The sequence below is a fragment of the Methanoregula sp. genome (assembly GCF_049518935.1).
Classification (GTDB): domain Archaea; phylum Halobacteriota; class Methanomicrobia; order Methanomicrobiales; family Methanospirillaceae; genus Methanoregula.
In genome coordinates, this window is record NZ_JBEKRH010000007.1 from 57,672 (window position 1) to 110,150 (window position 52,479).

47 protein-coding genes and 1 riboswitch are annotated in these 52,479 nt (G+C 53.3%); of the genes, 20 read left to right on the top strand and 27 right to left on the bottom strand.

The annotated features are described in order from the left end of the window. Positions 1–283: 283 nt before the first annotated feature. From ABSE13_RS06610 to ABSE13_RS06620, 3 genes are read right to left on the bottom strand one after another with little or no spacing between them, the layout of a single operon-like run. A complete protein-coding gene (locus ABSE13_RS06610; RefSeq protein WP_424027720.1) occupies positions 284–1,411 on the bottom strand; it encodes a glycosyltransferase in 1,128 nt (375 codons plus the stop codon). A 33-nt stretch (positions 1,412–1,444) separates the two neighbouring features. Next, positions 1,445–2,281 (bottom strand): ABC transporter permease, encoded by an 837-nt coding sequence (locus ABSE13_RS06615; RefSeq protein ID WP_424027721.1) that lies wholly within the window; start codon positions 2,279–2,281, stop codon positions 1,445–1,447. Between the two features lies 1 nt (position 2,282). Next, entirely contained in the window at positions 2,283–3,290 is a 1,008-nt protein-coding gene (locus ABSE13_RS06620) for an ATP-binding cassette domain-containing protein (protein WP_424027722.1), read from the bottom strand. Positions 3,291–4,036: 746 nt separating this feature from the next. Here ABSE13_RS06620 and ABSE13_RS06625 point away from each other — a divergent pair. Next, on the top strand, positions 4,037–4,234 hold the full coding sequence (locus ABSE13_RS06625) for a hypothetical protein (RefSeq protein ID WP_424027723.1): 198 nt from the start codon (positions 4,037–4,039) through the stop codon (positions 4,232–4,234). 353 nt (positions 4,235–4,587) lie between these two features. On the opposite strand, the gene ABSE13_RS06630 is transcribed toward ABSE13_RS06625, so the two are convergent. Both ABSE13_RS06630 and ABSE13_RS06635 read right to left on the bottom strand, forming a co-directional pair. Further along, positions 4,588–5,229: a class I SAM-dependent methyltransferase gene (locus ABSE13_RS06630; RefSeq protein ID WP_424027724.1), complete on the bottom strand. Its 642-nt coding sequence runs from the start codon at positions 5,227–5,229 to the stop codon at positions 4,588–4,590. A 91-nt stretch (positions 5,230–5,320) separates the two neighbouring features. After that, a complete protein-coding gene (locus ABSE13_RS06635; RefSeq protein ID WP_424027725.1) occupies positions 5,321–6,085 on the bottom strand; it encodes a class I SAM-dependent methyltransferase in 765 nt (254 codons plus the stop codon). Between the two features lie 62 nt (positions 6,086–6,147). Here ABSE13_RS06635 and pth2 point away from each other — a divergent pair, with 62 nt between their 5' ends. Next, positions 6,148–6,510, top strand: a complete 363-nt coding sequence (pth2, locus tag ABSE13_RS06640) for a peptidyl-tRNA hydrolase Pth2 (protein WP_424027726.1) — start codon at positions 6,148–6,150, stop codon at positions 6,508–6,510. After that, entirely contained in the window at positions 6,507–7,781 is a 1,275-nt protein-coding gene (gene truD, locus ABSE13_RS06645; protein ID WP_424027727.1) for a tRNA pseudouridine(13) synthase TruD, read from the top strand. Before pth2 ends, truD begins: the two co-directional genes overlap by 4 nt. Here truD and sppA read toward each other — a convergent pair. After that, a complete protein-coding gene (gene sppA / locus ABSE13_RS06650) occupies positions 7,768–8,577 on the bottom strand; it encodes a signal peptide peptidase SppA (protein WP_424027728.1) in 810 nt (269 codons plus the stop codon). The genes truD and sppA overlap by 14 nt on opposite strands. Continuing rightward, the gene (locus tag ABSE13_RS06655; RefSeq protein WP_424027729.1) at positions 8,577–9,266 is read right to left on the bottom strand and encodes a dihydrofolate reductase family protein; all 690 of its coding nucleotides are present in this window, start codon (positions 9,264–9,266) and stop codon (positions 8,577–8,579) included. Before ABSE13_RS06655 ends, sppA begins: the two co-directional genes overlap by 1 nt. Positions 9,267–9,455: 189 nt before the next feature. Between ABSE13_RS06655 and ABSE13_RS06660 the strand changes: the two genes are divergently transcribed. Beyond that, positions 9,456–10,088 (top strand): CDP-alcohol phosphatidyltransferase family protein, encoded by a 633-nt coding sequence (locus ABSE13_RS06660; protein WP_424027730.1) that lies wholly within the window; start codon positions 9,456–9,458, stop codon positions 10,086–10,088. On the opposite strand, the gene artA is transcribed toward ABSE13_RS06660, so the two are convergent. Next, entirely contained in the window at positions 10,060–10,938 is an 879-nt protein-coding gene (gene artA, locus ABSE13_RS06665) for an archaeosortase A (RefSeq protein WP_424027731.1), read from the bottom strand. The genes ABSE13_RS06660 and artA overlap by 29 nt on opposite strands. 199 nt (positions 10,939–11,137) lie before the next feature. Here artA and ABSE13_RS06670 point away from each other — a divergent pair, with 199 nt between their 5' ends. Next, positions 11,138–11,452, top strand: coding sequence for a transcription factor S (locus ABSE13_RS06670; protein WP_424027732.1), 315 nt, complete (start codon positions 11,138–11,140; stop codon positions 11,450–11,452). A 454-nt stretch (positions 11,453–11,906) separates the two neighbouring features. Continuing rightward, positions 11,907–13,358, top strand: coding sequence for a PH domain-containing protein (locus ABSE13_RS06675; RefSeq protein ID WP_424027733.1), 1,452 nt, complete (start codon positions 11,907–11,909; stop codon positions 13,356–13,358). A gap of 350 nt (positions 13,359–13,708) precedes the next feature. On the opposite strand, the gene ABSE13_RS06680 is transcribed toward ABSE13_RS06675, so the two are convergent. Next, complete coding sequence (locus tag ABSE13_RS06680) at positions 13,709–15,772, bottom strand: acetate--CoA ligase family protein (protein WP_424027734.1); 2,064 nt, start codon at positions 15,770–15,772, stop codon at positions 13,709–13,711. Between the two features lie 271 nt (positions 15,773–16,043). Here ABSE13_RS06680 and acs point away from each other — a divergent pair, with 271 nt between their 5' ends. The 3 genes from acs to mreA all read left to right on the top strand — a co-directional run bounded on the left by acs (position 16,044) and on the right by mreA (position 19,142). After that, on the top strand, positions 16,044–17,939 hold the full coding sequence (gene acs / locus ABSE13_RS06685; RefSeq protein ID WP_424027735.1) for an acetate--CoA ligase: 1,896 nt from the start codon (positions 16,044–16,046) through the stop codon (positions 17,937–17,939). Positions 17,940–17,991: 52 nt separating this feature from the next. Continuing rightward, entirely contained in the window at positions 17,992–18,552 is a 561-nt protein-coding gene (locus ABSE13_RS06690; RefSeq protein ID WP_424027736.1) for a TATA-box-binding protein, read from the top strand. Between the two features lie 215 nt (positions 18,553–18,767). Further along, a complete protein-coding gene (mreA, locus tag ABSE13_RS06695; protein ID WP_424025095.1) occupies positions 18,768–19,142 on the top strand; it encodes an MreA family transcriptional regulator in 375 nt (124 codons plus the stop codon). On the opposite strand, the gene rpiA is transcribed toward mreA, so the two are convergent. Then, complete coding sequence (rpiA, locus tag ABSE13_RS06700; RefSeq protein WP_424027737.1) at positions 19,122–19,838, bottom strand: ribose-5-phosphate isomerase RpiA; 717 nt, start codon at positions 19,836–19,838, stop codon at positions 19,122–19,124. The two genes, mreA and rpiA, sit on opposite strands and share 21 nt — an antisense overlap. A 71-nt stretch (positions 19,839–19,909) precedes the next feature. Then, positions 19,910–20,692, bottom strand: coding sequence for a 5'/3'-nucleotidase SurE (gene surE / locus ABSE13_RS06705; RefSeq protein WP_424027738.1), 783 nt, complete (start codon positions 20,690–20,692; stop codon positions 19,910–19,912). Positions 20,693–20,773: 81 nt separating this feature from the next. Between surE and ABSE13_RS06710 the strand changes: the two genes are divergently transcribed. Next, positions 20,774–21,661, top strand: coding sequence for an ATP-grasp domain-containing protein (locus tag ABSE13_RS06710; protein WP_424027765.1), 888 nt, complete (start codon positions 20,774–20,776; stop codon positions 21,659–21,661). Next, positions 21,658–22,596 carry a hydantoinase/oxoprolinase family protein gene (locus tag ABSE13_RS06715; protein WP_424027739.1) on the top strand — a complete coding sequence of 313 codons (939 nt, stop codon included), beginning with the start codon at positions 21,658–21,660 and terminating at the stop codon, positions 22,594–22,596. Before ABSE13_RS06710 ends, ABSE13_RS06715 begins: the two co-directional genes overlap by 4 nt. A 391-nt stretch (positions 22,597–22,987) precedes the next feature. Here ABSE13_RS06715 and ABSE13_RS06720 read toward each other — a convergent pair whose 3' ends face one another. Then, complete coding sequence (locus ABSE13_RS06720; protein WP_424027740.1) at positions 22,988–23,596, bottom strand: hypothetical protein; 609 nt, start codon at positions 23,594–23,596, stop codon at positions 22,988–22,990. 185 nt (positions 23,597–23,781) lie between these two features. On the opposite strand from ABSE13_RS06720, the gene ABSE13_RS06725 reads away from it, so the two are divergent. The 3 genes from ABSE13_RS06725 to ABSE13_RS06735 all read left to right on the top strand — a co-directional run bounded on the left by ABSE13_RS06725 (position 23,782) and on the right by ABSE13_RS06735 (position 28,299). Next, positions 23,782–25,641 (top strand): molybdopterin oxidoreductase family protein, encoded by a 1,860-nt coding sequence (locus ABSE13_RS06725; RefSeq protein WP_424027741.1) that lies wholly within the window; start codon positions 23,782–23,784, stop codon positions 25,639–25,641. A gap of 1 nt (position 25,642) precedes the next feature. Next, positions 25,643–26,896: a Coenzyme F420 hydrogenase/dehydrogenase, beta subunit C-terminal domain gene (locus ABSE13_RS06730; protein ID WP_424027742.1), complete on the top strand. Its 1,254-nt coding sequence runs from the start codon at positions 25,643–25,645 to the stop codon at positions 26,894–26,896. A 137-nt stretch (positions 26,897–27,033) separates the two neighbouring features. Next, a riboswitch (Fluoride riboswitch) is annotated at positions 27,034–27,098 on the top strand. 16 nt (positions 27,099–27,114) lie between these two features. Further along, positions 27,115–28,299, top strand: a complete 1,185-nt coding sequence (locus ABSE13_RS06735) for a cation:proton antiporter (RefSeq protein WP_424027743.1) — start codon at positions 27,115–27,117, stop codon at positions 28,297–28,299. Positions 28,300–28,362: 63 nt separating this feature from the next. On the opposite strand, the gene ABSE13_RS06740 is transcribed toward ABSE13_RS06735, so the two are convergent. The 9 genes from ABSE13_RS06740 to ABSE13_RS06780 form a co-directional block, all read right to left on the bottom strand. Continuing rightward, a complete protein-coding gene (locus ABSE13_RS06740) occupies positions 28,363–28,740 on the bottom strand; it encodes a hypothetical protein (protein WP_424027744.1) in 378 nt (125 codons plus the stop codon). Between the two features lie 211 nt (positions 28,741–28,951). Next, a complete protein-coding gene (locus ABSE13_RS06745) occupies positions 28,952–29,140 on the bottom strand; it encodes a hypothetical protein (protein WP_424027745.1) in 189 nt (62 codons plus the stop codon). A 399-nt stretch (positions 29,141–29,539) separates the two neighbouring features. Further along, a complete protein-coding gene (locus ABSE13_RS06750; protein ID WP_424027746.1) occupies positions 29,540–31,159 on the bottom strand; it encodes an ATP-binding protein in 1,620 nt (539 codons plus the stop codon). Next, positions 31,137–32,165, bottom strand: coding sequence for a DNA double-strand break repair nuclease NurA (locus tag ABSE13_RS06755; RefSeq protein WP_424027747.1), 1,029 nt, complete (start codon positions 32,163–32,165; stop codon positions 31,137–31,139). Before ABSE13_RS06755 ends, ABSE13_RS06750 begins: the two co-directional genes overlap by 23 nt. Next, entirely contained in the window at positions 32,165–34,603 is a 2,439-nt protein-coding gene (locus tag ABSE13_RS06760) for an AAA family ATPase (protein WP_424027748.1), read from the bottom strand. Before ABSE13_RS06760 ends, ABSE13_RS06755 begins: the two co-directional genes overlap by 1 nt. Before the next feature lie 327 nt (positions 34,604–34,930). Then, entirely contained in the window at positions 34,931–36,073 is a 1,143-nt protein-coding gene (locus tag ABSE13_RS06765; RefSeq protein WP_424027749.1) for a metallophosphoesterase family protein, read from the bottom strand. A gap of 113 nt (positions 36,074–36,186) precedes the next feature. After that, the gene (locus ABSE13_RS06770) at positions 36,187–36,642 is read right to left on the bottom strand and encodes a HEPN domain-containing protein (RefSeq protein WP_424027750.1); all 456 of its coding nucleotides are present in this window, start codon (positions 36,640–36,642) and stop codon (positions 36,187–36,189) included. Continuing rightward, entirely contained in the window at positions 36,635–37,198 is a 564-nt protein-coding gene (locus tag ABSE13_RS06775) for a nucleotidyltransferase domain-containing protein (RefSeq protein ID WP_424027751.1), read from the bottom strand. Before ABSE13_RS06775 ends, ABSE13_RS06770 begins: the two co-directional genes overlap by 8 nt. 108 nt (positions 37,199–37,306) lie before the next feature. Further along, positions 37,307–38,449: an aldo/keto reductase gene (locus ABSE13_RS06780; protein WP_424027752.1), complete on the bottom strand. Its 1,143-nt coding sequence runs from the start codon at positions 38,447–38,449 to the stop codon at positions 37,307–37,309. A 612-nt stretch (positions 38,450–39,061) separates the two neighbouring features. Here ABSE13_RS06780 and ABSE13_RS06785 point away from each other — a divergent pair. The 6 genes from ABSE13_RS06785 to ABSE13_RS13150 all read left to right on the top strand — a co-directional run bounded on the left by ABSE13_RS06785 (position 39,062) and on the right by ABSE13_RS13150 (position 45,716). Next, entirely contained in the window at positions 39,062–42,127 is a 3,066-nt protein-coding gene (locus ABSE13_RS06785; protein WP_424027753.1) for a DEAD/DEAH box helicase family protein, read from the top strand. A 43-nt stretch (positions 42,128–42,170) separates the two neighbouring features. Beyond that, positions 42,171–42,872, top strand: a complete 702-nt coding sequence (locus tag ABSE13_RS06790) for a hypothetical protein (protein WP_424027754.1) — start codon at positions 42,171–42,173, stop codon at positions 42,870–42,872. Between the two features lie 303 nt (positions 42,873–43,175). Continuing rightward, positions 43,176–43,526, top strand: a complete 351-nt coding sequence (locus ABSE13_RS06795) for a hypothetical protein (RefSeq protein WP_424027755.1) — start codon at positions 43,176–43,178, stop codon at positions 43,524–43,526. Continuing rightward, a complete protein-coding gene (locus ABSE13_RS06800; protein ID WP_424027756.1) occupies positions 43,526–43,918 on the top strand; it encodes an E2/UBC family protein in 393 nt (130 codons plus the stop codon). The genes ABSE13_RS06795 and ABSE13_RS06800 overlap by 1 nt, the downstream gene beginning before the upstream one ends. A 203-nt stretch (positions 43,919–44,121) precedes the next feature. Beyond that, positions 44,122–45,330, top strand: coding sequence for a HesA/MoeB/ThiF family protein (locus ABSE13_RS06805; protein ID WP_424027757.1), 1,209 nt, complete (start codon positions 44,122–44,124; stop codon positions 45,328–45,330). After that, entirely contained in the window at positions 45,327–45,716 is a 390-nt protein-coding gene (locus tag ABSE13_RS13150; protein ID WP_490356173.1) for a ubiquitination-like system serine protease family protein, read from the top strand. The genes ABSE13_RS06805 and ABSE13_RS13150 overlap by 4 nt, the downstream gene beginning before the upstream one ends. A gap of 109 nt (positions 45,717–45,825) precedes the next feature. Here the strand turns inward: ABSE13_RS13150 and ABSE13_RS06815 are convergent, their stop codons facing one another. From ABSE13_RS06815 to ABSE13_RS06840, 6 genes are all read right to left on the bottom strand, one after another. Next, a complete protein-coding gene (locus tag ABSE13_RS06815; protein ID WP_424027758.1) occupies positions 45,826–46,083 on the bottom strand; it encodes a helix-turn-helix domain-containing protein in 258 nt (85 codons plus the stop codon). Positions 46,084–46,476: 393 nt separating this feature from the next. After that, positions 46,477–46,998 (bottom strand): GNAT family N-acetyltransferase, encoded by a 522-nt coding sequence (locus ABSE13_RS06820; protein WP_424027759.1) that lies wholly within the window; start codon positions 46,996–46,998, stop codon positions 46,477–46,479. Position 46,999: 1 nt separating this feature from the next. Then, a complete protein-coding gene (locus ABSE13_RS06825; RefSeq protein ID WP_424027760.1) occupies positions 47,000–47,155 on the bottom strand; it encodes a hypothetical protein in 156 nt (51 codons plus the stop codon). 1,839 nt (positions 47,156–48,994) lie between these two features. Further along, a complete protein-coding gene (locus tag ABSE13_RS06830; RefSeq protein WP_424027761.1) occupies positions 48,995–49,495 on the bottom strand; it encodes a flavodoxin domain-containing protein in 501 nt (166 codons plus the stop codon). Between the two features lie 445 nt (positions 49,496–49,940). Next, the gene (locus tag ABSE13_RS06835; protein ID WP_424027762.1) at positions 49,941–51,743 is read right to left on the bottom strand and encodes a lamin tail domain-containing protein; all 1,803 of its coding nucleotides are present in this window, start codon (positions 51,741–51,743) and stop codon (positions 49,941–49,943) included. Positions 51,744–51,768: 25 nt separating this feature from the next. Continuing rightward, positions 51,769–52,323: a hypothetical protein gene (locus ABSE13_RS06840; RefSeq protein WP_424027763.1), complete on the bottom strand. Its 555-nt coding sequence runs from the start codon at positions 52,321–52,323 to the stop codon at positions 51,769–51,771. Between the last annotated feature and the right edge of the window lie 156 nt (positions 52,324–52,479).

Consider the following 52,479-nt stretch of genomic DNA (forward strand, 5'->3'; position numbering starts at 1 on the left):
TCTCCGCTCCGCCGATGCCTGAGAAGATTATATTTCTTTGGGGTTATCGCATGTGGGGGAAGACTGCAATTGCCGCAGGTAAATGCGGGCCCGGGAAGATGCGCATGCATCTTCGCTGTGCCACATCGGCGGGGACTGCCGAAGGCAGTGGAGAAGATTTCCGGTGAGAAAATCCCGGACCGGGAAACCCGCGAAAGCGTTACAGCGTTACTATTTGTAATGTATTTTCCAGAAGAGGTCCGTCCGATCCTGACGGGCCGGAGACCAGCCCAGATTTGATCTTTTATTCAAGGTACTCTGCCAGCACGTTGTTATAGAGGCGCTCCACGTTCTCCTCCGTCCCGGGCATATCCGGAAATCCATGGAACTGCTCTGTAAGACGGAGATCCGCGTCAAGGTCGAGCCGGTGCTGGGCCCGTGCATGGAACCAGCCGTTCTTCTCGTAATACCCGGCAAGATATTCCTGCTCCGTCTGGCCCGGTGTAGGGATGAGCAGGGCACGCCGCTTTCCCAGTTCCGCGAGTTCCATCATCGTCGTATACCCGGACCGGCAGATTATGCACTTCGCCCGGTTCATCAGGAGCTCTTTCTCCTCCGTTGATGCGTAGGGGATCACGGTACATCTGCCGGAAATGACGGTGTCGTCCCCGCTCCTCTCCGGGCTCCCAAGGAGCACGGCAACGGAACCGGGAAGATCTCCCGCTGCCGGCAGCAGGATCTTCTCCAGCCCGGTCCGCTGGGGTTCCGGCCCGGAGATGAGGATCAGGTAATCGAGGTCCGCTGCCACATCCCTCCTGCGGGTGCTGGTCAGGATGCCGGCATAATATGCACGGTTGCGGGACGTGCCGGTCTCCGCCCGGGAGAGTTTCCCGGCAAGCGATGACGGGCCCGGCGGATTGTCGGGCACGATGATCCGGTCATAGTTCGCATGCAGGAAACTGTTGAGATGGACACCGGCAAGCTCAAGGGGCCGGGCTACGGGTGGGAGATGGTAGCGGAGCTGGTGGGTGATGAAGAGCGAAGGGACCTTCTCGGCATAGATCCCGAACCGGTTGTCGCTGATGATGAGATCGAACTCATCCTCCGCAAGCAGGGCGGCAAGGTTCCGGTGCTCGTCGGTAATCCCCCTGAAGAGGGTCGGAAAGGATGCAACGAAATGCGCAAGGAAGAACCGGTTCGCACTGAACGGCACGGAGTAATCCGGGAATTCCCGGCAGGTGCAGGCAGGGAACTCCTGCTGCAGCGTGGCGAGGGCATTTCCGCAGGCAGCGATGGTCACGTCGTGGCCGTGGGCAAGGAGCGAGCGGATGACCGGGATATCCCGGGTTGCGTGCCCGAGTCCCCAGTTCAGCGGTGAAACCAGAATATGCCCCATCCGTACTTGTCCCTCATGGATCTGTTCTGTTGCCATCCTCAAAAAGGAACGTGGTCGATCACGCCATGATCAGGTGACGACCGCGTTTTTGAACCGCCAGTACGCGAGCAGGAACATGATCACCGTAAACACCGTGAGGCCGAGGAAGGAGATGAGGACATCTGCCTGCGTGAAGACATAGTGCTTCCCGATGGCCACAAAATCCGGGCCGATCGCAAAATACCGGATACCGGTGATCAGCAGGGTCATCGGGTTGTAGATCGAGAGGATCTTCAGGAATTCGGGGAAGGAATCGATAGGGTACAGCGCATTGCTGGCAAAGAAGATGGGCATCGTCATGAGGGTGATCACGCCCTGCAGGCCCTCGGGGCTCTCCATTGAGATAGCGATCGCAGCGGAGAGGAAGAGGAACCCGAGTGCAAACATGCCGACAAACGCGAGGATGCCAAGAACGCTGATAATGACCTGCACCGGGGTATCCCCGGCAAAGAAGGCAGCACCGATCAGGACGCCGAATACCATAATGATGATCGCCTGGATGAAGGATTTTGCCACTCCCGAGAGACCGATGCCGAAGATGATATGATTCCGGTTCATCGGGCTTGCCAGGATCTCCCGCATGAGCCCCCAGTTCTTGTCGAACAGGATTGTGATCCCGCCAAAGAGGCTCGTAAACAGGGTGGTCATCGCGATGATACCGGCCCCCATGAAGGTGAGATACCCGACCACATGGACTCCCGCAGGCACAGGGATGCCTGCCGTGAGCCGGTCGAAGTTGCTCGACATTGCAATGCCAAAGAAGGCGAGCCAGAGCGCGGGCTGCAGGAGCGAGGCAACAAGCAGGGTCCTGAACCGGACAAACCGGATCATGTCCCGCCAGAAGATCGTGGTGAACCCGAGATCCATCTTAGCGCCTCCCGGACAGCATGAACCGTGCCCGTGCAGGTGTCTGATCCTCGTCCCGGATCTCTTTTCCGGTGTAGAATACAAAGACGTCGTCCATGGACGGTTTCTTCAGGTTGATGGTAGTGATCTCGATCTGCGCGGCCCGGAGATGATCGATAATACCGGGGAGGACTTTTGTCCCGTCCTCGGTTACAATAAGGTTGAACCCTTTTGTCTTGGGCTTGATCGCCCGGATTGCCGGGAAATTTTCAAGGAGAGTCTGGGCCCGTACGTTGTTGTCCGTCTCCAGGTAGATCACGTCATGGCCGAGCGTGTTCTTGAGTTCCCATGATGTCCCGGTGACGACAATCTTCCCGTGGTCGATGATGCTGATCCGGTCCGAGAGCTGGTCCGCTTCGTCCATGTAGTGCGTGGTCAGGAAGATCGTGGTTCCCTCCCGGTTGACGCCCTTGATGTACTCCCACATCCGCATCCGGGTCTGCGGGTCGAGGCCGATCGTGGGCTCGTCCAGGAAGAGGACTAAAGGCCTGGTCATCAGGCCCCGGGCGATCTCAAGCCTGCGCTTCATGCCCCCGCTCAGCTTTTTGGCGAACTCGTCACGTTTCGATTCCAGCTGCACAAGTTTTAAGAGTTCCCCGATCCGTTCCCGGCGTTCTTTCACGGGCATATTGTAGAGCCGGCCATGGAACTCGAGCATCTCCCACACCGTCATCTCCCGGTCGAGCGTGATGTCCTGGAAAACGATGCCGATCGATTCGCGGACCTGCTGCGGATTGCGGGTCACATCGTACCCGGCGATCATGGCCTTTCCTTTCTGCAGGGGAAGGAGCGTGATCAGGACATTGATCGCGGTGCTCTTGCCGGCGCCGTTCGGGCCGAGGAAGGAGAAGATCTCGCCTTTTTTTACCGAGAAACTGATGCCGTCCACCGCCTTGAAATCCCCGTAGGCATGTTCGAGGTTCTCCACGAGGATCATATCTTCGGTGGCCCACCGGGCGGTCGGTTCCATAAGGATGTGTTCCGGTTACGGATACATGAATCCGATGATCGTGACCCTGCCGGATGTTGTTCAGACATGGGAGATTTTTGTTTGACTGATTTTTTTTAAAATTCTGTCTGAAAAAAATCCAAAAAATATTTTGGAATAATTTTCCGGAACCTCCGCAGAGAATTTTTTCCTATGTCCGTTAATCCGGATTTTTTGGTTCCGCAAAATCCTTGCCGGTCCATCGTAACGCCCCTGGCATCCGGCTGGATGGATCTCCCGCGTGTATCCGGGGTGACCCGTCCGGTTCGGGAGTACTGACCCCGAAAACCCCCTATATATTAGTGCAGAAATGAACTCCTTCAAAAAACCTGTCACGGGTCACTGACCCGGCCGGGACACCAGACCTGTCACAGGTTATGAACCCGTCACGGGTCAGATACCCGGTGGCGTCCCTGTAAGTATCCCCACCCCCGTGTTCTCCGAAGGTGAACGACGATGTCACACCCCCTCAGGGAGATGTACCACGGGGATCTTACCGGTGATCCAGATCGGGATTATTTTGCCAAATAGGATTCAAAATGGGCGAATCAGAAATATCCCTGATCATCCCCCGGGTCCGAAAAGTGCGTAATTCGCGGAAAATGGATGTAAATTCATTTTGAATCGACCTATACGGGCCCGGTTTGCCGGAATTCACGACACAGACCAAAAAGTGCGCAAATAGGCTCAATTGGCTGGAGGATCGGTCCTCCGATCAATGGATATCAGTGGCAACCGCAAAAAACGGGGGTTTTGGCTTTTGCGGGTACGGGATTCTCCGACGGAGGAATGGTTTTCTCCCACCAGTTTACGACGGTGGCAGGGAGCCCGGACAACTCTTTCAACGGATCAAAAAAATAAAGATCCTTCAGACTCTCTTTGAAAATTTTCAAAAACCCCCCATACCCCTCTTCAAAATAATTTAAAGATCCCCCTACCCCCTCTTGAAAATTTTTCAAAGATCCCTATCAGCCTGGACTTGTTCTCATCTGAACCGTGCGCCGGAAAAATGCCAGCCCCTCTTCAAAAAATTTCCAGGGCCTTGTGAAACGAGCCGGAATATTTTTAGAAAACAATATTTGGTGGTAGCGATGCCTTACGCGCAAAACGCCTGTCGGGTTTTGCGCTACTCATTACCTGTATCTAGGAATGAACAGTTATTGATCCGCCGCGGGGGCGCCCCGTCGGGGGCGGCGGCGTGTATCGTAATTATTGGGAAAAGAAAACACTGTATCAATTTTTTTTGAAAAACCGGTAATTGAAAAATATTTTAATTTTTTTATCCATCCGCCCGCTTCCTCCCGGTCATCAGAAACACCGTGAACGTCCGGGTGCCCCCTTCCGGCACCGGCTTCGCAACAATCGCCGCAGTCCGGTTCCGGACCTTTTCAAACCCGGCTTTCTCGAAATGCTTCATCATGGCGCACCGGTCGAACCCGAAATGGAAGATGCCCTCGTTCGACTCGTGGAACTTTCCCTCATCGCAATCGAGATCGGCGATGGCGAGCACGCCAGTCGGCTTAAGGATTCTCGCGAACCGATCGATCAGCGGCTGGATCTCCGGGACATGATGGAGCGTCATGCTGCTGACCACGAGATCGTACTGTCCGTCCAGCACACCGCCCTTATCGAGATCCACGTGCCGGGCAGTCACGTTCTTTATGCCCTGATCCCGGACCTTAGCTGATAGGATATCGATCATCCCCTGTGAACTGTCAGCGCCCGTGACCGAGCGCACGAACGGGTGGATCTGGAGCGTGAGCAGGCCGGTGCCGCACCCGAAGTCCAGCACATCCATGTCCTTCGTGAGGCGGAGCGTGTCGCGGATCGCCGTTGCCACATCGTGCGCCATCTTCACCCGGCCCGGGTTCCCGTCCCAGGTCTTTGCCACTGCATCGAAGTCCCGCTTAACGCCTGTCATGCTGATCTCCGGAATGTTGGCGGTGTTCAGGGAAAAATAAGTCGCCTCCGGGGCATATACTTCCCGGGTGTGATCTCCGGTCCGGCAGCGGTCATTCAGGATTTTTCCCGGCAATAAGGGTAATGATCCCGCTTCCCGTACTGCAGTAAAGAATACGGAATCCTGCATCTGCCAGAATCTTTCGGACAGCATATGACCCGATCCGGATCTTCGGGTACTGGCCGGAGGTACGGGACCAGCAGCCGGCGGATCGCGTGTACAGGATATCGGTAACCTCCACGGCATCCTTACCATACCCGATCCTGCACAGGAAGATCCGGTCCGGATCTCTCCGTACCGGGATGACCGTGACCTCACCATCCTGTGCAGCCATGTAATCCCGGAACGAGAAAACGCACAGTCCGCCGGGCCTGAGTTCCGCATGGCACCGGAGGATCAGGTCTGATACCGCGTGCATGTCCGGCAGGTGGGTGAGCGTGTCTCCCATGCAGACGATCAGTTCCGGCCCGTGTCCGCTCCAGAGTGACCAGTCAAGGATAGTGCCGGTGTGCAGGGTGATGGGAAGGCCCTGCGACCGGGCCGTAATTTCATCGAGCAGCGGCCGGCAGAGATCCACGGCGTGGACACGGAACCCGGCCTCCGCGAGGGGGATCGACTGGAACCCGCAGCCGGCGCCGAGATCGATCGCCACCCGGGTGTCCCGGGGAACGATCCCGTGGGTGGAGAAGAACCTGCGGTTTGTCTCCGCGTTTGCGTCAAATCCCCCGGTCATCCACAGGTAGTGTTCAGCAAGAAACCGGTCGTAGTGCTCCTGCACTGACCGGACCCGTTCCTCGCCATCACCATGCCATTCCATGTCCATCAACCCTTGTCCCTCCAGCTATACCTATTTGACGTGCCGCGACCAAGTACAGGCAAATGGTTCCCGAGCCCGTATTCCGGTACAAGCAGTGTCTGATCATCCGCAACGATGTGAAGATGAGCTGCGGCAAGCGCTGTGCGCAGGCAGGCCATGCTGCGATCGGTGCATACAACGGCGCCGACAAGTCCCTGCAGAAAGCCTGGCTCACCGAAGGACAGAAGAAAGTCGTGCTGAAGGCCAACGACGAGCGGACGCTCTTTGAACTCAAGGTACTGGCGGAACGCAACGGCATATCCACCTCCCTTATCCAGGACGCCGGTATGACCGAGATCCCGCCCGGCACGATCACGGCGCTCGGTCTCGGCCCGGCAAAGAGTGAAGATCTTGACAAGATCACCGGGAACCTCTCCCTCTTATGAAACAGAGCAGTTACCCGCTCGAGTGCGAACTGGGCATGAAGTATTACGCGAGCGATGCTGAAGGGATCGGTGGAAAACTCCGTACTACCCCGCAGGACTTTGTGGTCGGGGAGATCCCGCTCGAAGGGAAAGGTGGCACCGAGGGCCCGTACCTGATCTGCACACTCACAAAAACGAACTGGGAACTCCAGCATGCGGTAAAAGAGATCGCCAACCGTCTCGGCATCAGCCACCGGCGGATCGGCTGGGCCGGCACCAAGGACCGGAACGCGATCACCACCCAGTGGATCTCGATCTACAAAGTAACCGCGGAGCAGGTTGCATCCATCCGGTTAAAGGACATCGTCCTTACGCCGATAAGGAATTCAAACGAATCGTTCTCGCTCGGTGACCTGGAGGGAAACCGGTTTGACCTGGTCATACGGGATGTGGATACAACCGATCTTGCGGAACGGGTGCGGGTGATCACGGAGACGGCCCGTGAGGGCGTCCCCAACTACTTCGGCATCCAGCGGTTCGGTGCGATCCGCCCGGTTACGCACAAGGTTGGGGAATGGATCCTGCGGGGCGACTATGAGCAGGCCGTCCTCACGTATATCGGCCTGGCATTCCCGCACGAGGCAGACGAGATCAAGGCGATCCGTTCAGCGTTCTCTGCCGACCGCGACGCGGGAGCCGCACTCCACGCATTCCCGGTGCGGATGAACTACGAGCGGGCGATGCTCCACCACCTGTATACAAACCCCGGTGACTATGTGGGGGCACTGCACGAGCTGCCCCCCAAACTGCTCTCTATGTTCGTCTCCGCGTACCAGTCCTGGCTCTTCAATTCCGCCCTGAGCCGGCGGTTCGATGACGGGCACACCCTGACCGCACCCGAACCGGGCGACCAGCTGATCTTTGCAAACGGCAGGACCGATATCGTGACCCCGGCAAATGCCCCTGCTGCTGCCATCCACATCCGGCGCGGCAGGTGCAGCATTGCGATCTTCATGCCCGGCAAGGATAAGCAGGGGTGCGGGGCTGCCTCTGACAGGATCATTGCAGAACTTATGGCAGAGTCTTCCATCACGCCTGCGGATTTTGACCGGGCGTCACGGTTCGCAGAGACAAAATTCGATGGTGCCTACCGCCCCATTTCCCTGAAAACAGCTATTGAATCTTCGATTGACGGGGAAAGCGTCCACCTGAAATTCATCCTTCCGCCGGGGCATTATGCGACAACGGTCTGTCGGGAATTTATGAAAGCGGATCCGGTCAGGATGATTTAGACCGGGACTCCGCCATCTTTTTTGCGCCTGCAATGGCGTCGTTTAAGTTCCCGAGTTCGTCCACGATATTGAGTTTGACCGCATCGGCCCCGCGGATCACCCTGCCGTCATCAATATCGGAGCGGGCAATCACCCGCTGGGTTGTTACGTCCCCGATGAAATTCTGGAAACTTTCCTGCACGATCTTCTGGGCATAGGCCTGCTCTTCCGCAGTCATCGGGCGGGAGTCGGATCCCATGTCTTTCATGGTGCCGGACTTCACTACGCTGAGGTTGTACCCCTCGTTATGCATCCAGCTGCTGATGTCTGAGAACTTCCAGATCACACCGACTCCTGCGGTTAACGTATCGGGATCTGCATAGATCCGGTCGGCGTGCGCACTGACATAATATGCCGCGGACGTGGCCATGTCCCCCATGGAAACGACAACAGGCTTTTTGGTCTTCGCATAATCGAGGTCGCCGATGATCTCCTGCGCCCCGGCAGGTGAACCCCCGGGACTGTTGACACGCAGCACGATCGCTTCCACCATCGGGTCATCCGCTGCTTCGCGGAGCTGGTTGCCGACCACTTCGCTGCCGATACTGTCGCCATCGTTTACATCGCCGGATACGATGGTTCCTTCCATCCGGACCACCGTAACCCCGTGGGTATCGGAATGGGTGAGATAATACCCCCCGATCATGGCGCCGGCGAATACGATGAACGCAAACAGGACGACGAGGAGCCACTTCACCCGTGACCCGGGCTTTGGAGGGACGGTTACGGAGGGTCCGGTGATTGTGTACTCATCCATCACGGTGCACCCGGGTAAAGGACATCGAATTCAGAGACAAGGTTGCTTCCGCACATATAGTATTTCTTCAGGTTCAGCCGGATCATCTCGTTCTCGCTGTTGATATGCATGCCCCCGACAAGGGACGGGGTATCGGAGCCCCCGACAATAAACGGCAGGTGGATCAGCCGGATCTCGTCCACGAGCCGGTCGTGCAACATGTGCCAGTTCAGGGTCGGTCCTCCCTCGATCATGAGCTTGTTTACGCCGAATTTCTCCTTGAGGATCTTCAGGAGCAGAGGAAGCTCGACATGGGTTTTGCCGGCCACGATCACGGTTACCCCTTTCTTCCTGATTGCCCCGACCCGGTCTTCTGGCGCAGCTTCGCAGACTGCGATGGCCGTGGGAGCATCGGAGCCCATCACGTTCGCATCAATGGGGATATCTGCCATACTGCAGGGTATCACGCGGAGCGGGCTTTTTCCCGGTACCAGCCTGACCGTGAGGAACGAGTTGTCGATGCGTATCGTGTTGGCCCCGACCATGATCGCGTCGTACTCCGCCCGGGTGGTGTGGAGCAGGAGCTCGGTCTCGTGGGCCATATATTTCATGAGGATCTTTGAGGAGGCGCCCTTCTTGAGCGTGAGTTTGCCGTCAGCAGTAATCTCCGACATCATCAGTACGTGCGGACGGTCTGGTAAAGCGGTCATTTGTGGTTTCTCACCGGTTCTATTGGATGGCGGGTATAAATAAAGTGGTGATGGGGGCCATGAAGAGGGGTCTCCCCTTCTACGTGAGCACCCTGGTTGTGCTGAAAGAGAATGCAGGAATGAACAGGAGTGTTTTCCCGGACGCCTGATGGGCAACTATTAATGGTTCGTATACCCATGAATTGAGTTATGAATATTACTGCACTCCGGCCAAGGTTCATCGGGTATCTTGAACCGGTAGCAGAGGTTTTTGTCCGCCTCGGGATCACCCCCAACCAGATCTCCCTTATGGCGCTGCTTGCCGGTATAGCGTGTGCGGTTCTCTTCTTCATGCACCAGTTCCTCATCGGTGCTCTCCTCCTCCTGCTCTCGGCAATTTTCGATCTCGTGGATGGCAGCGTGGCCCGGAAGACCGGTGCCCACACGAACTTCGGCGCAGTTTTCGACTGGATCGTGGATAAATACGTGGACGGGCTTGCCCTTCTTGGCATCGGGCTTGCCGGGATCCCGATCATCAGCCAGTTCCTGCCGGTCCCGGCTGTAGCAGATTTCGGGGTTGTCGCATTTGCCATCATCGGGTCCCTTATGAACACGTTCATCAAGCCCGTTGTCTACGCAGAGATTGGGTACCGGGAAAAAGTTGAAGGGAAGATTGACGATCCCCTTGAGGGGGTCGGGTTTTTTGGCAGGCCGGAAACCTTTGTTGTCCTGATCCTCGGCGGTCTCTGCAATGTGATCTGGGTCTCGGTCATCATCATCGCAGTCTGCACCAACCTGTCGGCAATGCAGCGGATCATTTACCTTTATAAAACGCTTTCCTGACCTCGCCGTAATAGAGCTGGTACAGGTCATCCGCGAACTGCCCGAGTTCCGGAATGAGGGTAAAGAGGTTGTACGCGATGATGATCAGGAATATGAGTGCCGTCACTTCGGCAATGAAGTTGTGTGCCCAGAAGAAACTCTCGTATCCCGGCTCGCCGTTGCCTGCAATATCCTTGAAATACGGGAACCACTGGTCGGTATAAGCCATAATGACAAAAACATTGCGCAGGAGATTGAGAAAATAGATCGTTGGCGCGATGATCAGGAATGCCGCGATCTTCTGGCGCAGTGTTGTCGGGACCGCTGCGGCCACGCCAAGAAGGATCGCGATGCTCTGGATGCCGGTGCACCCCAGAATGATCTGGACGCTGTAGCCGTTCCGGGTAATGGTATCAAGCATCAGGTTTCCGCAGGCTGACGGGTCTATGACCAGCTGGGTTGCAGGATCCATGCAGGTAAGGGTGACGGCAAAATTCAGCAGGGCAAGGAGCCAGAGGATCTGGTTTACGACAAGGGCGATCAGCTGGTTGCCGAGCCAGGCGAAAAGGGGGATCTGGTCGAACCCGAAGGGTGCATAGATGAGGAACGCGACCGCTGCTGCCCGGGAAAGATGGAGCACACGCTCATCGCCGGCAAGGAGGTATTTTGCCGTTACTAAAAGGAAGGGAACGGACAGTGCCGCAATAAGCGGATACATGAAGTTATTCTCTTTGAAAAATTCCGGCAGCATGGCAAAGAGCGTCAGGACGATAAAAGTCCATCCTGCTATGGCGGCATACTTGCGGTGAGGACCCGGGATAAGGAACGCCAGGAATCCGGCGCAGGAAAGCAGGACCAGGTACTCAATCATTATAGGATTATCCACGCAATACCAAAAAAAGGATTCTGCCGTGCACATTGATATCCTCACCGGGAAGTACAAAATAACATAAAAAAATAAAAAAAACGCGTGCCTTTTGCCTGTTTTGGAAATACTGCTGCAATATCCGCAAATCCGGCCCCAGTCCTGATAAAAGGGTTAATCTTCTAGCATCACGCATACTATACCGATGTTCTGCCCTGAATGTAAGACGATGATGATCTCTTCCGGGGGTCAGCTCAAGTGCCGGAAATGCGGATATATCCGCAAGATAGAAGCAGCTGACCAGATGAAGACGCAGAAGATGCGCACGGAGAATGAGATCACGATTGTGGATGATGAGGATGATAAAATAAAAACCATGCCCACGATCCAGATCAAGTGCCCGAAGTGCGAGAACAACCTCGCGATCTGGTGGCTGCGCCAGCTGCGTGCTGCCGATGAGAGCGAGGTCAGGTTCTTCCGCTGCACCGAATGCAACCATACCTGGCGGCAGTACGACTAAGTTAGCAACTATTCCGATATCTCCATTTTTAAATCTCTTCCACCCATTATTAAATTCTTTTTTGACATCACGGGATCGTATCCGGTTCTCTGGCACAGGATTGGCTCTTCGAACCGCACCACAGCCGGGAGGTTTTGCAACTTCACGTCTTCGGGTCTGGAGGGGCTGGCAGAACCCCGGCGGGAGGAGGGAGGCGCAGCCGACCTTCGGGTTCTGATAACATTTCGGAAATCGAAGAATCCTTATGAATTCCTCTTCTCTTCAGGTTCTGACATGCTGGTTTTCTGTCGAAGAATCCTTATGAATTCCTCTTCTCTTCAGGTTCTGACACGCTGGTTTTCGGTCGAAGAATCCTTATGAATTCTTCTCCTCCTCCTGGTTCTGATGAACCAGTCGGAAAACAAACCGGAATATATTTCACTCTAGCATTTTCATTTTTACACAGTGGCAGACCATGGATGAAGTAAAAATATGCCCTCAATGCGAACGGTGTACTGATCCTGATCGGGAAACCTGTCCCTATTGCGGGAGTGTCTTTACGAAATCCACACCCGAAAAGAATACCCGGCAGGATCCTGTTCAGGACAAAGACAGCGACTCCTGGCAGAAGCAGGATACGGGTAACGGAGCCATCCTCCTCTCAACAAATCCGGAGAGGACCAGTTTTTTGTTCAAATACCTGATGGCCTTTTCTCCGATAGTGCTGGTGATTGTCTGTGTTTTTGTACGAATGATCCTTGAGCGGATGTTCCAGATCGGGTCGTCGTCATTTATTTCTGTAGTACCGGATATGATGTCCGGCTATACGACCGGCGCTCTCAACCAGTATGCGTCGCCAATAACCTATGCCACCAGTCTCACCATCCTGATGATCGCCCCGGTGGGCATCTTCATCTTTTTCGCATCGGTCGGGTGGTCGATGCGGCTGACTGAATTATGGACAAGCACCTCGCTGACACTTGGACTGAGCGGTGTGGCGGGGATGATAATGACAGCCTTGGCCGGGGTTTCACCGGCATCGGGCAATTACCTGCTCCTCCTGCTGCAGTGGATAGAATTCCTGGTCCAGCCGTTCTGTTTTGTGGCAGCGGTTATCGTTATTCTTGCAACCGAAAAGTTCCGGCGGTCCATACGGTACACCATCACCCGGGAGGGGTTGTGGATACGGGGGGGTTTCCTCTCTGTGCAGGAGCATATGGTCCCGCATGGCCAGATCGGAAGGATCGTATTTGAGCAGGATTTCCTCGGGTCCATGTTCAACTATGGGACGCTCATCCCGCAGAGCATGACCCGGTGGGGCCAGGAAATGTCACTCCGGGGCATCGGGGCCGCGGGACAGAAGGACAGTTTTGGCGCGGGGATCGGGTTTGCAAAAGGCCGCGAGGAGGGATCCCGGTATCCCCTTGACTGCCTGTACGGGATAGCGGACCCGAAAAGGGCACAGGCCATTCTCACGGAACTGATCTGCAGGCATGATAAACGGGAAGATGAGCAGGTCTCCTACCTGAAAAAGATTTACGAGACGAATGTGGCAAAGACGCCCCCCCGCGGGTCCGGTATACGGGATCAGGGACCGGCCATAGTCCCCGGGCGCAGCACGCATAACGATTTCAGTACCGCACCTTCCGGGAGTGTGTCAACGGAGGGGGAGATGCCGGAATATACAGAGCCTGCGGTGATCAGGATACATGATGACGCAGTCCCGGTGACGAGAATGAGTCCTGCCGGTGGCAATGCCAGGGAGATCCCGCCCCTGGCAAAGACCGAAATCCACGCCCCTCAGGGAACCTATCCCGCCGAGTCTGTTCTCGATCAGATCAAAAAGCTGGGAGAACTCAAAAATTCGGGGATTATTACGGAACAGGAATTTACTACGAAAAAAACAGAACTGCTCAAACGGTTGTAATCGTAAAAAAGAATTTTACTGTCCCGTGCACCGGGAGAAAAAAAGAAGGGTAAAGTACTATTTTAGCCCCTGATATTTCAAATAAAATTTTCCGATAATACTTCTTGGATCAATCATTCAGACGCTCCCAGGGGCTTCGGCAATGCCTCCGCCCCCGCCGCTGTGGCGACCCCCACATAGCGATATATCCGCATACAGTTTTCATAACACGAAAAATGTATGCCGGCAAAACCTCGGTAACTTTTTCCATTTCAGTTCTGGTTACGAGAAATTTACGAAAATATCGTCGTAGAAATAAAGAAATTTAGGGGCTGTATTGGCACATTACCCAAAAAGAATACCGGAAAAATTTACAGCAGTCCCGGTGCCTTGACCCGGAACTTCTGCCAGAGCACACGTCCCATGACCCGGTAGGTGTAGTCCAGTTCTTCGAAACTGGGGATGCTGTGCTCCTTGAGCAGGTCCCTGCCGATGTTCATGGAGTCCCCGCCGAGCAGCGTGGCAACGAGCCGGTTCTGCGTCATTGCGGAGAACCTGAGGATCTGTTTGGCGATCTGCTCTGAGGTAAGGACGAGGTTCGGGAACGTGATGATGAAGGCGATGTCCCAGAGATCCTCGTGCTTTGCCAGCACTTCGAACGTCTTCTCGAACCGTTTCTCGGTTGCGTCGCCGAGCAGGTCGATCGGGTTGCCCTTGTTCCAGAATTCGGGGAGAAACTCGTTCATCTCGTCGATGACGCTCGCGGGCAGATCGACGATCTCGACACCGTACCGCTCTGCATAGTCAGATGAGAGCACGGCAAACCCGCCGGCGTTCGTTATTACAACGGCACGCTTGCCTTTCGGGTACCGCTTCGGATGGGCGAGCATCTGGGCTGCGAGGAATGCTCCGGTGAGGGTATGGACAGCAATCACGCCGGATTTCCTGAAGGCTTCCATGTATACCTCGTAGGAACCGGAAAGCGAACCCGTGTGCGAAGAGGCAGCGGCCTGTCCCCTGCGGGACGACCCGGCCTTGATCGCAATGACCGGTTTTACCTTGGCCACTTCGGAGACGACTTCCATGAAGCCCTTGCCATCGGTGATCTGTTCGATGTAGAGGATGATTGCCTTGGTCTTCTCATCCTTACCCACGTACCGGAGGTAATCGAGGAAATCGAGATCGGACTGGTTGCCCACGGAAATGACGTTCGAGAACCCGATGTTCTTGGCGAGGCTCCAGTCGACAACGGTGTTGATAATGGCGCCGCTCTGGGAGATGAACGCAATGTTGCCGGGCTTTGGCGACTGGTGGACATAGGTCGTGTCAATGCCCTTAGGGGGAATGATGACCCCAAGACAGTTCGGCCCGATGATGCGGGTCCCGTGCCCTTTTGCAATGGCGAGGACGCGGTCTTCCAGTGCCTTGCCGCCCTCTCCCATCTCCTTGAAACCGGCCGTGATGATCACGGCCATCGGGACACCCTTTGCCCCGCACTCTTCGATAACCCCCGGGACGTGTATTGCCGGTACCGTGATGACGGCAAGGTCAACCGGCGCCGGGATTGCGGTGATGGTCGGGTATGCCTTGAGCCCCTGGATCTCGCTCCTCTTGTTGTTGACCGGGTAGAGCTGGCCGGGGAAATGGAGGAGGTTGTGCATGACGGCATATCCCATCTTCGACGAGTCCTGGGATGCACCGATAACCGCAATCGAGCGGGGGTTGAAATATTCCATCGGGACCGGTGTCCGCACGAGCTTCTCAATGACCTTTATATCATCATCGACGATGATGCGTGCATCGACAGCACAGGCACCTTTCTCGTACAGCCGGATCGGGTTGATGTCAAATTCTACAACCTGCCCGTTGTCCTCAAAGAAGCGGGCCACGTTGATAATGATCCGGACAAGTACCTCCTCGTCACGGGGTTTTGCGCCACGGTACCCGGCAATGAGCGGGTATGCGTTGATCTCCTTAATCATCTGGCGGATCTCTTCTTCCGAGATCGGCAGGATGCGCAGGGTCACATCTTTCATGAGCTCGACCATGGTCCCGCCCATACCAAACGTGATCACCTTGCCAAACGCCGGATCCGTCCTGCCACCGATGATCAGCTCGAGGCCGGGTTCGGCCTGCTGCTCAACGATCACACCTTCGATGTGGGCTTCGGGATCGTAGGCCTTTGCCCCGTCAATGATCTTCGTGAATGCGCCAAGTGCCGCTTTCCTGCTGCCGATACCGACAATCACACCGCCGGCATCGCTCTTATGGACGATCTGGGGCGAGATGATCTTCATGACGACCGGACAGCCCATGCGTTCACAGGCATGCGCTGCATCTTCTCCGCTTTTCACGATCTGGTATTCGGGGACAGGAAGATCGTACTTCCTGAGCATATCATATCCTTCTGCTTCACTCAACATTTTCTGGGTCACTGATTTCACCTCGATACTGTTGTGGTCTGTTCTCCTTCTGGAAAACGGGTTGCTGTGTTGGGAGAATGCGTGCAGAAGGGTTCATGTGAACAAGACTCTTGCCCGCACTTTGGCTTTTTTAAAAATTTGGTATGGCTGGATTTAAATTTGCTGTAATCCCGGAATCTTACACCGGCGTGAATTGGTGGCAGAAATGGGCAGATTTCCGCAATCAAAACCACAAAATTAATTAGAATTCATCATTATTGATAATGTAGATTAGAGGTACTCCATGGCAGAGAGCGCGGATCCAAAACCGGAAGTGAAGTACTATACCCCGGATCCTTCCTATCGCCAGAACAGCTGGATGGGGGATTACACCTGGGCCTATAATGAATTCTTAAAAGATCCCGAGGCGTTCTGGGCGAAGATCGCATCCAAACTGTACTGGTATGCTCCCTGGGAGAAGGTCCGGGAATGGAACTACCCGTACGCAAAATGGTTTGTCGGCGGCAAGACCAACATCACCTACAACTGTCTCGACCGCCATGTGCTCGGGAAGAACCGGAACAAGGTGGCGCTCATCTGGAAAGGCGAGACTGACGAGGAGGAACGGGTCTTCACGTACCGCCAGCTCCTCCGGGAAGTGAACCGGTTTGCCAACGGCCTCAGGGAGCTTGGTGTCGGCAAGGGCGACCGGGTCTGCATCTATATGCCGATGATCCCGGAACAGGTGATCGCCATGCTCGCCTGCGCCCGCATCGGGGCGGTGCACAGCGTCGTATTCGGTGGCTACGGTGCCGCGGCCCTTAACCAGCGGATCGTTGGTGCCGGTGCAAAAGTGGTGATCACGGCCGACATGGCCGTGCGCAGGGGCAAGTCGATCCCGCTCAAGCACGTGATCGAAGAGGCAATTATCAACGCCCCTACCGTTGAACGCCTGATCGTCCTGCGCAGGGAGACCGGGAGGCCGGTCGAGATCCACAGCGAGATGGAGATGGACTTCTATGAAGTGACGAAGGATATGTCCCCCGAATGCCATCCCGAAGTGATGGACTCCGAGGATCCGATGTTCATCCTTTACACGAGCGGGACCACGGGGGCTCCCAAGGGGATCGTGCATACCTGCGGGGGATACATGGTCGGTGTGTATTACACGACCAAGTACATCTTCGACCTCAAGGAGAGTGACGTGTACTGGTGTACTGCCGATCCCGGCTGGATCACCGGGCACTCCTATGTGGTCTACGGCCCGCTCGCGGTCGGGGGGACCATCCTGATCTCGGAGAATACCCCCGACTATCCCGATCCCGGGATCTGGTGGAAGATGGTCGAGGAGTACGGCGTGAGCATCCTCTATACCGCCCCGACTGCGATCCGCATGTTCATGAAGCTGGGAGAGGAGTGGCCGGACAAGTACAACCTCAACTCCCTGCGTATTCTCGGTTCCGTGGGCGAGCCCCTGAACCCGGAGGCGTTCGAATGGTTCTACCATGTGATCGGCAAGGACCGGTGCCCGATTGTGGACACCTGGTGGCAGACCGAGACCGGTATGCACATGATCACGACTGTACTTGGCGAACCCATGCGGCCCGGGTATGCCGGCAAGTCGATCCCCGGTGTAGTCGTCGACGTGGTGGACAAGGACGGGAAGCCGGTGAAACCGGGAGAGAGCGGCCTGCTTGTCATAAAAGAACCCTGGCCTGCCATGATGCGGACCGTGTACAATAACGATGAACGGTACCGCAAGTACTGGGAAGCCGTCCCGGGTTGTTACCTTGTCGGCGACCTCGCCATCAAAGGAACGGACGGCAACATCATGGTGATCGGGCGGTCGGACGACCTGATCGTGGTGGCCGGGCACAACATCGGGACTGCCGAAGTTGAGAGCGCGCTGGTCTCCCACAAGGCCGTGGCGGAGGCAGCGGTCATCGGGAAGCCGGACCCTCTCAAGGGTAACACCATCAAGGCATTCGTGACGTTGAGAGTGGGTCATACACCCAGCGACAAACTCAAGAATGAGCTCATCTACCATGTGCGGATCACGCTGGGTCCCATCGCCATGCCCTCGGAAATTGAGTTCATGGACTCCCTCCCCAAGACCCGCAGCGGCAAGATCGTCCGGCGTGTGCTCAAGGCAAAGGAGATGGGGGCAGACCCCGGGGACGTCTCGACACTCGAAGAATAAGTGACGGATCCAAACCCAATTTTTTAAATACTGTTTTGTGGCATTTATAAATATGAAGGTCAGGCCAGAAGACTCCCTCAAGATCGAAAATATCGTTGCCTCTGCCAAGGTGACGGATTATCTTGATCTGCCCGCTCTTGCATCCAAGATTAAGGATGCTGAATATAACAAGAAGCGGTTCCCCGGTGTTGTCTTACGTATGCAGGACCCGAAGATCGCAGCGCTTGTCTTTGGATCCGGCAAAGTCGTTCTCACCGGTGCCAAGAGTATCGACAGCCTGAGCAAGGGCCTCAACATTCTTGGCGGGCTCCTGCGCAAGCAGGGAATTGATATTCCCAAGAAGCTCGAATACAAGATCCAGAACATCGTCACTTCGGCCGATCTCGCCACGCCCATCAACCTCAACAAGATCGCGGTGGGGTTCAACCTCGACAAGATCGAATACGAACCTGAGCAGTTCCCGGGGCTCGTATACCGTCTCGACGTCCCCAAGGTCGTGGTCCTGCTTTTCGGTTCGGGCAAGCTGATCATCACGGGCGGCAAAGAACCGGAAGATGCAAAGAAGGCAGTCATCAAGATCCTTTCGGACCTGCGCAGCCTGGGACTTCTCTGAAAAAACCCTGATGTGTTGCGCGTGATCGCGCCGCCGGGATCGATGAATACTGGGGAAAAAATCCCTTTTTCTTTATATGATGAACATTATCCGTTCGTCTTTGAAGTTTCTTCACCTATATAGTTCCCATGGTCATCGACTGGCAATAACAGAGGCTATATATCCTATTTTAGATAATTGTTGTACAGAGTCTCAAAAAAAGTGGATGTGATGTAATGAGAACTGAGAACGTAATGTATTTTACTGAAAAGGAAGAGGAGTTTGCAAACCTCCTCATCGAGATCGGAACGAAGAGGAACGTGGCAAAGGTACTCGTCTTTTTGGCCAACACCCCTGAGGCGACCTCCCGTGCCATCGAGCGCGGCACCGACCTCCGGCAGCCCGAAGTCAGCATTGCCATGCGCTACCTGATCGAGCAGAACTGGATCTCCAGCAGGGAGAGCAAGGCCGAGAGCAAGGGCCGCCCGGTCAAGATCTACGAGCTGGCAAAGCCCATCCATGAGATCATGGACAGCATAGAGAAGGAAAAGAAGAAAGAAGCCAACAACCAGCTGGCCCTGGTCCAGAAATTACGGGATTATATCCGCTGAAGATATAATCCTGCACTCTTTTTCATTTCCGATAATCACCGTTGTCTTATCGGCAAACCCGGTGAAGAGCCCGCTCCCGAGAACACCGGCGATCCTCGCGATCTCCGCTTCGAGCAGGGCAGGATCTGCAATACTATCGAAGGTACAGTCAGCAATGAAATTCCCGTTATCCGTGATGACCGGGCCGTCTTTTCTCACTCCTTCCCGGATCACCGGTTTACAGCCCAGCCCCCGCAACTGGGCAAGGACGGGCGTGACCGCAAACGGGAGGATCTCGACCGGCACCGGGGCACGCAGCCGGGGGACGACTTTCTGCCCGTCTGCCACAACGATGAACCTGAATGCCGCAGCAGCAACGCATTTCTCCCGCAGGAGGGCGGCTCCCCGTCCCTTGATCAGGAACAGGTGCGGGTCCACTTCGTCCGCGCCATCGATTGCCAGATCTATTGACGGGTAATCGTCCAGCGTTACCACCGGGATGCCGTACTCCCGCGCCCGGATCGCGGTCTGGTACGAGGTCGGGACTCCCGACACCTTCAGGCCCTCTTCCCGGATGCGGGCGGAGAGCCGTTCGATCATATAGAAGACCGTCGAACCGGTACCAAGGCCGATGACGTTGCCGTCTTCCACCATATCCGCGGCCCGGAACCCGGCCGCAGTCTTTGCCGCCGTGAGGGCGCGTGCCTTCTCATCCATGTAAGAGGTACGTATCAGTGCGGGGATAATTAAAACTGGTGCTGGCAGGAGAAGAGGCAGATGCCAGAAGATCAGGGAGTGAAGATCTTTTTTATCTCATCGTGGGCATCATGGGCCGTGCAGTCGAGGGTGATGGGTGTAACGGATACGTTCCCTTTCCTGACGGAATGGACATCGGTCCCTTCTTCGGCATCCTCGTAGAGCGGGCCATTGATCCAGTAATATGGCCTGCCCCGGGGATCGAGCCTCTTCTCGACACCGGTGTGGAAGAGCTTGTGGGCGAGCCGTGTCACTTCGTACCCGCCTTTCACCTGCGAGGGGATGTTCACGTTGATCACGTCCGCATGGGGACAGAACCCGTGTTCGAGTACCCGCGAGACCACGTCCCGGACGATCTTCTTTGCCTCGTCGAAGCTCTGGCCATAGGAGCTCGGGTCGTCGAACTTGTCCCCCTGGTCCTCGACCTGGAGGGAGAAGGCGATCCCCTTCGTCCCCTGGTTGGAGGCTTCCAGTGCGGCACCTACCGTGCCGGAGGTCATGATCGATTCGAACGAGAGGTTCTCCCCGATGTTGATCCCGCTCACTACCATGGTGGGGTTGAGCTTCAGGGCATACAGCCCGATGATCACCGCGTCGGTGGGCTTGCCTGCCACCGACCAGGCGGGATGTCCGTTCATAACGATCCGGCTCGCCCGCAGGGGTTCGAAGATCGAGATCGAACGGCCGACCGCGCTCTGCTGGGTGGCCGGGGCGACCACGGTTACATCGGCAATGGGGGTGAGCGCATCGTACGCGGCCCAGAGCCCGGAGGAGCTCACGCCGTCATCATTGGTCAGCAGGATCGAGGGTCTCATGTGCTTTCCTGTATAGCTGCATGCCCCCAAATAGTTCACTGATCGGTGAACTCATTTTCCATGAGCGCATACCAGAGAACGATGAAGGTCCTCCTTGCTGAATACACGGTCTCGCACGATCCCTTGCTCGCCCACGAGGGGGCGGGGATGCTGTCGGTGCTCCAGGCCAGTTTCGAACGCTGCGGCCATGAGGTTGTCGTGCCGGGCACAGGCGACTTCGGTGAGGAGATCTCGCGCCTTGCCCCCCTCTGCGACATGGGGCTCGTGATCGCCCCGGACCAGCTGCTCTCGAAGTACACGTTCCTCCTCGAGCAGGCCACGCACAACCTCGGTTGCGGATTCATGACGGTAGCGCTCTGTGCAAACAAGGTCCAGACCGGCAGGATTCTGCGTGAGAACGGCGTTCCGGTTCCGGCCGATGCGGGAACCGGCAGGCGCGTAATAAAGCCCGTGAAGGGCTGCGGGGCGCAGGGTGTCCGGTTGTCGGAAGGCCAGCCAGGCGAAGGTGAGTTTTCCGAGGAGTTTATCGAAGGCGAGAACTATTCGGTGAGCCTTATCGCAAACCGGGTGATCGGGGATGCCTGCCTGTTCTTCTCCGGCAACCCCCCGCTCATCCTTGCCGTGAACAAGCAGGAAATTGCGATCGGTACCGATGGTTCGTTCCGGTACCTTGGCGGAGAGACACCAGTCCACCCGGCCCGCGAGAAGGAGATCGTGGATGTGGCCCGGAAGACGGTCGGAGTACTCGGCTGCCAGGGCTATTGCGGGGTGGACGTGGTCGTCGCTGACAAGGTGTACGTAGTGGACGTGAACCCACGGATCACGACCAGCCTCGTGGGGATTGCCGCATGCATGCAGGAGGAGATCGCGGAGCTGCTGATCGCTGCCTCGAAGGGCCAGGGGCCAAAAGAAGCCCATCTCTCGGGAAGCGCCCGGTTCGATACAAACGGGAAGGTCACCAGGATATGATTGGGATCGACGTCGGAGGCGCGAACCTGAAAGTGGTGGACGAAAAAGGAGTTCATATCCACTACTGCCCTCTCTGGGAGAAGGCGCCGATAACCGCCCTCCTTGAACCATATGCCCGGGGGAACGATACCCCCTCCGTAGTCGTGATGAGCGGGGAACTTGCGGACTGCTTCAGTAATAAGATGCAGGGGATCTCCTTCATCGTGGACGCGGTCCGGCGTGCGTTGCCGGCTGCGCAGTTTTACGGCACGGACGCCGCGTTCCATGCCGGGGCCGTGCCGGCACTGGCAGCCGCAAACTGGCTCGCATCGGCGGATTACCTCCGCGAAAAGTATCCCCATGCGGTCCTCCTCGACATCGGCAGCACGACCGCGGATATCATCCCCCTCGGCCGGTTCGACGAACTGCTGGGACTCACCGATCTTGCCCGGCTCCAGCAGGGGTATCTCGTATACACCGGCATGCTCAGGACGAATGTGGCCACACTCCTCCGGGCCGTTGACCTCGGGGGCGTGCGGACACCGGTCAGCAGCGAGTACTTCGCCACGAGCGCCGATGCTCATCTCGTGTTCGGGACGATCACGGCCGAAGAGTACGGTTGCGATACCCCGGACCATAAGGAGAAGACCCGGGACGCCTCCCTGCGACGGCTGGCCCGGGTGGTGTGCGCAGACCTCGAAGAGATTGGCGAGGAGGGCGCTGTGCAGATCGCCCGGCAGTTCCGGGATGCGCAGTGCACCCTGGTCTGCGATGCCGTGAGGGTGTGTACTCTGGAAGCGGGAGCGGATTCGATCGTTGTCGCGGGGATCGGAGCGCCGTTCTTTGCCGGGAAGCTTGACGCGATTGACCTGAACCGGGTGCTCGGGCCGGTGGCGGATGCCCTGCCGGCGTTTGCGGTCCGGGAGATTGCGATGAGGGACGGGGAGTTTTCATAATTGGTTTTTGCGGAGGGGACAGTACCTGTCCCCCCGCACCGCCCCTGCGCTTAACGATGACGCAGGAATTACCTTTTTCGGGAGAAAGAGAATAAGGAGTTTGGCAGCCATCAATTATGGTAACTCAATAAAATAGTCACCTTTTTGCCCCGCCGTGCCTCATCTCTCATGAGATTCAGCAAGTTGAAGAACCATCAGGTTCTTCGAAGACCTGCGGTCTTCTCATGTCTCAAGTCTGAAGACTTTCGACATTCTCCAGTCAATCCTCGCTGAAGCGACGATTGCCTCCTCGGAGAGGCCCTGAGACGGGGAACCCTCGTTAATGGTGAGAAGTTCTCAATTTTTTTATCAAATTTCCGCTATGTATTCTGGAATTTTCGTCTCTTCTCATTCAATCACTGTCACTGCCCTCATGAGGAACCTGCGGTCCCGGCGCATGCACAGCACCGGGAGGCCGGCGTCCCGAGGGAAACCCGCAGGCAGCGAGCACATCCGCACCCGTGATACGTTCTCCTTCCGGGACAGCTGCCGCGAGATTGGCAAGGGTGAGGACCGAGAACGGCAGCCGCATACCAAAGACATCGGCGGTCTGGATCTCCGTGGTGTGTTTCTTTGCATAGAGCAGGCAGCTCGTCCGGTCAACGATCACGCCCATTGCTTCGAGCACTCGTGCTGCCCGCCCCGCGGGCATGGTGGCCGAGAGCGTCACACAGAGATCGATGACCGGTGACCCTATCCGCGTGTCCGGGTAGAACGGCTCGTCCGCATAGCAGAGCCGGCCGCATTCCCGGCAGCGGAACCTTTTCACCTTCACGTGGATTATCCGGGTCCCCTTCTCATCTGCGATGACGGCAAATTGTTTCTCTTTCATATCGTGGCCAGTGACGGCCCCGCCACAGTCCGGGCAGGCAGCAAGCTCGGTGAACGCGATATCATCCAGAGATGTGAACGCGTTCAGGATAATGGCTGCGGCCATGGGGGGGATGCGTGGCGGTTTCATGGGCGGTCCTGCGGATCCTTTCTTTCCTGCTTCAGCATACTGCGCTTTTTTCCTTTTCTGCAGTACTGTACTGACAATACTATACTACGCGACCATATCAACCCACCGTTATTCATCATTTTTTGTAAATATTTCACTAACCTTATATACCGTCAGGTCAGACATTGTGTGTTCGAGGTTAGAACATGGATTTCAAATACGTACCAAGCACCTGCCCCTACTGTGGCAACGGTTGCGGTATCAACCTGGTCGTCAAGGACGGCCAGTTTGCCGGGATCTCTCCCTGGCAGCGCAACCCTGTCAACGAGGGGAAGGTCTGTATCCGCGGGAACAAGTCGTTCGAGTTCGTCAACAGCCCGGCACGGCTTACCACCCCCCTCATAAAGAAGGACGGGAAGTTTGCAGAGGCAAGCTGGGAAGACGCCTACAAGGAGATCGCATCCGCGTTCAAGGCCGTAAAGGGAGACGCAATTGGTGTTGTTGCCTCCGCACGGAACAGCAACGAGGACTCCTTTGTCTTAAAGAACTTCGCAGCGAACGTGCTGAAGACTGCGAACATCGACTACTGCGGCCGCCGCTGCAATGCCGATGCAGTCAAGGGCCTCGCCGAGGCCTTCGGCGCCGGTGCAACCACCAACTCCCTCACTGACCTGAGCGAGGCAAAGGCAATCCTCGTCGTGGGCAGCAACCCGCTCGAGGAGAACCCGCTCGCAGGCCGCAGGATCATCATCGCCAAGCAGAACGGCGCAAAGATCATCGTAGCCGACGCCCGCAAGACGGCAACTGCACGGCTTGCCGACATCCATATCGCCTGCAACCCGGGCACCGGTGTCGCGCTCGTCAACGGTATCATCAACGCGATCATCAAGGCCGGCAAGGAGAACAAGGACTTCATCGCGAAGAGGACCAGCAACTTCGACAAGACCAAGGCATCTGTCGCACCCTGCACCCCCGAAGCAGTCGCCAAGATCGCCGGCATCGATGCAAACCTTGTCACCAGGGTAGCCGAGATCTTCGCGGAAGCCCAGCCAGCGGCAGTAGTCACCTCCGCCGGTGCAGGCTCAGGGGACCTTATCCGGGCCCTTGCAAACCTTCAGCTCGTCACCGGGAACGTAGGCAAGGCCGGTGCAGGGGTCAACCTCCTCCGCGGCAAGTCCAACGCCCAGGGGGCAGCCGATGTAGGCGCAGTCCCCGGCGATGGCGGCCTGACCGTTCCGGCCATGATCGATGCGGCAGCAGCCGGCAAGATCAAGGCAATGTACGTAGTAGGCGAAAACATCGCCTCCGCAGGCGCCCATGTCACCGACGCCCTCGGCAAGCTCGACTTCCTCGTTGTCCAGGACCTCTTCCTGACCGAGACCGCCGCGAAGGCAAACGTTGTCCTGCCCTCCGCCTCCTTTGCAGAGCGCGACGGCACCGTCACCAACGCCGAGCGCCGTGTCCAGCGGATCCGCAAGGCAATCGAGCCCGTCGGCACCTCAAAGGCAGACTGGCAGATCATCTGTGATATTGCAAAGGCAATGGGACACGACAAGGACTTCGCGTTCAAGGATGCAGAAGCCATCTTCAGCGAGATTGCAAAGGCGGTTCCCGCATATGCAGGCATCAACTATGCAAAGCTCGAGAAGCCTGAAGCAGTCCAGTGGCCCGCAGCAGGCGGCGTCTTCGGCACCGCGTTCCTGTATGCTGACAAGTTCAGCACCAGGGACGGCAAGGCAGCCTTTGCAGCAGTCGAATACAAGGCCGGCGAAGCAGCCGGTGCAGATTACCCGTTCATGGTTGCCGCACAGTGGCCCATGGGCACCCTGTCCAGCAACAGCGCGTCTATTGTCCGTGAATGGCCCTTCCCGGTGGTCTACATCAACAAGGAGGATGCAAAGGCCCAGGGTATCATCAACGGCGACGCAGTCAAAGTCTCCGGCAAGGCCGGCAGCGCAGTAGTCGCGGCCAAGGTCACCGCCGACATCAAGCAGGGTGTCGTCTCCATGCCCGCAAGCTTTGCGGCTGCGGCTGTCAAACTCGAGAAAGTAAAGGAGGAAGCATAACATGGCAAAGAAAGGCGACATGCTCTATGCATGGACCAATGATGCAGACATCAAGAAGAAGGCCGAACTCGGTGGCGCAGTAACCGCAATCTGGAAGCATGCGCTCGACACCAAGGCCGTCGACGCGGTGCTCGTCATCTCCAGGGGCAAGGATCTCTACGATGCAAAGCCGACCCTTGTCAGGACTTCCGCGGAACTCGCAAACACTGCCGGTTCCCTCCACTGCGGTACCCTCCTCCTCCCGAAGCTCGTGAAGAAATACCTCGAAGGCTCCGAGAACATGAAGCTCGGTGTTACCGTCAAGGGCTGCGACGCGATGGCGTTCTACGAACTGGCCAAGCGCAAGCAGATCAACCTCGACAACGTGGTCATGATCGGTGTCAACTGCGGTGGGTCGGTCAGCCCGGTCCTCGCCCGCAAGATGATTGCCGACAAGTACGGCGTTGACCCGGACGTAGTCCACAAGGAAGAGATCGACAAGGGACAGTTCATCATCGAGTACGAGGGCGGCCACAAGGGTATCTCCGTCGACGAGCTCGAAGAGCACGGCTATGGCCGCAGGTCCAACTGCCGCCGGTGCAAGATGAAGGTCCCCCGCCAGGCAGACCTTGCCTGCGGTAACTGGGGTGTCATCGGCGAGAAGGCCGGCAAGGCAACTTTCGTCGAGGTCTGCTCCGAGAAGGGTGCGAACCTGGTCAACGGCGCCGTCAAGTCCGGCGTTCTTGCAACCGAGCCCGCGAACCCCAAGGGCCTCGACATCCGCGGAAAGGTCGAGGGCGCAATGCTCAAGCTTGGCGAGAAGTGGCGCAAGAAGGACTTCGAAGCACTCGGCGAGGGCAAGGACCGGCTGAAGAAGATCATGTCCGAGACCTCCCGCTGCATCAAGTGCTACAGCTGCATCTCGGCCTGCCCGATCTGCTACTGTGTCGACTGCACCACGAAGAACCCGTCGTACATCACCCCCGGCGAAATCCCCCCGAACTTCATGTTCCACCTCATCCGCTTCGCCCACATCGCCCCGTCCTGTGTGAACTGCGGCCAGTGCCAGGAACTCTGCCCTGCGGAGATCCCGAACGCGCTCTTCATGCACGCCCAGCAGGTCGAGCTCGAGAAGATGTTCGGCCACACCCCGGGTATCTCCATGGAGCTCCCGATCCTCGCGTACGCAGAGGAGAGAGTAGAGCGTGAACGCCTGCACAACACCGGCAGCGACATGATCTACCTCAACGTGTTCAACCCGATGAAGCAGCACTAACCTCAATCATACTTTTTTTGCGGCATCTGCCAGTACCGTTATTTTGTGTCAGGGATTCCTGTACCCCGGGATATACGGAAACCAGCGATCTGTTTTCCGCAATCTTCAATTACCATCAGGAAGAATCTGGAACTGTTCAGATTGCCGGCGATGGGGTCCGCCGTATAACCGCTTTCCTGAAGCTGATGACTCCTACCAACCAATATCGGGAGGTTATCATGCCGGCAGATGCAGTTCCGCTCATAATGGGTATTCTCATATTCTTCGCGAGTCTCATATCCCTGAGACTCGGATTTTCGGTAGCGATCATTGAAGTGATTCTCGGGGTCCTGTTCGGTAATCTCGGTTTCATCCAGTCCGAGCCATGGATGCTGTACCTCGCGACATTCGGCGGGATCATCCTGACATTCCTTGCGGGTGCGGAGATCGATCTTGACCTGATGCGGGAGAAGTACCGGGAAAGTTTCCTGATCGGGTTCTTCTCGTTCATTATTCCGTTTGTTGTCGTTACCGCCTATACGTATTATTTCGCTGGATGGAGCCTGCAGTCAGCGTTGATCGGCGGCACTGCGCTCTCGACAACCTCGCTTGCGGTGGTCTATTCGGTCCTGGTGGAGAGCCGGATGTGCCAGACGGGATACGGGAAGATCATCATGGCTGCAACCTTTGTGACGGACATATGTACTGCGATCGCGTTGAGCGTCCTGTTTCTCCAGCCCACCGTGTATACGCTCGTGTTCATCGTCGTCTCCCTGGCAGTCATTTATCTTGCCATGCAGTACTCGCACCTCCTGTTCACGCATCCCCTGATCAAGAACCGCGTGGTTGAACCGGAAGTGAAATTCGTCCTGCTCCTGCTCCTGATCTTCATGTACTTCGGCAGCCTCGGGAACGGGCAGGCTGTCCTGCCGGCGTTCCTGCTTGGCCTGCTGATCGCAAAATACCGGACAAAGGACCGGTGGTTTACGGAAACCGTTGAGATGAAGGGGATCAGCGTAAAACTCCGCATCATCGCCTATGCGGTGATCACGCCGGTCTTCTTCATTGTCGGGGGGATGAATGTCTCCGTGCCGATGATCCTGTCCGCGCTCGGGCTGTTTGTCATATTGTTCGGCCTGAAGATCTTCAGCAAATTTGCCGGGGTGTACAAACTCTCGAAGAAATTCATCCCGGATGCGAGCATGTATTCCACGCTCCTCATGTCCACGGGGCTCACGTTCGGGACGATCGCGAGCGTGTTCGGGTTATCGATGGGGTACATCAACCAGCAGCAGTATTCCGTGCTGATCGGGGTCGTCATCGCGAGTGCCGTTATCCCGACGTTTATCGCCCAGAAATGGTTCAAGCCCCTGCACTCCGAAGACCTCGGGGATATGAAATTTGACGGATGGAACCCGCAGTGATCTTTCACGGAGGTCCCTGAACGGGAGACTGTCCGTTACCGGCGTGGTATCAGTACATCCGGTTCATGGGCAGTAGATAGTGCCATCCGAGCAGTTCACGACACGTGCACTCATCGGGCACTCCGCTGAAGTATGGGCACAGTAACCGTCAGGACACCGGAACGGCTGGTAGGCCGGGCAGGCATTGTGCATACTCACCGATGCATCCCGGCTGGTGTTTCCGGAAGTGTCATCGCTGATGACCGTGATGCCGGTCTCCGCACCGCTGCCGGTAAATCCCGGGGTGGTGAAGACCGGTACTACCGGGGTCGTCATCTCCGGCCCGAGGGTCGTGGTTGTTGCCTTTACCTGGGTGGACGTGGATGAAGAGGTGCAGCCGGCAAAAAAGATCGCAGCAACTATGCATGCGAGGAGGATAAAGTGATGGACGGTCCGTCTCATAATCTCCGGTATGTGACGGCAGTGGTGTAAAAGGTTCCGGAACGGGGGGCTTTGCACCCAACGTCCTCTGTTGACCCGGACTTTTTGGTGCAGACCCCGGACTTTGGGTGCAAAACCGTTCAGGGAACGTTGACATGACTTTTAACAACTATACACATGGCAGTGCGTGGCGTGACGTGTCCTAAAAAAAGATTACCTGGTTGGGAAAAGATTACTTGGTTGGGGTTTTTGTATCACATTTCATTGCCATTGCCATTTTAATTGCCAGTATAATCATTAATACGCCGGCAATTATAAGACAAACACCCGTTACATACAGCGTACCGAGACTCATAGCCCCACCAACTACCAGGGCAAGTCCAATTAAGACCAATAATATGGCCGCTACTACTTTACTCATGTTAGTACCTCCCATGAATCTGTGGCAGCCTGGAACTTTCACCGGGTAAGAATCTCACGGGACAAAGAAGCTCAAGGGACAAGCTACCAGATACGCTTATGGAGAGTCCGGTTGAAAAAGATATTCTTTCCCACTCGCAAGCCCGGTCATCACTGGTTTGATATGGGTGGGATCGCCAGGACCTGTGCGCAGGAAGTCCGGTGAGATGCCGTTTTCCTGTATTTCATGAATTACCCCCATTAATAAACAGGGTTTCCACAATTCTCTTTTTTACTACATCCTGAGTATTTCGTTCCTGTGTTGCCGGCAGGATGCCAGGGTGCACGTCATGGACTTCAGGTGCAGAACAGGGTTTACGTGCAAAGCCGGAACGGGGAGTGGGTACGCCCGGGAAAACGATCAGAACCCTGGCTGGAGCCCGTCGCTGATCGATCTCTTCTTCTCCGCGTTGAGCCCGGCAATGTAGTCCTCGTACCGGTGAATGCGGGTGCTGACCGGGAAGGGGATACCGATCGTGGAGATGATCGCCTCGCCGGTATCAAGGGTCTGGATCTCGATCTCCATCTTCGAGAGGTCCTGTTTTGCGCTGCCCATGATGATCTCCCGGTCGCCCCGGTCGCCGAGTCCCATCACCACGAAGGTGCTGATCTGGGCGAGCACTTTCTGGTCGATGTTCTTGGGCTGCTGGGTCACTACGCAGAGCCCGACCCCGAACTTCCGGCCTTCCATGGCACACTCCCGGAAGATCTGGGTGGAAGAGCCGCCGGCCCCGAGCACCCGCTGTGCTTCCTCGATGGTAATGAGGACCCGCTTCTGCTCCGTGGGCTCGGTCTCCATCCCGAACTCCTCGGCCGAGGTCCGGTGCGCCTGCATGATCCTTCTGGTGATCATCGAGAGGACGAAGAGCTCGCTCCGTTCGCCCATGCGGGGGATGTCGATGAGGACCACCTTGTTGTCGTGCAGGTACTTCAGGATCTCCGGCACGCACGAGCCCGTCTCACGGAAGAACTTCCGGTTGCCCTGCACGATATTCCTGACCCGGCGCTGGATCACAACGAGGGTGCCGGGCTGGAACGCCCCGAGTTTCCCGGCGATCCCGGGATACGGCCCGGTGTACCGGTTCGCCCGGACCTCGTCCTGGAGCGTATCGACATTCGCCTCCATGAAGAACCGGATCACCTCGCTGCCCTTGTATTCGCCGAGGGTCTCGACCACGTCCCACTGGGCCTGCGAGAGATCGTAGAGGAGACCGAGGTCGGTCATCCGGAAGTCCTCGTAGTCGAGCCAGAGGCTGTTGAGGGAGTACTTCTTCCGGTCGCTCTCGCTGATGGTGAAGACGGCGAGGCCGTCCCTGCCTGCGCTGTAGTGGACGAGGCCGAGCGTCCGCTCCCCGGTGCTCGACTGCCCGCCCCGCACGTACTCGCCGTGGGGGTCGACCATCAGGAGGCCGAACTTCTGCATTTTCATGCAGGATGCGCAGAAGGTCTTCATGAAGTTGGACTTGCCCATGCCGGTGGTGGCAAAGACGCCCATGTGCTGGGGGAGGACCCGGCTCGGGATCTTTACCGGAAGATCCTTGAGCACGCCCTGCCCGGTCCGCATGACGCCGACCTCGATATCCCCCATCACTTTTGTCAGGAACGCAAAGTCCGCGGTCCCGGGTATTTTTACTTCGGAGAACTTGGTCGGGACGGTTCGGGGTTTCCGGAAGACCCCGTTCTCGTCAATGAAGCCGAGTGGCACTGCTTCGACACCGAGAAAAACATCTTCTCCGAGGCCGTAGAAATGCTCGCTGAACGGGCGGGTGTCCCATCGTTCATCGGCAAAGTTGGACTCGTGGACAAGGTCGCTCACTTTTGCATAGAACGAGTACCCCTTGGCAGTATCGGTGATCTTCAGGATGTCCCCGACAAAGAGTTTCGCGGAATGGGGGATGATAAACCGGTACGAGAGTACGCTTTTTCCGATCAGCCGGAATTTCGTAGTGTCCACTGTTTCAATATCGTTCAAAGTCACCATGTAAATCACCAAAGAGGTCTTCAAAAGTCCTGTTCCGGATTCCCTGTCTTGAGAGGCCGGCTTTTACATCCTGCTGTATCTGCTGCACGAGCGGCTCGTCGATCACGACCGTACGGTGGGCGTCGAGGAGCGGGTAGGGATACCCCGGGATCCTCCCGTCATCGGCAAAGGCCGCGAGCGCCCGGAACGTTGCCGCTGCGGTCGCTTCGTCCGTCTCTTTCGGGAGCTCGATCTTGAGCGGCCTGCTGTACTGGGGGTGGAGCGAGGCCACATAGATCTTCCCGTGCCTCCCCTGCCGGTACTCGGCATGGTCGAGGAGGTGTTCGTCGATGGCAGTCCACCACGCGCCGGCGATGCCGATCTGGGCCACGAGGCCGGCGAGCGCGGGGAGGAGCGGGTGACCCCCGCCCCACGTGGCCCGGGTACGCTTCGCAACGGCCGCGAGGAGGAGCCCGCGTTCCTGTGCCGTATGGATGATGTCGGCAAGGACCGGCTCGTGGTTCTGGCTGGAGACCCGGAGCGCCCCGTCGATCAGCATGAGCGCTCCCGGCGGAAGCGTGGCGGCGGTCCGGTGGGCGACCCAGTACTCCAGCGTGTCGCGGAGGATCGCCGAGGCCCGCTCCGGGTCAGCGTTGTCGAGGCCTTTGTGGGGCAGGTCGCCGAAACACTCCCGGAACAGGTCATCGAAGTCATGGTTCCGGTGGCCGGGGCCGATGGTGACGAGCGTGAGGGGCGTTGCGGCCCGGCCGGCCCGTTCGCTCCCGGCAAACGTGGTCCGTGCCGCCCGGATCGCGGCGATGGCTACGCTTCCCCCTTCGAGCACCATCGCGTTGGAGCCGTCGATCGCGCTCACGGTGCCGGACGGCCCGGGCTGGATGGGGCGGATGTCGTCCCGGACGATCCCGCTCCTCTCCGCGAACTTCGCCACCAGATCTTCCGGGACATGGTCGGCAATCCGCCGGAGCGCCTTCTGCACCGACTCCTCGTACGAGGTGCGGGTGTCCATCACTCCACCTCCCGGACCCGGCTCGCCTGGTCCGTGCCCATCTCGACGATGAGCGTGTTCGCAAACTCGCCCTGCATCTCCGGGATATGGGAGATGAGGAGGATCTGCGGGAACCGGGACTCCTGCGTCCTGAGGGTGGTGAGGAGGTTTGCCCGCCGCTCCTCGTCCTGGCTCCCGAAGATCTCGTCGAAGATCAGGAACGTGCTCTCGTGGACCTGGTGGAGCTCGGCGAGGTACCGCGAGAGAGCGATCCTGAGGGCGACCGCGATGTCGTCCTGCTCGCCACCGCTGAAACGGTCGATCGGGTAATCGTCATCCGCGTCCCGGACCACGAGGTTGAAGTCCTCGTCCAGGAGCACCTGCTCGTACCTTCCGCCCGTGATCTCGCTGATGATCCGGCTTACCTCGCCCTCGATCCGGGACCGGACCACCTGCATGAGGTAGATGACGTACTCGGCGATGACGGCCCGGGTCAGCTTCAGGAGCTCGATCTCGTCCTTCTGTGCCTGCACATGCTGCTTCAGGAGTGCGATCTGTTCGGCGGCTTTCTTGTGGTCCGCGATCTTCTCCTCCGTGAACCGGAGGTCCTTTGTTGCGCTGTTGATGGCGATCTCCTCGTTCCGGAGGGCCGTGTCGGTATCGGCCACGGATTTTTCTAACTTTGTGACTTCGGCGGGATCGAATGCAGCCGCTTTGATCTGCTCTGTGAGCGCTGTGAGTTCGGTGTCCCGTCCCGCGATCTTTGTGGTGAGCTCGGCGAGGTGCTGCTGTGCCATCAGCCCCTGCCCGATCTTCTTCTCAAGCTCGATCGCCCGCATCTGGACCTCCTGGATCCCGGTGGTCTCCCGTTCGCAGGCCTGGTAGACCTCGTCTTTGTAATCGAGCTTCCCGAGGGACTCGGTGATCGCCATCTGCTCCTGTACCTTCTTCGCGTGCTTTCCTTCGAGCTCGGCAAGCTCGGTCTCGTACACCGGCTTTTGCCGGAGTTTCTCCGTGAGGGTGCGGATCGCGTCGAGCGAGGGTCGCAGGGCCTCGATTGCGGCCTTCTCCTTCCCGAGCTTCTCCTGCCGCTCCAGGTCCGCGACCGCTTTGTCGCTCAGTTCCTGGATCTTCGTGTTGAATTCTGCGTCAAGGTTTCCGAAGTGGTCCCCGAGCTTCTGCCGGCAGAGCGGGCAGACCCCGTCAGCGCCGGCCGCGTGGATCGTCTTCTGGTCGGCGAGGATCTTCTCCCGCTCCTCCTTATACCGTTCCAGCTGTGTGGAAAGCGTGCCGTCCCGTTTATTGATCTCGGCGAGCCGGAAGCTGGCAGCCTGTTCGAGCCGGTCCTCGGTGATCTCCTGCTGAGTCCCGAGGCCCGCCCGGACCTTCGCCACGAGCTCCGCCTTCTTCTGCACGTCCGCGTCGAGCTCGTTGATCTTCGCCTTCTGCTTCCCGGCCCGGGCCGCGAGATCGGCAAGCTCCTTGGTGGCGAACCCGAGCTCCGCGTTCAGCCGGAGGTACTCGTTCCGCTTCTCCCGGAGCCCGTCCAGCCGCTGGCGCATCTCCTCGTAGGAGCCGGCAACATCTTTTATCCTGTTGAACTCCGCTTCTTCGTCCTTCACGAGCGCGATCGCGGCTTCGAGCTTCCGTGCCTGTGCCGTATCCTTATCCCGTTCGCTGCGGAGGGTCTGCTCCTGCTGCTGGAGCCGGGCAAACGCGGTCTTCTTCTCGGCAAGGACTTTGAGGTGCCCCTCGTACTCCTTCCGCTTCATGGCGAGGAGGTCGCGGGCTTTCGTGTGCTCCGCGATCGCGGCACGGAACCCGGCCACCGAGGCCTGGAGCCGGGCGAACTCCTCCTCGCTTTGCCGGCCTGCCATTGCTGCGAGCTCCCCCTCCTTCCGCTGGAGCTCGCCGGTCTTCGCATCGATCCGTTCCTTTAAGATCTTCTGGCTCTCGGTGTTCAGGTAATCGATCCCGAGCGCCCGGAGGAACCACTCCTTCCGCTTTGCCGGCGTGTTGTCGAGCAGGGTGAGGAGGTCTTTCTGGCCTGCATAGATGGTGTTCCGGAAGTCCACCGGCCCCATCCCGAGCGTCCGCTTCACCTCCGCTTCCACGTCGCTGACACCATGCGCCCGTTCCTTTCCGTCTTTATAGAAACTCGCCTCGTGGGTAGCTGTCTTTCCCTTCCTGAATGTGCGGAGGACTGCGAAGTTGTCCCCGCCGATCCGGAACTCAAGCCGTACCTCGCACTTCTCCTTCGGACCTGCGAACGAGGAGACGATGTAGTCCGCGGAGATCCCGGTCGCCTGGACGCCGTAGAGCGCAAAGAAGATCGCCTGGACTATTGAGGACTTCCCCGTGCCGTTGTTCCCGAGGATGCCGGTGATCCCGTCTTTGAATTCGATCGTCTCGTTCCGGAAGCGCTTGAAATTCCTGAGGATGAGCCGGTCGAGGATCATGGGAGGGCTCCTTTCCTACGCTCTTGGGGGCTCTGCCCCCGCCGCGTGGGCATCCCCCGGTTGCGAGTGCGATGTATTACCTGTTCTGCCGGAGGGTCTATCGCAGGGAAGTCCCCAAGATTTTTCCGGTTATTGAAGCCGCCGCGGGGCGCCCTTCGGGGCGGCGGCAGGCATCGCAATTGATCTGAATGATTTTGCAAAATCACAGAATATCCAATGATCCTGCCGATGATCAATTGCCGGTCGAGGATCATAGTGAGCCTCCGGTGGGTTCAAGTCGAAGAACGCTGATGCGTTCTTCTCCTGACTCAGGTCTGATGACCCTCGTCATTCCCCCATCTCCCGGTGCTCGTCCATCACGGTCCTGAGGACCTCCGTCCCGCACGACGCAATATATGCCCGCTGCTTCCCGGTGAGCCCCTTCTTCCCGATGAAGGCATCGAACTCCTGCAGGTAATCGATGAGCCGGATGTCCTGCTGGAGCGGGACCGGGCTCTCCTCCGCCTCGGTCCTCACCCGGATCTTCAGGTCGAGGAGCTGCTCGCGGACCCCGGCGAGCTCCTTCGTATCGATCCCCTTCCCGTGCTCCCGGGCCATCCCGTCGAGCGTCACCTGCGCCATCGCGTACCGCGGGAGGCAGGCCCGCTCCACCCGGGCGATGATCTCCGTCGTCACGTCCCCGGGATGCATCCCGGCGCACCTGATCGTTCCGCAGTCCGCCATTGGCGTCTTCGGGAGTTCCAGGTGCTTTACCTCGTGCTTTCCCGGGTCCACGAGGAGCCCGCCCTTCGCATCCGCGATCTCCCCGTACGTCAGGAACTCCGTGGAGCCCGAGTACCAGGCATTGTCCGTCACCTGGCACTGGCGGTGGTAGTGGCCGAGCGCAATGTAATCGAACCGGTCCGAGAGGATCGTCCCGTCGAGTTCGTGCTCCGCGACGGTGGCGAGGCGTTTGTCTTTCAGCTGCGTGGCGAGGCCGTGGGTTACGAGGACGTTGGTGTGGTTGTTGCTGAGTTCTATCTCGTCGTAGGCTGTGCGGTAGTCTTCCGGTCTCAGCATGTTGGGGATGAGGTGGAAGACGGTGTCTCCGATCTCGACGTTTTCGTACCGGAATTTGTAGGCTGCTTTTATCTCGGATTTGTGGTACGTGAGGACTTCGTACGGCGAGGTCGTGTATCGGGTCTTCACCATGCTGTGGTTGCCGGCGATTATTACGAGGGGGATTTCTTTTTCGTGGAGTCTTTCCAATGCCTCTAGTACTGTCGTGTAGGCTTTGGTCTTCGGTTTCACCGTGTCGAAGAGGTCGCCGGCATGGACGAGTGCATCGGGTTTTTGTTGGATTATTGTGTCTATTGTTGCGAGGAAGTTCTCGTAGATTTGTTTTTCGCGGAGGTTCATGCCGGACTCTGGATCCAAGCGGCTGAATGCTGCTAAGCCTAGGTGGGTGTCGGCGATGTGGATGAGTTTCATTGTGGTTATGGTGTATGTGGATTTTTATCCGATATAAGGAGAGGGGGGAGGGGGTGAAACTAATAAAAAAGAACATGGCCTCGAATAATTGCCTGAAAACTTCATGAATTTTTTCAAAGGAGATCTTCGATCCTCCGGAGCAGGATCCCCGCATGAGTTACTGCGGATTGGGCCTCCGTCTCCGAGATAGAACCGGCCATATCATAGACCGAGCTGTTGCGCTTGCGTCGCATTCGGTCGAAGATGATTGCCTCCTCTTTGTCCAGAAAAAGTTCCGCGAATTTCACTACGGAGATATGCTGGCTGGCACCGTCCGGGCGGTAGCCTTTTGAAAACATCAGTGCCCGCCCGGCCTGGAGAACCGCATTATATGCTATGGTATATGCCCAGTCCTGATCCGCGGGAAGGATCGTATGGGCTGTATGGAGATCCCGGTGGGCGTGCGCTAGTGCATCATCCACCTTTTTCCTGTCATACGGGAGCTTTTTAATGAGACCTTCCCGTTCGATAAGTCGAAGACTTTCAGTCTTCTCCTCTCTCATCCTTTGGGATTCGGGATCCTCATCCATCACATGTTCCGCTGATCAGTATTTTTGCTTCCTGCATTACATTCTTTACGAATGGATCCTTGTTCTTTTTTCGTGTTTTAAGTTCCGCCGGAGTCATGATGGTGTAGTTGATCTCCCGGCCGGCTGCCCGCTCGCAGGAATGGATGATCGGAATGAGCTGGTCCTCATCCACATCTCCGACGATGAAAATGTCGATATCGCTTTTTGCTGCGGCAGTCCCTTTCGCATACGATCCATAGATGAACATGCAGGTGATCTCCTTTCCCGAAAGGGCATCTTTTATGATGCCGGCAATCCCTTCGGTTTTCAGCACGATCTTCTGGAGATCGGTATAGAGGAAATGGCTGGTATTAACTGTGTAATACTGCTGGTTTCCTTTCTTCTGCCCGGTGATGAGGCCGAAGGATTCGAGGTTTGCAAGTTCCCGGCGCACTGCGTTAATGTTCTCGCTTGTCGCCCTGGCTATCTCGCGGATATAGAACTCGCTCCCCGGGTTGAGCAGGAAGAGCGTGAGGAGCTTCACCCGGGTCTTTGATGGGATGAGCGCTTCCAGCATGAATACATAATGTATTCAATTGAGTAAAAAATGTATTCATTATCCTGCACAGGGAATGGCAATTCCCGGGCGATTAGTCTGCACGGCACAACACTCCGGTTCCCGGTATTATTTCCCGAAATATTCCGCAACTTTTTTCAGGTGCGACTGGATCGGGAGGCCCTGGGGACATTTCTCCTCGCATTCCCCGCATTCCTTGCAGAGTGAGGCAAAGTGGGGCTGGTTGTCGAAGAAACCTCCGCAGAGCATCATATAATGCTGCGTGGCCTGCTCTTTCGCTTCGTATATATTCCCCTTGTTAAACTCCTCGAAGCAGATCGGGATGTTCACGCCATTCGGGCAGGGCATGCAGTACCCGCAGTTGGTGCAGGGGATCATGACCCGCTGTTCCAGTTCTTTTTTCACCTTCCCGTACAGGGAGAGTTCCGCTTTCGTGAGCGAACCCGCATGCCCTGACTCTGCGAGGGCGACATTCTGCCGGACCTGCTCCATCTCTGACATGCCCGAGAGCACGACCGTCACTTCCGGGTGGTTCCAGACCCAGCGGAGCGCCCATTCGGCAGGGCTGCGGGGGGTTTTTGCCTTCTGCCAGATCTCCCGCACTCCCGCGATATCCCGGCCCAGCAGGCCGCCCCGGATCGGCTCCATGACAACGACCCCGAGCCCTTTCTTCGCTGCATAGTGCAGCCCCTCCGTCCCCGCCTGGTAGTGCTCGTCCATGAAATTGTACTGGATCTGGGCAAATGTCCAGTCGTACGCGTCCACGATTTTTTTGAAAGACGTCACGTTATCATGGAACGAGAACCCGGCATGGCGGATCCGGCCGTCGGCAATCGCATCGTTGAGGAAGTCCGTAATCCCAAGGCCCGAGAGGTTCTCCCAGAACCCCGCGTTGAGCCCGTGCACCAGGTAAAAATCAATGTGATCGGTTTTCAGCCGCACCAGCTGTTCATCGAGATATTTGTCCATGTCCTTGCGGGACGTGATCAGCCAGCTGGGGAGCTTGGTTGCGATGTGCACTTTCCCGCGATACCCGCCGGCAAGTGCCCGGCCGACAAAGGGCTCGCTCTCGCCATTATGATAAGGCCAGGCCGTATCGACATAATTCACGCCATGGTCGATGGCGTACCGGAGCATCTTCGTTGCATGGGGCTCATCGATCTTCCCTTCTGCCGTCACCGGCAGGCGCATGCAGCCGAAGCCGAGGATGGAGAGGTCCGGTGTTTTGTTGTTCATTTTCCGGTAGAGCATGGTTGTTCTCCCTTAGTTGTGGATACGGATGTGGTGGGGGATAAAGGTGATGGGGGATGGGGATGGGTATTGCCCGGGATTTGGTTCGCCGGTGAAATCGTGGTGGCTATGGGGAGTCTTATCTAATAATTAATACAATAGAATATCCCTAGGCTTTTAAATAAGGACATCAATAATTCCTTTATTCAATAATTTGAGGAGGGGCTAATAATAAATTCAAAGGAACGATTCTTTAAATCAATTAGCAAAGGGCCATCATTTCTTCTTATTGGACAAGGACATTTAAAAATCCAAACCGGCGAAGATTCATTCTTAAAACGAGCTACAGAAAAATTCTTAACTGATAAACAAAATGGCAATTTAACTTATTCTTCCCTTTTTGATATTTTCTCAAAAAGTAATCAAGATGATGGATTAATTTGGCTTCATAAATTATCCAGTAGTATTGCAACCCCCAAATGGCTAGAAATTGTTGCAAGTTATGAATGGAGTTCCGTTTATACTTCCGCAATTGATGATGTTATATTAAGATCGTTCCGTTCGGAATGGCGAAAAGTTTCTCGAATATCCAGTAAAAAAATAAACCCCATTGATTTATTAAATCGAAGAAATTTGCATTTAACCTATTTATTTGGATCAATTACAGATTCTGATGAGACCGAAATCCCTCCACTATCAGAAGACAAATATGAAGATCGACAATTCGATGAAGTTAACCCATTATTAACCAGGATTAATCAACATATCACACCCCTCGGAACGTTAGTGATTGAAGGATATAATCCGGATCAAGATTGGTTAAAGCCAAAGGATCTAAAGATAGTTATTAGAAAACTGATTAATGGTCAAACTTATCTTTTTAGTGCAAATGAAGAGATAAGAAAAAACCGGTATTTAGCTCCTTTAATTGACGAAGGAAAAATTATCGCGTTTAATGAACCTCTTTACAAAATTCTTACAGAAGGAAGTGAAACTGGTTCAATAACATTAGGAACAATTCCCGAAGATGAACAATCGAATATTTTTATTGATATCGGCGCTCATTCTTATGCAATTCCAATATCTCTTTGGCGAAGAGTGTCAAATTATGCAGAAATTTTAGATAGTCTAAAATTTGTTGAACCTCCAAAAATTTCTTTAAATGAAATGGAATTTGAATTTCAATATTTTTTGGCAAATTCCTCAAAAAATCCGATATGGACAGGATATGCCCGTAATTTTGCGTTTTCAAGGGAATACGGGAAAAAATTGATTAATCAAATATTATCCAAAATGAAAGGGAAGAAATTGGAGGACTGTCCGATTATTATTCATGGACAATCAGGTTCTGGAAAAACAATAGTAATGCAGCAATTAGCATATGAGATTGCCAAAACAAAACAACCCGTGCTTTTTATTGATGGAGCTCCTTCTCTTCTCGAAAATATGGGAGATATTCTCAACGAATTTTGTGAATGGGCTGAAAAAGATGGAGCAAATAAAGTTTTAATCGTTTGGGATGGGATGGTTTCACTTCCGACCTATCAACGTCTTTTTAATTTTCTCAGTAATAGAGGACGAAAAGTAATTTTAATCGGCAGCAGCTATAAAATTGATGAAGCAATTCTTACATCCCGTAAAGGAGAATTTAATTTCATTGAAGCACCTATAAAGTTGAACGATTCGGAGATTCAGAATTTATCGGATCATTTTTCGAAGTTTTATTTGGATTTTTTTGAAACAATAAAATTTTATAAAGCACAATGGACTAGTGACAATTTTCTGGTTCTTTTATATCGATTGCTTCCCTCTTCAAGGGGAATAATAAATTCTGGCATTGCCAATGAAATTGATTCTGCTGAAGAAAATATTCGAAAGAAAGCAAAAAGTAAAAAAATATCATTTGGTAATCTTTTATTTGAACAGGCTTTGAAAGATGCAGGCTATGTTTCTCAACACGATCATACCGAAGAATATTCTAAGAATGAATATTTAAATTCTGATGTTTTCACAAAAGTATTACAATTCGTGATGGTACCTGGAAGATTAGGTCAAAAAGTTCCTTTAGATCTTATTCAAAGAACCATTCAATCTAATGATTATTTAGAATTACAAAAGATTTTGGAACAAGAGGATATTTTTAGTATTGTAGAAGAAAAAGATGGAAATTACTTCGTATCTCCGAGGCATTCTTTTGAAGCAAAAATAATTTGTAATTGGAGATTCGGTGGACCAAGTGAAGAAATAAAACACTGTTTGGAATTATTCAATAATATTTATTGTTGGAATACAACTGGAATGCAATATTCACTAGAAGATGAAATTGAACTAAAATTTTTATTGGAATTGGTTAAAAAATTGGGACCTAATGGACCCGAAAAAACTAGATACCGGGCATATTATTATGAAATTTCAAATAAATTATCAGAATTACGGAAAATGCGGTCGATCAATGCACCTGGATTAATTTTACAAGAAGCAAATCTCGCAAGAGAATATGTAATTCATGATCCGGAAAATAAGGAAATTCTTAAGACTGCTGAAGAAATTCTAAATAAATCGATAAAGTTATTGGAAGATACGATTTTTTATTTGAAACATAATGATTACCATAATTTAAATATGATCGATCAAATGACTGTTGAATTGGTGGCAAATAAATCCACTAAAGCAAATCAATTATTAAAAACCGGTAAAATCGAAAAAATTGGGGATGATATAACATCTATTCAAGACGATCTGGACAAAGTTTTAAAACGAACTGTTAATGAGGAACACGCACTTGATACTTATGGCTGGAGTACGATAAATTTAGTAAAATCATCGTCATTGAAGCCTCTTAAGAAAACCGAATTAATAATGAGAGCATTAAAATCCATTGAGATTGGTGAATTTAGTGCTTTTGGAATTACAGATAGCATTTTAGATCGCAAACGAGAATTACTTACTTTGCTTGGAGAAAATCAATTATCAGATAAAATATTCAAACAACTTGAAAGCAAAGGTTCGAGAATCGGTTATTTAAGATGTTCTATTGAACGATTATCTAAAATATCAATGTATTCACAATACATTAATCAAAAAGAAAGAGAACTTTGTAAAGAAAATTATCTTTTTTTAGAAAATAGTAGAGATTTCATCAAAGGCGATCTTGGCTGCCTTTACCAATTATTAAAAAGTTGGTGGATGATGAAAACAGGAAAGCCTATTTTTAAGAAAGAAAATGAACGACAAGCAATCCCTTTCAATAAAAATGATTGGTTATATTGTGATGGAATATTTAACGATATGAGAACTATTGGTGGGTTTGAAAATAACCCGTCTCTCGTCTATCTGTATGCGATTACGCAATTCCATTTGGGATCCTACGAGACTGCGGATAAAGCGTTTAAATCTCTTGCTCAACAAGATATTATTTCAGGTATGGGTGGCGGTAGGAGGATAATAAAATATTATTTAGCAAGTTCTGATGAAGGGGAACCTATTGTTTATCACGGGAAAGTAGTATCTATTTCAGTAGAAGGGAATTCAGGATTTATTGAAGTTGAAGAATTACATAGAAAGATTAGATTTTTCCCCCGTGATTTTAGAGATCCGAATCTACGAGAAGGAAATGAAATTGAACCATTCCATATAGGTTTTAATTTCATAAACCCAGTTGCAGATCCAACAACTCATTATAAGTCTGTAAAACGGTGATGAACATGGAAACTGCAAAAAAAAAATTTTAGAGATTGAAGAATTGATTTCTAAGATAAATCAAAAAAATTTTGAACTATTTGGTAATAGCGAACCAATCGTATATCAGGAACCAATGATTTGTCCGAAATCCACTTGTTTTGAAGGTGAATTTTTTCAAGTTATAAGTTGGCTTTATCTCAAATATTATGATGATAAGAAAAGCAACCAAAATATAAAATTTTTAAGAATGAAAATAAAAGATTATGGAATAAACTATCCCGATGTGATGCATTTTAACGATGTTCGAAATATTCGTACTTATTTGCATCACTGTACCTCATCTATCACTAAAAGCAATAAATTGTTAAAAATGAGTGTTGCCCAATGGTTTCGAAATTGTTGTAAAAAGGAATTTCCGGAGGTTGAAAACGATTGGCAATCCGCATTAAGTAAAATTCTTGATGATTCAATTATTTTTTTTACGGCTTTGCACGAGTGTATTGATATCATATCACGGGATGCGTTTAAGAATAATATAATATCTGAATGGTTAAATTATATTTTCCCGTTTTCAGTATACGATATTCAACAAATTATTGGCAAAAATGCTAAAAATTTAGGAATTCATAATTTGAATTTTCATGATTATGCAGTTAAAAATTATTCTCAATGGAAAAATGAGTTGCAAATGTTTTCCGAAATTGATCAAATTATTTTGAATAATTTCATAAAAAATAAACTACGTTTAGAATTTTTCAAATAAAAACTCCATTTAATTGAACCTACTTATGAGAATCGCAATCAACTTCCGCCCGTACCCGCGTAATCTATGAGGATGAGCCCCTGCCTGGCTCAAAACCTTGTTCCGTGATATAATTTCTGACATTTATGCCCGGCTCTCTAATACTCAAATTTTTTTTAGAATCTTTAATTGTCGATGGCAACACGGTTCCGACACTTTCACACCGCGCAGCCCGATGGATTATATTCCGGGAGATGATACGATTCAATGACTAGGCGAACAATCCAAGTCCAATGAAGAACATGATCGAGGATGGAGAACCTTATGACCGAAAAAAAATTGCCTAATGCTGGAGATGAAAAAATCATAGCGCTGGAAGAGGAAATCTTGGAAGAACTCATCGAACTTGAAGAGTGGGTTAAAGCCAAAAAGAAACCTCGAAAAGCAAAGAAGTACATAATTCGCATCGACAAGGAAAAAATCACAGTCAGCGTTCATTCAATGACTGGGAGGGAAATATTGGCACTTGTCAACAAAACCCCCGACAAGTTTAAGCTTCATGAATGGTTCCCCGGTCACGTAGAGAAAGAAATCAAACCGGAAGAGATTGTCGAGTTCTACCGTTGCGAAGTAGAACGATTCATGACCAACCCAAGAGAGGCTACTGAAGGCTGATGCGCCGACAATTTCAACTCGCGGGAGAGGAAGAGGAACGACTCACGGGACGCGGACTTACTTGGGAAACTGTCATAGAAAATAATACGAGATGGATTATTTTCCTTCAGTACCCAATCCCCGCAGGATACAACTATCGCGTCGTAGATGCGGCGTTGATTATCCCCCCTTCATATCCTGATGAGCAAATCGATATGGTGTATTTCTTTCCAGCACTGGCTTTGACAAATGGTAAACCTGTTGGATCACTCTCACAATGTCCACTCGATGGAAAACAGTATCAGCGATGGTCACGACATAGGAAACAAGATGAATGGAGACTTGGTATCGACAATATCTACACGCATTTACTCCAAGTGGACAGTTGGCTTGAAAGAGAACTAAGCAAATAGTAGGCTCACGCATGCAGATCAAGCTGAGACTAACACAGACAATTCATTCGACACTCCAGCATCACCTTTTTCCTGGAGATGGCTTGGAAGCTATAGCGCTAGTTCTCTGTGGGAGGCGGAAAAGCGATTCGCATCATTGCCTCACTGCTCAATCCTTCATTCCTATATCTTATAATGAATGCAAAGTGCGCTCCCCCAACCAAGTGACATGGTCTACGGATAGTATAATTCCACTTCTCGCAAAAGCCACTCGTGAAGATCTAGCCATTCTGAAAGTTCATAGTCATCCTAATGGATTTCCGCAGTTTTCTACATTGGATGATAAATCAGACGGCGAATTGTTCGATTCAGTTTTTGGCTGGACCGATAGCACTTTTCCTCATGCCAGTGCCATAATGCTTCCCGATGAGGATGGCACAATGTTTGGACGGGCCATCTTACCAGATGGTACGTTTCAACAACTCGATTCTATTCTCGTTCCCGGAGATAACCTGCACTTTTGGACAGCAAATGACATTGGAAAACTTCCATCATTCACACAACGACATGCTCAACTCTTTGGATTAGGCACAACCCGGAAGCTGCGAGAGATGGCTGTTGCGGTTGTGGGTTGTTCGGGAACCGGAAGTCCTGTTATCGAGCAACTTGCTCGTCTTGGAGTAGGGCGCTTTGTACTCGTTGATCCGGACAAAGTAGAGGAGAAAAATCTGAATCGAATATTAAATTCGACACACGAGGATGCAGTTTTGGGGCGTCTTAAGGTTGAAGTTATGTCGCGTGCTATCACGGAAATGGGGTTTGGAACTGAAGTTGAAATTATTCCAGAGGATCTCGCAACCCCAGAAGCGGTGAAAAAAATTGCTGAGTGTGATGTCATTTTCGGATGTATGGACGGTGTAGAAGGACGCCATCGTCTTAATCGCCTCGCGTCTTTTTACGTATTACCCTACTTTGATCTCGGTGTAAGACTTGATGCTGATGGGGAAGGAGGAATAAATGGCGCATTTGGAGTGGTAAATTACATTAGACCAGACGGTACCACGTTGAATGATCGCGGCCTTTACACACTCGAACAGCTGAAGTCAGCCGGCCTTCTTCGGACAAATCCAAAAGCATATCGAGAGCAGGTAGAAGCTGGATATATCCGGGGTGTGGCTGTAGATCGGCCAGCGGTTATCAGTATTAACATGCAGATAGCAAGCACGGCTGTAAACGAGTTTCTTGCGCGACTTCATCCATATCGATCAGATGATAATAAGAATTTTGCAATGGCAAGTACAAGTTTTTTTCATGGCTTCACTAGGCGGGATGCGGAAGAATCTCCATCCGGTATGTTTTTCAATAATATTGGAAAAGGCGATGTGTATCCGCTTTTAGAAATGCCTTTACTCAGTGACGAGGGAATTACGTGAGCAAACCGAATTCATTTTGGCGAAAGACCCGGGAAATAATTTCATACCCTGTTCATTACTTCAGTCGTAGTCCCCAACCGAAACCCATATTATTCAAGTACGAGCAGGTAGATGAATTTCCTGATGTTTATGAACCTTTCAAGATCTATCTCATCCGTGAGAAAGATAATCTATGGGCCGGTGGCATGTTATGTCCCTGTGGCTGTGGGGATGTAATAACTCTTAATTTTTCAAAAAAATACAGACCTCGCTGGAGTGTTAAGGAGCATCCCGATGGTTCAGTAACACTTACACCATCAATTCGCCGTCGAGATGGTTGTCGAAGTCATTTCTTCGTACGCAATGGAAAGATAGATTGGGTCCCTCAATATAAACGTGGAACGTAGTGACTCTAAAGATATTGTGAATTTAGATTATCTCGAAGAAATTCTATATTTTTAAACTCACAAATTCTTATTCCACACTCGATACGCGTATCCTCAATTACTGGAGAAATTATTCCCCTTTCCCCTCAATAATTGCAACAACTTTTTTCCCGGTCTCGGTTATCCGGTAATACCGGCCCGTGTGTTCATCCGGGGTCAGGCATTCAACGAGTCCCTTTTCGGTAAGTTCAATCATAACTCTGCTGATCGTCGAACGGTCCATACCTAGTTGTTTGGCAAGATCTGTCGGTGAATTGGGTTTGTTAAGAGCTTTGAGTACTAGTCTCCTGGTCTTCCCCCTACCGACAAAACTCACGAGGTCAAACATTTAATGAAAAATGGGGAGATTAATTTGATGAATTGACGTAATGATGATGTTGCATTGATGTGGTAAATATTATCCCCTCCCGCCGCCAATATCTATCCGGTGCCTGGTGAAATAAATCAATAAAGTGGATGTGAAAAATTCCCGGAGTGGCCACCCCCGGCTTTAACAAAATGTTCTGACGTCGAACATTGTCACTTCGAAGGGCTTCACCAGACACCGGCGATTTTTGCGGGAGATCCCTGACGCTCGAAAGCGGGGTTCCTTTTGACCGGCTCTTCCCACACTCATCATCAGGAATGATCGGCCGCTGTATCCGGATTCCCAAAACCCGAATACGCACGGATACAGAAAAAAATGAAATAGAGTTTTCTTTAAAGAATGAAAAAATCCGGATTATTCATCGACGATCTTATTGATATCGACAACCATCTGCACGGTATCGTCACCTTCCGTTATCTTTACAAAACCCCCATACGTCTCATAGAACCTGATGGTCCGGGGATCCTTCTTCGCATCGACTTTCACGAACCTGCATCCGATCTGATCTGTGAGAATAAATGCAAGGGCAAAGACATGCTTCAGCATCTCATACCCGACCCCCTGCCCACGCATTCCGTCACGTGTTGCCATCCTCGCGAGAAGCAGGGCCGGATATTTCTGTGGCGGCTCCTCAACCGCTGGCAACATTTTCTTTACATGATCGGAAACAATACAACCCATTGACAAAGAAAAAAATCCGACAAGCTCGGTACCGGAATGGACGAGATAAGTTGTGCTGATTTTTTCATGCTGCCGGGTTTTTGCATCGTTTCTTAAAAAATCTTCAAGATCTTCCGAGTCAGAACACGTAAACATCGATACGTCTGAGTCATCAGTTAATTTTGAAAAAACGAGGGAGGTGAGATCGATATTCATGTTATTGTTTCGGCCAGGTTTTCGAGAGTTGCCGGGCTTCACGGAACAGCGTACGGCTCTCTGAAGTGAAGCATTGTTCCGGTGCTTTGACGTATTCGTTGAATGCCCGTGCCTCTTCACCTCGCAAAACTGTTTCCAGCTCAATGTGTTTCGCCATAATTGACAACCTTGTGTTCCATTTACTATACTACTATAATATTCTTTAATGTAACGGTGAAACCGTTAAGTCCTGCCTGTTTTCTAAACCCGTCGAATTGGACGGGATTAAAATCCGGGTTGTTGATTTGCTCCCAGATGCCAAGAAACTCAACCGTATTGCGGTTCCGGAGCCAGCTCCGGATAAGATCGTCAGTGTTCTAGGCATTCTTGTGGCGTGCGATATCGGTGATGCAGATGTAATCTTCATCATTCTCAACTACTACTCCCACTTCCCGGTCGAGCACATTGATCTTTGCCATGGTAAATCTCCCCGGCAACGTAAGAATTTCCGGAAAAATGTCTGTTAGCCGGTAATCTTCCCGGGTCGGTTATGAAGATAAGGCGTGAGTGGTGTGAAACTGTCCCTGAATGGACGAGTGAAAAAAACTTCAGAATCCTACCCGCGGGATTTCCCGGATTTCCTTTGTCACACTCTTTTTCTCGAAACTTCTTTCATAAAAAAAATTCCCAAAACCAGGGTGCTCTCACGCAAGCCAGGTGCCGGTTAGGGTAATTCGGTTCAGCACCGCCCTTGCTACGCTCCCTCTCCTGCACCCCATCCGGGAGATTCTTTGTCGAGGATCTCCCATTTTTTAGAAAACTCTCACATCCCTTATGGAAAATAAGAGTACCCCCCCAATCTCAATTATACGGGCTCCGATTCCCACTATTTCCGGAAACAGAGGTAATAATTCCGGAAAATGCGGTAATAATTCATCCCCTCCGGGTCATTTTCACGTCGAAAAATATGAGGTAATAATTAGCAGCATTTGGACGCGGAAAAATTAAGAGGGTCAGGTTTTCCCCTTCCCCTGCACATTTTCCCGAACCAAAGGGGCTCCATGACCGTTAATTTGGGATACCCGAATCCGGGCCCGTAATACGCTCCGTTTTGCCAATTCCGGGACCCGACCGTGTCCCAAATGCAAAAACGCGTGTCTTAAACGGATCTCAAATGACAGATTCTGGCAGTTTTCACGTCGTAAACCGACCGTGCTCCGGACCAAGCCCTAATGGGCCCTTTTGGGCGGGCGAAAAGAGGGTCGCACGGGTTTTGGATAAGGCATGTGTCCGGGCCGCCTGTAACGCTGCCGGTGAGGCTCGCCAAAACCCCCGCAGCCTCATCCTGACGCCCCCCGCTCTTTTGGGGCGCCCCCTCGTTTTTCCACCCTCCAAAAGGGAATAAAATACGCTGGTTTTTTCGCGTGGAAATCGCTCCGTTTCCCGTAATAACGGAGTATATCGGGAATTCCGGTGATGGGGTGGAAAAAAATGTGAATTCGGCCGGTCATAATTGATCTAAACCCGGAATCCGGGCTCGTACAGGGCCCGGATTGGGATCCACCGACACCCTGTCTGGTGCGAAACTCCTGGAAGTTTTTCACAAACAGGGGGTCCGGATGATCGTTTCACGTCGGTGCACGACAGAAAACACGTACTTTCCGACGTGATTTTGATCTTGAAAAACAGGGTTCCTTTCATCTGGCCTTGCCCCAGCATGTCTTCAGGGACGATCGGCTGCTGTAGCGTTGCTAAATGTGGTTTTTTCCGGACCCGCTTTATATGTCAGATCGGGATTCAGGGGCTGAAATGGCCGTTCCCGGAAAACAGGGTGCTTCTTTTTGGTGAAATGTTGTCTGTCCGGCATCCGGAAGAAGGAAACGGAGGCTGAAATGACCCCGGATGGGAGGTACTCTCACTGGCCATCAGGACTGTGAGAGTACGAGAAGAACTCGTAAGAGTTCTTCGAACTACTCCAGGTCGGGCTGTTTCTCCGGCGGCAGAGCAGGTGACTCCCTCACACCCCCATCTTCCCGGGCAGCTCCCGGCCCCAGGCCGAGATCGCATCCCAGTCGCGGAAATCCCCGACCGGTGAGTTCACCCTCTTTATGATCCAGCGCTGGAACCACGAGAGTTTCTCCGGCTCGAGCTTCCCTGCGAAGATCGTTTCCGCGACCGGCTGGGCCGGAGCAAGAGCCTTGCGGAGCGCTTTCTGTGCCCATGCCATTCCCTCCGGGTCCTTCGAAACCGCGGCAAGGCAGACGACGAACCCGGCGACCGGTAGCTTCGCAAGCTCGCCCGCATGGCGCTTCACGAATTTTCCCACCCGGGGATCGATATGCCCCATGTACATCGGCCCACCGATAACGACTCCTGCATATCCCGCAAGCGATACGACGCTCGCGACGTCTGCTGCATCAGCGCTGTGGCCGGCGGCCTGCAACTCTTTTGCTATCGCCTGCGCAATTTCCGCAGTCGACCCCTGTTTCGATGCATAGGCAACGAGGATTTTTGCCATTGGACTGGTCACCCTGCAAGGGGATAGGATGGTCGGGGTGATTAAGGGTTGGATGACCGACGCAGGGTATTCCTGAGTCCAAGGTGTGACGCAGAAGTACCCGGGCCGGAGATAGTGCTTCGTGAAGAGATCGCGGCTCAGGCACAGCACAATGCGCCCTTAGCATTCCTCGTCAAAACTCCAAAATGCCCCCGGTATATGAAAAAAATGAGAAACAGGGATACAGAATCAGGGAAATTTTTTTGAAAATAATTCGAGAACATACGAGATGATCATACCCCATAAAATGGACAAAAATATCACAATCTGTCCCAGTCTGGCATTCAGGCCGACAACAAACTTCCCCGCCATATTTGAAATGAAAATTATGCCAAAAAGAACTGCCAGCACCACAAAAAAGTCTGAGATTTAGTCATGGGGGATTTCCATCATTCATTATATCGACTCAACTGTGCATCGGAACCCTCTTCGGAGATTCGGAAATATACACGACAGAACGGTTCTCCATATCCACATATACGTCCACAACCCGGGATTCCGTATCAAAGATTACAACCGGCGTGCGAAAGGATTCTTCCCTCCCGTCATGGGCAAATGTTACTCCTGCATTAAGACTGACATCCGTGATCGTCCACGGCCCCGTCAGATGTGTCCTGACCGAACTATCGTTGAGAGCAATGCCGATCGCAACAGCAGTTTTATTTTCCGGTGGACTTGTGACAGGACTGCTCACATTTTGTTCTGTCAGTAAGCTCAGTTCAGGAACTGGGTCATCCCGCCCGATGTAAACAATCCGGTTTCCCCGATCGTCGTATAATCCAATGGAGCTGATGTTTCCTGTTAATGCCCCGTCTCTGAAGAATAGTTCGTCCCCGGTATTTGTCCCTGATTTATTCAGATATACCATCACCGATTTTTCCGGGGAGATCGAAAATCCGGGCAATATGAATTTCAGGTTGCTAGGTTCAGCGATCAGTTTCCACCCATACAGGGAAACGGGGATACTTCCGTTGTTCGAAATACTGACCGTATCTTTCCGGGGGAAAAAACCAGAAACGGAAATCCTGTAGAAATCTGAGGTGTGCGACGGGGGAGAGATGAATGTATGCTGGGGAACCACAGCAGTTTCACCCACCGATGAATTGCCAAAGATCTGAATAGTATCCGTACAACCGGAAAAAGAAGTCAACCCTGCTTTTTTCACATTCAGGCCGACACGGACACTCGGCTCCGGATCAGGCCACTGGTGATAATGCTCAGTACTTCCGGCATCCTTGTCAACCGGTTGACAGGGCCGGGGAATCCAGAGTACCATCAGCTCGTGAATGCCCTCATCATGTGGAACACGGACATTTACCGGGATCGCCATTTTCTGACCCGTGCCCAGGTTGAAAAATGCAACCTTGTCATCCGAATTGTTCATAAGCGGGACCTGGTAATAATCGAGCAGAGGGACTATGGCCACCGATACCGGATAGTTACTATCCGCTGCAATATTCACCGAATAATCATACATTTCGGAAGGGGTGACATTCGATGAGAGCAATGCCTTGTTGTCGCAGGGTTTTTCCGTGACGAGCATGCCATCGTTGAGAACGTAATCACGGCCGCATGACAGTGTCGGGCCGTCGTAGAGTCTGCATTGCGTCCCGGGAGATATGTCCTCATCCCCGACAAGAATATTTACCCGTTCGCTTCCGAGATATGCGTTGTCCGTACTCAGCCGGAATGCATTATTCAGTGAATGTTCACCGGGTTTCATCACAAGGAATATCTCGAAATCATGAAATCCCTCTTTCATCGGCGGTATTTTGAATCTATAGAATGATTCCTGGTATGGTTCGAGATGGATTGTCTGGTGAACGCTGGCGCTTGAATTTTCCAGTTCAAACGGGATTTGCTGGTAATCCAGAAGACAAAAAATCAGGAAATCGTTTCCGGTTTTCATCTGGTTACTGACGTAAAGGTAGTCCTGGTATGAATCGCCGGATGCAATTTTTCTTGTACCGGTCACATTTTTTTTCGTATCCATCACCGGGGACGGGAAGATACCTACGCCGAAACTTTCCGGAACTCTTGCCTCGTTATATGTTGTTGAGTACCGTGTATTGTTATCCGAAGAATTGATCGCCATGGTCCACAATGCGCTCCCCTCACCATGAGGAATATCGGCAATGATCAGGGAACAACACATAATAAAAAGACCAAAAAGAGCTATACAGGCATATACTTTCAGCCGGGTCCGCATTTTTTCACCTGAACATGAAAAAAAATTAGGTTAAGGTATCCGTTGTTACCGGATACCAGGATGTATATCCCGAGAGTTCGAACGTGTGATCTGACCTGGCATCCCAGGTACCCCCGGTATATAATCCGGCATATTCATAGCTCAGCTGTGCATCAGCCGAATTATAATTTGTCTGGGTCTGGTCATAATAGAGAGAACCGTCTCTCCAGACACGTCCTCTTATGCCAATTTTGTCAATATCATATGCAAGACCGGCACTTGTCCTCGACCGTGAATAACCTGTGTAATCTTTACTTGCTGTGAAGAACGGTACCCATAGATCCGTATAAGCACTCCATGAGGGTGCAGTCGATGCCAGAGCGGATGTTACACCGGACGGGAGAGCGGTTCGTGTGGTGAGCAATCCTCCGACACCAATATCTTTATCCGGATTTGCCCCGGTAATCTTTGCTCCTTCTTCCGGTGACAAATGTCTGGTCACAACTCCCGTATCCGGGCTTACTGCATTCACCATCGGTACCAGCGCCATCGCTGCCAGCAGCAGTGCCAGCAGGACGACGCTCCATTTGCGTAGTTGCATTTTTTCATACCTCCTTTCATATGCTACGCTCGATGGCATGGGAAAACCTTCATAGGAATGGAAGATAATGATCTCATGCCTACGGGCAGGATGCGGGCCATCTGACTTGTACGGTAGGTGGACCCGTCCTCTTCTTCTGTGGAACAACCTCCGGCT

Bases quoted from the DNA above. Each gene is read 5' to 3' on its own strand.
- ABSE13_RS06610 (WP_424027720.1), bottom strand. From the start codon at position 1,411: ATGGCAACAGAACAGATCCATGAGGGACAAGTACGGATGGGGCATATT.
- ABSE13_RS06615 (WP_424027721.1), bottom strand. From the start codon at position 2,281: ATGGATCTCGGGTTCACCACGATCTTCTGGCGGGACATGATCCGGTTT.
- ABSE13_RS06620 (WP_424027722.1), bottom strand. From the start codon at position 3,290: ATGGAACCGACCGCCCGGTGGGCCACCGAAGATATGATCCTCGTGGAG.
- ABSE13_RS06630 (WP_424027724.1), bottom strand. From the start codon at position 5,229: ATGACAGGCGTTAAGCGGGACTTCGATGCAGTGGCAAAGACCTGGGAC.
- ABSE13_RS06635 (WP_424027725.1), bottom strand. From the start codon at position 6,085: ATGGAATGGCATGGTGATGGCGAGGAACGGGTCCGGTCAGTGCAGGAG.
- pth2 (WP_424027726.1), top strand. From the start codon at position 6,148: ATGGTTCCCGAGCCCGTATTCCGGTACAAGCAGTGTCTGATCATCCGC.
- truD (WP_424027727.1), top strand. From the start codon at position 6,507: ATGAAACAGAGCAGTTACCCGCTCGAGTGCGAACTGGGCATGAAGTAT.
- sppA (WP_424027728.1), bottom strand. From the start codon at position 8,577: ATGGATGAGTACACAATCACCGGACCCTCCGTAACCGTCCCTCCAAAG.
- ABSE13_RS06655 (WP_424027729.1), bottom strand. From the start codon at position 9,266: ATGACCGCTTTACCAGACCGTCCGCACGTACTGATGATGTCGGAGATT.
- ABSE13_RS06660 (WP_424027730.1), top strand. From the start codon at position 9,456: ATGAATATTACTGCACTCCGGCCAAGGTTCATCGGGTATCTTGAACCG.
- artA (WP_424027731.1), bottom strand. From the start codon at position 10,938: ATGATTGAGTACCTGGTCCTGCTTTCCTGCGCCGGATTCCTGGCGTTC.
- ABSE13_RS06670 (WP_424027732.1), top strand. From the start codon at position 11,138: ATGTTCTGCCCTGAATGTAAGACGATGATGATCTCTTCCGGGGGTCAG.
- ABSE13_RS06675 (WP_424027733.1), top strand. From the start codon at position 11,907: ATGGATGAAGTAAAAATATGCCCTCAATGCGAACGGTGTACTGATCCT.
- acs (WP_424027735.1), top strand. From the start codon at position 16,044: ATGGCAGAGAGCGCGGATCCAAAACCGGAAGTGAAGTACTATACCCCG.
- ABSE13_RS06690 (WP_424027736.1), top strand. From the start codon at position 17,992: ATGAAGGTCAGGCCAGAAGACTCCCTCAAGATCGAAAATATCGTTGCC.
- mreA (WP_424025095.1), top strand. From the start codon at position 18,768: ATGAGAACTGAGAACGTAATGTATTTTACTGAAAAGGAAGAGGAGTTT.
- rpiA (WP_424027737.1), bottom strand. From the start codon at position 19,838: ATGGATGAGAAGGCACGCGCCCTCACGGCGGCAAAGACTGCGGCCGGG.
- surE (WP_424027738.1), bottom strand. From the start codon at position 20,692: ATGAGACCCTCGATCCTGCTGACCAATGATGACGGCGTGAGCTCCTCC.
- ABSE13_RS06710 (WP_424027765.1), top strand. From the start codon at position 20,774: ATGAAGGTCCTCCTTGCTGAATACACGGTCTCGCACGATCCCTTGCTC.
- ABSE13_RS06715 (WP_424027739.1), top strand. From the start codon at position 21,658: ATGATTGGGATCGACGTCGGAGGCGCGAACCTGAAAGTGGTGGACGAA.
- ABSE13_RS06720 (WP_424027740.1), bottom strand. From the start codon at position 23,596: ATGAAACCGCCACGCATCCCCCCCATGGCCGCAGCCATTATCCTGAAC.
- ABSE13_RS06725 (WP_424027741.1), top strand. From the start codon at position 23,782: ATGGATTTCAAATACGTACCAAGCACCTGCCCCTACTGTGGCAACGGT.
- ABSE13_RS06730 (WP_424027742.1), top strand. From the start codon at position 25,643: ATGGCAAAGAAAGGCGACATGCTCTATGCATGGACCAATGATGCAGAC.
- ABSE13_RS06735 (WP_424027743.1), top strand. From the start codon at position 27,115: ATGCCGGCAGATGCAGTTCCGCTCATAATGGGTATTCTCATATTCTTC.
- ABSE13_RS06740 (WP_424027744.1), bottom strand. From the start codon at position 28,740: ATGAGACGGACCGTCCATCACTTTATCCTCCTCGCATGCATAGTTGCT.
- ABSE13_RS06745 (WP_424027745.1), bottom strand. From the start codon at position 29,140: ATGAGTAAAGTAGTAGCGGCCATATTATTGGTCTTAATTGGACTTGCC.
- ABSE13_RS06750 (WP_424027746.1), bottom strand. From the start codon at position 31,159: ATGGTGACTTTGAACGATATTGAAACAGTGGACACTACGAAATTCCGG.
- ABSE13_RS06755 (WP_424027747.1), bottom strand. From the start codon at position 32,165: ATGGACACCCGCACCTCGTACGAGGAGTCGGTGCAGAAGGCGCTCCGG.
- ABSE13_RS06760 (WP_424027748.1), bottom strand. From the start codon at position 34,603: ATGATCCTCGACCGGCTCATCCTCAGGAATTTCAAGCGCTTCCGGAAC.
- ABSE13_RS06765 (WP_424027749.1), bottom strand. From the start codon at position 36,073: ATGAAACTCATCCACATCGCCGACACCCACCTAGGCTTAGCAGCATTC.
- ABSE13_RS06770 (WP_424027750.1), bottom strand. From the start codon at position 36,642: ATGGATGAGGATCCCGAATCCCAAAGGATGAGAGAGGAGAAGACTGAA.
- ABSE13_RS06775 (WP_424027751.1), bottom strand. From the start codon at position 37,198: ATGCTGGAAGCGCTCATCCCATCAAAGACCCGGGTGAAGCTCCTCACG.
- ABSE13_RS06780 (WP_424027752.1), bottom strand. From the start codon at position 38,449: ATGCTCTACCGGAAAATGAACAACAAAACACCGGACCTCTCCATCCTC.
- ABSE13_RS06795 (WP_424027755.1), top strand. From the start codon at position 43,176: ATGACCGAAAAAAAATTGCCTAATGCTGGAGATGAAAAAATCATAGCG.
- ABSE13_RS06800 (WP_424027756.1), top strand. From the start codon at position 43,526: ATGCGCCGACAATTTCAACTCGCGGGAGAGGAAGAGGAACGACTCACG.
- ABSE13_RS06815 (WP_424027758.1), bottom strand. From the start codon at position 46,083: ATGTTTGACCTCGTGAGTTTTGTCGGTAGGGGGAAGACCAGGAGACTA.
- ABSE13_RS06820 (WP_424027759.1), bottom strand. From the start codon at position 46,998: ATGAATATCGATCTCACCTCCCTCGTTTTTTCAAAATTAACTGATGAC.
- ABSE13_RS06825 (WP_424027760.1), bottom strand. From the start codon at position 47,155: ATGGCGAAACACATTGAGCTGGAAACAGTTTTGCGAGGTGAAGAGGCA.
- ABSE13_RS06830 (WP_424027761.1), bottom strand. From the start codon at position 49,495: ATGGCAAAAATCCTCGTTGCCTATGCATCGAAACAGGGGTCGACTGCG.
- ABSE13_RS06835 (WP_424027762.1), bottom strand. From the start codon at position 51,743: ATGCGGACCCGGCTGAAAGTATATGCCTGTATAGCTCTTTTTGGTCTT.
- ABSE13_RS06840 (WP_424027763.1), bottom strand. From the start codon at position 52,323: ATGCAACTACGCAAATGGAGCGTCGTCCTGCTGGCACTGCTGCTGGCA.